Raw genomic sequence first — 55389 nt, 5'->3', positions numbered from 1 at the left:
GGCACGCCGTCGAGCAACAATCATGGGCGAGCTTCTTCGCCGGCTGGTCGGTGCCCTGATCCGAAACGCCGAAGGAAGAGCAGATGACAAAGCCCGGCCCGCCCTCGGCGACGGCCATCGCGGTTTGCGCATAGGCGCCGAAAAGGCCCTGCAGCAGGAGAAAATAGGCCAGCGCCGCGGCCATGAGGCCGGCCACGAACCTGTCAGCGATGATCCCCCTGATGCCGTGCATGAAAGCCTAATGCCACGCCATGCGGGGCTTGTCACTGCGACGAATGCGGAGCGCCGGCCCCTCCCCCGATGCGGTCCGTGGATTCTTCGGCATTCCACTCGTCGATCCTCCCCCCCAAAAGGAGTATAATGGCTCGGGCGACAATTCCGCGCTGCGGGTTTAACCTCGTCGCTGTCGGGGGCATAGCATCCAAGGAGGATGAGCATGGCAACCTGGCAACCCGATCCCTCGTTCTACCCCTCGCCGAGGATGGCGGCCAAGGCGCCCGCCGAAAACCTCGCCTATGTCGCTGCCTTCGACCCGGAGCGCAGGAAGCCCGACGCCATCGCGGTGGTCGACGTCGACCCGAAGTCCGCCACCTATTCGCGGATCGTCGGGCAGGTCGACATGCCGAATGTCGGCGACGAGCTGCATCATTTCGGCTGGAACGCCTGTTCGTCCTGCCTGTGCCCGAACGCGCCGCACCCGCATATGGAACGGCGCTACCTCGTCGTGCCGGGGCTCCGCTCGTCGCGGCTGCACATCATCGACACCAAGCCCGATCCCCGGAACCCGCAGATCGTCAGGGTGATCGAGCCGGAGGAGGTGGCGGAGAAGGCCGGCTACTCGCGGCTCCACACCATCCATTGCGGACCGGAGGGCATTTACGTCAACGCGCTCGGCAATCCCGAGGGCAAGCGGCCCGGCGGCATCTTCCTGCTCGACCCCGTGAGCTTCGACGTTCTCGGCAAATGGGAGATCGACCGGGGTTCCCAGGAGCTCGCCTATGATTTCTGGTGGCATCTCGGCCACGACACGATGGTGACGAGCGAGTGGGGAACGCCGGACACGTTCGAGGAAGGGCTCGTGCCCGAGATCCTTCTCGGCAGCAAATACGGGCGACGGCTGCATTTCTGGGACCTGCACACGCGCAAGCACCTGCAGGAGATCGATTTCGGCGAGGAATACCAGCTCGTCTTCGAGCTGCGGCCCGCGCACGACCCGACAAAGGCGTACGGCTTCGTCGGCTGCGTCATCAGCCTGAAGGACCTGTCCGCCTCCATCTGGACCTGGTATCGCGACGGCGACCGATGGGCGGTCCGGAAGATCATCGACATCCCGGCGGAACCGGCGGACGCCGACGATCTGCCGCCTATGCTGAAGGGCTTCGGGGCGGTTCCGCCGCTCGTCACCGACATCGACCTGTCGATGGACGACCGCTTCCTCTACGTGTCGTGCTGGGGCACCGGCGACATGCTGCAATACGATGTGTCGGACCCGATGAACCCAAGGCTCGTCGGCAAGGTTCGCATCGGCGGCATCGTGTCGAGGGCCACCCATCCGAAGGCCGTCAACGGCGCGCTCAACGGCGGCCCGCAAATGGTCGAGATCAGCCGCGACGGCAGGAGGGTCTATTTCACAAACTCGCTCTACGGCGCGATCGACCCGCAATTCTACCCCGACGGCATCGACGGCTGGATGGTGAAGCTGGACGTCGGCGAGAACGGCGGCATCGCCTTCGACGAGAATTTCTTCGTCGACTGGCCCAAGGGCCATCGGCCGCACCAGGTGCGCCTGGAGGGCGGCGATTGCTCTTCGGATTCCTATTGCTATCCGTGACCGGTGCGTTGCAGGCGGTCGCTGAGCGATGACGGAAATGACGCCCTGGCTCGTGCTCGCCGGCCTCGGCGCGTTCCATGGCGTCAATCCCGCCATGGGCTGGCTTTTCGCGGTCGCGCTGGGGCTCAACCGCAACAGCCGGCGAGTGGTGTGGCTGTCGCTCTTCCCGATCGCGGCCGGCCACGCCGTTTCCATCGCCGCCGTGCTTGCCGTGGTGGTGGCGCTCGGACTCGTCCTCGAGCCACATTCACTGAATCTGGCGGCGGGCACCGTGCTGCTCGGATGGGCCGCCTACTACGCCCTTTACGGACACCGCCATCGTGTGCGCGTCGGCATGCGCACGGGCATGGTCGGCCTCGGTGCGTGGTCGTTCCTAATGGCGACGGGCCATGGCGCCGGGCTGATGCTCGTCCCGGTCGTCATCCCGCTCTGCCTGACGGCGTCGCCGGCAAGCGAACTCTTCACGGCGAACGCCCTGCCGGTCTCCCTCGCCGCGGTCGCGGTGCACATGGGCACCATGCTCGCCGTGACGGCGGTGATCGCGATCGCGGTGTATGAATGGGTGGGCGTGGCGCTCCTGCGCCGCGGCTGGATCAATCTCGACCTGATCTGGATCGCGGCGCTGGCGGCGACCGGCCTCGTCCTCGTTTCATGAGATCGAGCCGGGCCGCTGCCGCGGATCGCGAGGCGGATGGCCGATGCCGTCACCGCGCCTGGAATGTCTCCACCGTGTCCGCCGCGACCTGTTGAAGGAAGGCGACGTCCTCGGCGTCGATGCGGCCGTAATAGTCGTAGCTCAGCCCCACGGGGCTTGCCTCGTAAAGGGTTGCATAGGTGGTCGCCGCGGCGAGATAGGTGCCCAGAAGACTGGGGTGGCTATGGTCGAATTCGACGTGAAGCTCGATATCCGGCCGTCGGCGCTTCGCTTCCTCGAACGCCAGCCCCACCGGGATGACGGCGGCGTCGATCTCCGCCCCGACCTTCGAATACAGGTCGGCGAGGCGGTTCGTGCCTTCCGCATCGTAGCTGTCGTGCCCTTCCGCATAGGCGTGGGTCATGTAGAGCGCCGTGCGGGCGCCATGCCGGCGGATCAAGCCGTCGGCCGCGATGACCGCATCGCGAAACGCCGCCCTGCGGCTGTCGGAATTCGCCGCGGCGCTATGGCCCTGCAGGATTACGACATCGAACGGAGTGTCGTAGCCTACGGCGTTTTCGGTCAGATAGTGCGCGATCGGATGATGGGAGAGCGAACCGCCCGAAATGGTGATGGAGCGATAACGCAGATCGCTGCCGGGCAGGCCCTGTGCCTCCTGCAGCAGCCGGCTCACATGGTTGTGCAGGCTGTCGTTGTAATAGAAATAGCTGTTGCCAACGAACAGAATCTGCCGGGGCTCATCAACCTCCTGCGAGAAGGCGGCGGTTGAAAGCGTGATGGTGAGCGCGGCGGCAATGCCCGCGAAAGACCTGAAAAGCATCGTCGTTTCTCCTCCCTGGCCAGGTGGATCGGGATGGCCAGCCGGAGGAAAATTGCAACCGCAAACGACACTGTCCATCTGCGCGGCTCAAATGTTTGCGACAAAGTGCCCGTTAGGCTGCTGCATGGGTGGAAACGGTTACAACGCGTCTCAACGCTGTTTCGGATCATACCCATCCGAAGGCTCGCCGCCGGCCGAAGGGAGGAAAGCGAGCCTTTCCAGATACGGGCCGGAAGGCACCCCATGGCGCCATTTCCGCAGCTTGAAGAGGTGGACCGAGACAAGGGCCGAAAGGCCGCTTGAAATCATGGTGCCCAGGAGAGGACTCGAACCTCCACGCCTCGCGGCACACGGACCTGAACCGTGCGCGTCTACCAATTCCGCCACCTGGGCTAGGTGCGCCGCTGATGTAAGCGGGCACGCTTGAAGTGTCAACGCGATTTCTTCGCTTCGTGACGATTAGTTGTGCGCTCTCAGTGGGAAAGCACTTCCTTGGAGGCGACGGTCGAATCGGCGTTGAGTTTGTAGATCACCGGGACGCCGGTTCCGAGCTCGAGCTTGATCACTTCCTCGCTGCTCAGCCCGTCCAGCGCCATGATCAGCGCGCGCAGCGAATTGCCGTGGGCGGCCACCAGCACGGTCTCGCCGCGCAGCACGTGCGGCTGGACGTCGTGCATGTAATAGGGCCACACGCGCGCGCCGGTGTCGCGCAGGCTCTCGCCGCCGGGCGGCGGCACGTCGTAGGAGCGGCGCCACACATGCACCTGCTCCTCGCCCCACTTGGCGCGCGCGTCGTCCTTGTTCAGGCCCGACAGCTCGCCATAGTCGCGCTCGTTGAGCGCGAGGTTGCGCACGGTATCGAGGTCGCCCTGGCCGACCGCGTCGAGAATGTGCTGGCAGGTCACCTGGGCGCGCGACAGCACCGAGGTGAAGGCGATGTCGAAGCGCATTCCACGCGCCTTGAGCTTGGCGCCCGCCGATTTCGCCTCCGCATGGCCCTGCTCGGTCAGGCCGGGATCGCGCCAGCCGGTGAAGAGGTTCTTCAAGTTCCATTCGCTTTGGCCGTGGCGGACGAGAACGAGCGTTCCTGACATCTGATGCTCCTGTTGGGTGAAGTTGCTTGTCGGCGAGACCGGAGGCCGGGTCGTGGATCTAGAGCCCCAGCACGTCGCGCATGGAATAGAGGCCGGGCTTCCTATCGCGCGCCCACAGCGCCGCCTTGATCGCGCCCTGGGCGAACAGCGAGCGGTCCTCGGCACGGTGCGAAAGCTCGATCCGCTCGCCGGCGCCGGCGAAGATCACCGAATGGTCGCCCACCACCGTGCCGCCGCGCAGCGTCGCGAAGCCGACCGTGCCTTCCTCGCGGGCACCGGTGTGGCCGTCGCGAACGCGGACGCTCTTTTCGGCAAGCGAGATTTCGCGCCCGCGCGCGGCCGCCTGGCCGAGCAGCAGGGCGGTGCCCGAAGGCGCGTCGACCTTGCGGCGATGATGCATTTCGAGAATCTCGATGTCGAAATCGGCCGCGGCCAGCGCATGCGCGGCCTGCTCCACCAGCGCGGCCAGCAGATTGACGCCAAGGCTCATATTGCCCGACTTCACGATCGTGGCGTGGCGGGCGGCGGCGGCGAATTTCTCCTCGTCCTCGCCCGAGCAACCGGTGGTGCCGATCACGTGCACGATGCGCGCCTGCGCGGCATAGCCGGCGAATTCGACGCTCGCCGCAGGCGCGGTGAAGTCGAGCACGCCATCGGCCTTGGCGAAGGCGGCCAGCGGGTTGTCGGTGATCGCCACGCCGCAGGCGCCGATGCCGGCAAGCTCGCCGACATCCCGCCCGACATCGGGCGAACCGTGTCGCTCGACCGCGCCGGCAAGATGGACTTCCGGCGTGTCGTGGATCGCGCGCACCAGCGTCTGGCCCATGCGGCCGGCTGCTCCCACGACGACAAGACCCATGGTCATTTCACGTTCTCCCTGTCAAAGGCGGCCTCGCCCGCCATGGCGGCATCGTCGACGAGGCCCAGTCCGCGCTCGCTTTGCAGCCGGTGGAAACGCGCGTAGAGCCCATCCTTGCGGCTGGCGAGGCTGCGGTGGGTGCCCTCCTCGGCGACGCGGCCTTCCTCCATCACCACGATGTGGTCGGCATCGACGACGGTCGACAACCGATGCGCGATCACGATCGTCGTCTTCGACTTCATGATCTCGTCCAGCGCCTCCTGCACGCGCGCCTCCGATTCATTGTCGAGCGCCGAGGTCGCCTCGTCCAGAAGCAGGATCGGCGCGTTGCGCACGATGGCGCGGGCGATCGACAGGCGCTGGCGCTGCCCGCCGGAAAGCGTCACGCCGTTCTCGCCGACCAGCGTGTCGTAGCCTTCCGGCATCTGGCGGATGAATTCGTCCGCATGCGCCAGCCGCGCCGCCTCCTCGATCTCGGCGTCCGTGGCGTCCGGCCGGCCGTAGCGGATGTTGTCGCGTACCGAGCCCTCGAAGAGATAGGGGTGCTGCGAGACATAGGCGATCTGCCGGCGCAGCGAATGCTTGGTCACCTCGGCGATGTTCTGCCCGTCGATGAGGATCGCGCCGCCTTCCACGTCGTAGAAGCGCTGCAGCAGCACGACCAGCGTCGATTTTCCGGCACCCGAACCACCGACGATCGCCGTCGTCTTGCCTGCCGCGGCGCGGAAACTCACCTCGTGCAGCACCGGCAGGCCGGGCGCGTAGCCGAAGGAGATGCGATCGAGCCGGATTTCGCCCTTGCCGACGTCCAGTTCCTTCGCGCCGGGCATGTCGCGCTGGTGGGGCTTGATGTCGAGCAGTTCGTAGATCATGCGGGCGTTGACCAGCGAGCGCTCCAGGCCGACCTGCACGCGCGCGAGCCGGCGCGCCGGATCGTAGGCGAGAAGCAGCGCGGTGATGAAGGCGAAGACCGAGCCCGGCGGCTCGCCGCCCACCGAGGCGCGGTAGGCCGCATAGCCGATCACGCCGGCGATCGCGAAGCCCGCGAGGATTTCCGAGATCGGCGTGACGCGCTCGGAAACGCGGGCGATCTTGTTCGCCTGGCTCTCGGCTTCCGCGATGAGTTGCGACAGCTTCGCGGAAAGCTGCTCCTCCATCGTGAACGCCTTGACGATGGCGATGCCTTGCGTCGCCTCCTGCATGGCGCCGACGAGACGTGCGTTCACCTCCACCGAGGCGCGGGCGACGCGGCGCAGCCGGCGCATGATCTTGTTGACGACGAAGATCAGCGGCGGGCCGATCAGCAGAGCGATCGCCGACAGGACGGGATCGAGCGCGATCATCGCACCCACCAGCGCGACGAGCAGCACGGCGTCGCCGGCGATCGACTTCAGCGTCATGCTGAGCATGTCGCGGACGCCGAGCACGTTCTCGTTGATCTGGGCGGCGAGCCGCCCCGAGCGCGTGTCGGTGTAGAAGTCGAGCCCGAGCCTCATCAGATGGTCGAAGATGCGCTGCTGGTAGCGCGCGACGAGATTGTTGCCGATCTTGGCGAGGATGACCGCCTGGCCGTAGGTGGCCAGTCCGCGCACCACGAAGACGCCGGCCACGGCTGCGCAGATCAGCGGGATGAGGCCGAAATCGCCCCTGTAGAACACGTCGTCGATGAGCGGCCTCATCACCCAGGGGATGAAGGCGGTGGCGCCGGCGATCGCGAGCAGGCACAGCACCGCGAGGCCGTAGAGCGGCAGATATTCCCGCGCATTCTCGGAAAGCACGCGCCTCAGAACGGCGACGATCTCGCCGGGCGCGGGTTTCTCTTTGGTATTGGCTGATGCCAAGGCGCCTTGTCTCTCGTTCGCATCCGCACGGCCGAAATCGGGACATTTCCGCCGTCAGCGCATGCCTATGCCCTCTGGCGGCGCATCATGCAATCGACAAATCGCCTCGGGCGACGCGTCTGCCCTGACGCCGAACGGCGCGCGAGCGTCGCGTCCCCGCCCCTGATGCCCGCGCGGTCGAAAGGGTTCAGCCTTTCCGCCAACGCCGTCCGTCGGTCTCCACGCCGAAGCGAGCCGGCGTGCGGGCATAGGCCGCAAGCCCGGTCAGCGCCGCGAGCGGATGCGTGATCACATAGACCGGCATCGTCTCCATGAGCTGACGGTGTGGCGCCTTGTCGTCGAAGGCGGCGCGGAAATCGCCATTCGTCAGCGCGGGAACTATTTTCTGGGCGATCCCGCCGGTCAGATAGACACCGCCGCGGCTCATGAAGACGAGCGCGAGGTCGCCGGCGGTGCGGCCGAGGCAGGTGACGAAAAGCTTCAGCGCTTCCACCGCCACCGGGTCGCTGCCGGCGAGCGCCGCGCTGGTCACCTCGGCGGGTGTCGAGAGGACCGCTTCCTCGCCGTCGGTCTTGGCCACGGCGCGGTAGACGTTCACCAGTCCGCGCCCGCACAGGATCTGCTCGCCCGAGATGCGGTCCTCGATCGGCTCGATGTTCGGCCAGACCTCGTGGTCGCGCGGGGTGCGCGGGCCGATGTCCATGTGGCCGCCTTCGCCGGGCACCGGTATCCACATGTGCCGGGCATGCACCAGCCCGGCGACGCCGAGGCCCGTGCCGGGACCGAGCACCACGCGCCCGGCCGCCTCGTCGCGTTCGCCGCCGCCGATCTTCTCCATGTGCTCGGGACCGAGCGCGACGACGGCGAGCGCCTGTGCCTCGAAGTCGTTGAGCACCACGATCTCCTCGAGCCCCAGGCTTTCGAACATCTGCTTCGGCCGCACCACCCAGTCGCAATTGGTCAGGTCGATCTCGTCGCCGTCGACCGGCCCGGCCACCGCCAGCAGGGCCGAACGCGGCAGGATCGAGGTGCGGTCGAGGATAGCCGTCTGGATCGCCTCGTCGATGGTGGCGAAATCCGCCGTGCGCACGTTCGGAAAAGCCTTCGGCTCCGCGTAGGAATCCACCAGGATCGCGAAGCGCGCATTGGTGCCGCCGATATCGCCGATGAGGACGGGAAATTTCAGCGTGGCCACTTCTTCGTTCTGATATGCCATTTGCGCTGCCGGTTCTGTCTCGCGTTGTGTCACTCGCCCTCGCGCAAGCCCGCCACGAAATGGCCGAGCACGATCTCCGCCGTGGCGAGATTGAGCGCGAGGGGAATATCATAGACGATCGCGAGGCGCATCAGCGCCTTCACGTCGACATCGTGCGGCAGCGGCGTCAGCGGGTCGACGAGGAAGATCACCGCGTCGATCCGCGCTTCCGCGATCAGGGCGCCGATCTGCTGGTCGCCGCCGAGCGGGCCGCTCTTCAGCCGCCTCACCGCAAGGCCGCTGGCGTCGGCGACCCTTTGCCCGGTCGTTCCCGTCGCCACGAGATCGCAGGCGGACAGGAAATCGGCATGCTTCACGGCGAAGGCGACGAGGTCGTCCTTCTTCTGGTCGTGCGCGATCAGCGCCAGGCGCGGTCCGTTCGCCAATCGATCCTCCGGCGGGTTGGGAAATTAAATCGGTTTAGTGTCGCAATGCCCGGATTGTCAAGGAAGGGCGCGCGAACACCGCGCCTTAACCATGCCGCGACAGTGGCGGCCGCCGTTAATCCCGCGCTCATCGCGTTGCCTCATCCTCGCCCGCGCAAACAGGTGCGCGATGCTGCAGAAACTCGTCATGGCCGGAACGGTTGCCGCAATGGCGGCTTTCGTGCCGATCCTTCATGAATCGAACCCGGCGCTGCTGGAGGGGCTGATGCGCCTCGCGCTGGGTGGCGAGCCCGCGCCCGCTCCGGTTTCCGCGGTCGTTAAGCACCGGGACGCCATCGATGGGGCGGCGCAAATCCTGCCGGGCAGGAAGGTGCGGCTCGCGTCCGACCGCTCGGGACATTTCACCTCCGGCTTCAAGCTGAACGGGCGGAATGTCGAGGCGATGATCGACACCGGCGCGACCTATGTCGCCATCAACCGCTCGACGGCGCGGCGCATCGGCCTCGATCTCGCATCCTCCGACTTCCGCCACGAGATCGACACCGCCAACGGCAGGACGCGCGCCGCCGGCGCCATGATCGACAGGATCCAGATCGGCAGGATAGATCTCGCCGACGTGCAGGCGGTCGTCCTCGAAGATTCGGCACTTTCCGGCACGCTGATAGGGATCAGCTTTCTCAGTCGGCTGAAATCCTACCGGGTCGAGCAGGGCGCGCTGGTCATGGAGCAATAGGACGGCGCACAGCCGGCATGACGCGCCCCTGAAGGGATCGCGCCTTTGCCGGCTTCCCACGCTGTTCCAGGCGCGTAACGCCTACTCGGCGGCCATTGTGTAAAGGCCCGCGATCAACGCCACGAGCACGGCCGCCCATACGACCTTCCATGAATTCGTTTCATTCATGGCTTCCTCCCTTGTCCTCCTCTCACGAGGATTCCTCGGCAAAGCCACCATAGCACGTCAAGCCGGCAGGGATAAGGAAGGACCGCCTTTCCGCTTCTCGCTCTCTCCCGAACCGCCACCCTCTCCCCACGGGGAGAGGGCGCGACGCCCGCCTCAGGCGGACGGCTGCTTGGTCTTGCGCAGATAGGGGAGGATCGTGTCGTAGGAGCCGAAGCGCTTGACCGCGTCCTCGTTGGAAACGGCGGCCGTGATGATCACGTCCTCGCCCTGCTTCCAGTTGGCCGGCGTCGCCACCTGGTGCTTGGCGGTCAGCTGGATGGAATCGATCGCGCGCAGGATCTCGTCGAAATTGCGCCCGGTCGTCATCGGATAGGTCAGCACCAGCTTGATCTTCTTGTCCGGACCGATCACGTAGACGGACCGCACCGTCGCGTTGTCCGCCGGGGTGCGGCCCTCCGACGAGTCGCCGGCATCGGCCGGCAGCATGTCGTAGAGCTTGGCGATCTTGAGGTCCTTGTCGCCGATCAAGGGATATTCGACCGAAAAGCCGGTCGCGGTCCTGATGTCTTCCTTCCACTTGCCGTGGCTTTCGACCGGGTCGACCGAGATGCCGATGATCTTGACGTTGCGCTTCCTGAACTGGTCCTCCAGCCCCGCCATCGTTCCAAGCTCGGTGGTGCAGACCGGCGTGAAATTCTTCGGATGGGAGAAGAGAACGGCCCAGCCGTCGCCGATCCATTCGTGGAAATTGATCTTGCCCTGCGTGGTCTCGGCAGTGAAATCCGGGGCGGTGTCGTTGATGCGAAGGCCCATGGTCGTCTCCCTTCCTGTTTTTGCCCGGCGCCCGTGGGCGGGCGCCTCGTCGGCGAATGCGTCATCGCTATCATAGCGCAATCCCGCGCCGAGGCGAGAACATCGAGGGCGAAAATCGCCCATTCACGAAAACATGCCCCTGAAATCTGCGGTTGCACGAAAAATTATTCTACAACGTCGCCGGCACATGCCGGTAGATCGCGGCCGGCACCGGCAGCGCCAGACGCTCCAGGAAACCGCACGCGTCCAGCAGGCCGGCATGAACGGCATTGCAGTAGATCAGGTAGACGGTCCGGTCCTCCTCGCCGAGCGAGGAGGCGAGACCGGCGATGACGCGCTCGAACACGTCCTTCCCGAACGGGTTGAAGAGAAAGAAGACGAGGTTGCCGCGCGGCGGCGGCCAGTCGGCCGCGTCGGCGCAGACCGACATGACGTCGGCGCACCGTACCCTCGGGCCGACGTAGCGGCGAAAATTCTCCCGCGCAATGTCGCAAAGCTCCGGCGAGAACTCGACGCCGAGAACCCGCCTGAACGGATATTCCGAGGCGACCAGCAATGTCCGGCCCTTGCCGGAGCCGAGATCGACGAAGGTGAAATCCTCGTGGCGGATCGGCAGGCTGTCGAGGGTCTTCCTCACCACCTCGGGATCGGAGGCTTCGTAGCGCACGCCCTGCGCGCGAAAGGGGCTGTCTATGTCGAGTCGCCACAACGGTACGATCTCCTGCGTGTCGGTGCCGAATTCAGCATCGAACCCGCCGCTCGTTCGGGGCTGCGGCGACCGGCCCGACAGCCGGGCGGCGGCGATCGCGGCCGAGCGCTTCAGCGTCGCGCCGACGCCGTCGCGAGCCGCCTTGTCGGCCACGGCGCGGAGAAGCGACCGGAGTTGCGCGCCGCGCATGGCGACATGTTCCAGCATCCGAAAAATCCCGGCAGGATCGGCTGCTCAACCCTATGCGCCGAGCGCGGGTCCCGCCATCCGCCGAAGGGTAAGCACTTTTGCCGTGCCTGCCCTTCATGCTTCGCCATAAGGTGGATGCTTCCGGCGTATTCGCTACAGTTCGAGGAACGGCGCGAAACCGCCAAAGATCATGCGCTTGCCGTCGAACACGTTCCTCCAGCGGTCGCCGGCGAGCCGCGGGTCCGACATCACCTTGGCGTTGATCTCGTCGCGTTTCTCGCGCGATTCATAGGTGATCCAGGAAAAGATGACGACCTCGTCCTCCTTCGCCTGCACGGCGCGGGGGAAGGACGTCAGCTCGCCATAGGGAACGTCGGCGGCGACGCATTCCACATAGGTGAGCGCGCCGAGGCTCATCCACACGTCGCCGGCCACGCGTGTCATCTCCTTGTATTCTTCCAGGTTCGCCTTCGGCACCGCAAGCAAAAATCCATCGACATAAGCCATTTCGGGTCTCCTCTTCATCGACCGAACATAGGACGTTCGGGACCTCGGGAAATCGACGGCGCATCGCGATTTTTTGCTGGGCGGATGGAAGGGCGGGGACCGCAAGCGCTTCGGCCGGCCATTGCACCCCGCCAACGATCGCTTCATAACACCATCGGGGCGAATCGGGGACGGTCATGGAAGCGTTCATCTACGGGCGGAGGTTCCGCCATGCCTTACTGCTGGCAATCGCGGCGGTTCTGATAATAGCGGCGATACTGGCCGCCACGATGGGCCTGTACGAGGTTTCGATCGAGGAAGGGCCGCTGGAGACCAGCCAGGAGGTCTTTCTCCTCATCGCCGCGATCGCATTCGGCGCCGCGGCCTTCCACGAGAGGCAGGCCGGGCGGATGGCGGCCTTCGGCGCCTGCGTCCTCAGTGTCGTCTTCTTCCTGCGGGAGCTCGAGCTTCCGGTCTCGGGACCGGTGACGGCCTATCTGAATTCCCACGCCTTCCGATGGCACGAGGGGATCGTCGTCGCGGCGATCGCCATTCCCTATCTGGCCGCGCGCTGGCGCTACATTCCGGCCTATGTCGACTATCTCCGCAAGCTGCACGCATGGCCCTATGTGCTGACCGCCGTGCTGCTGCTCGTCGGCGAATTTCTCGACGGGCGATACTCGCTCGCCGGCATCGAGCATCTTCCGATGTTCTTGGAGGAAACGGCGGAAACCGTCGCTTATCTCACCTTCGCATTCGCCGGCTGCGCGACCTTCCTGGCTGCGGCGAGGATCGGACGCCGGCGCGCGGCCGACAATACTTGAAAGGCGGCCTTGGCCCAAACGGGCCAGGCCGGTCCTGCGGATGCCACCCGGGGCTCGCAACGGAAGGTGCGCGCGACCAGGCGCAACTTCCATCCGAGCCCCGGATGGGACCTCATGGACGGCTAGAACCTCGCCGTGAAGCCGCCCATGATCGTACGGCCGGGGCCTTCCCTGGCCTCGTATTCCTTGGCGATGATGTAGCCTTCGTTGGTGATGTTCTCGATCGTGACATAGGCGTTGAAGTTCTCGGTGGCCTGGTAGCTCGCGAAGACGTCGTAGAGCTTGTATTCGGGAACCGGGGTGATGGCGCCCATCACGTTGAACCGCTCGGATTCCGAAACGAAGCGCACGCGGCCGCCCAGCGTCAGCTTCTCCTCGAAGAGACGGATGCCGGCGCTCGCCGTCCAGACCTTCTCGGGCGGTGTGAGCGTCATGCCGAAGGTCGGAGCCGGCGGCACGAGCCGGATGTCGGTGTCCTGATAGGCGAGGCCGGCGAAGGCGAAGCCGAGATCGTAATCGGCCGACAGTTCGAAGCCCTTGAGGCGGCTCGGCGTCGGCATGTTGACATAGGTGAAGTTGAGCCCGCCGACAGTCGACCACGCGCTGGTGATATAATTCTCGACCTCGTTGTCGTAGTAGCTGCCCTTCACCCGCAAGCTGTCGCCGTCGACGAAGACGCTATCGTAGCTGAGATTCGCGCCGATCTCCCAGCCGGTCGATGTCTCGGGCTTCAGGAACGGATTGGGTCTGAACTTCAGGAAGGCCATGCCGCCCGGGTGCGTGCTGGCCATGAGCGTTTCGGTGATCGCCGGCGGACGGAAACCCGACCCGTAGGAAGCGTAGAGCTGCAGCCCGTCGATCGGCGTGACCGCCAGCGTGCCCTTGCCGGTCAGCTTGCCCTCGGATTTGTCGACGTTGAACGGGCCGACCGGAATGAGACCATCCTCGAACGGATTGTTGCCGGAGCCGGTCAGCCTGTAGGCGTCGTAGCGGACGGCGCCGATCAGGTCGACCATGCCCCAGGTGAGCGCGCTCTTGGAAAAGACGCCGCCGATGCCGCGCTCGCCCGAGGGCGTAAGGCCTGAATAGGCAGGGTCCGGCACGCCTCCCGGCACCGTCGAACTCGCCTCCGCATCCACCTCGTCGAAGTAATACTCGCCGCCATATTCGACGGCCAGCGAGGCCGCGCCGAGGTCGAATCTCGACGTGTTGGAGATGCTTCCGCCCGCCCCCTTGTCCTTGTACTCGACATGGGTGTTACGCGAGATGTGGCTCTGCGGGAACCATTGGTGGAAACGGGTGTCGTTGAAATAGGCGTTGATCCTGAGGTCGATCAGATCGTTGTCGGCGGGCGCGTAGGAATAGGCGGTGGTGAAGGTCTTGACGTCCGTCTCCATCCGGGTGCCGGCCTGCGTCGGCGTGTTGCCCACCTCCCAGTCGTTGCCGTAGATCACGGCACCGAAATCCAGTTTCTGGTCGACGCCCGGCGCGAGATTGACCTTGAAGAGCCCGGACCTCGGCTTCTGCCCCGTCCATTGGACCGTCTGGTCCCAGCCGTCCGTGTAATCGGAGGCGTCGCGCCCGCTGATGGCGCCGACGACGCCGGCATTTTCACCGAAACGATAGCCGGCCGCGGTCATGCCGGAATAGCCGTAACCGTTGTCGCCGTACGAACCCTTGGTCAGGATACCCCACTGGCGGTCGGGCGCCACCACGTCGTCGAGCCCGATCGTGCGGAAGTTGACCGCGCCGCCGATGACGCCGGAGCCCTGCGCGGTCGAGACGATGCCGCGCTCGACGTCGACGCCGGCAAGCAGATTCGGATCGACGAAGACCCAGCCATTGGAGCCGTGGCCGCTGACCTGGAGGTTCTGGCGTGCGCCGTCGATGGTCACGGCGTTACGGCCGAAATCCTGCATGCCGCGAATGTTGATCGCAAGCGCCGGCGAGCGGGCGCTGGCCTCGGTAAAGACGCCCGGGATCGTGCGCAGCACGTCGCCGGCGCTCTTCTGGCCGAAGCGCTCGATGTCGACCGCGTCGACCGACGTGACGGCGGCCGGCGTCTTGAAGGCTTCGTCCTTGGTGCCGCCCTTCCTGGCCGTCACCAGAACCGGATCCAACAGGGTGCCGTCGGCGGTCTGGCCGGTTTCTTCCGTTTGGCCGCTGCCCGTCTCGCCCGTCCGCTGCTGCGCCAGCACCTGTGAATGTGGAAGCGCGAGATAAAAAGCCACGCCAAGCAGCAACGCCGGCCGCAGCCGCGCCAAAATTCCGGTCCGATTCATGAAAATGCCCCCGTATCCAGTAACCGAGCGAAAGGCTGGCTACTGTAGGCATGGCGAAGGCATGCGAACGAATGGCTGGCGTGTGGAGTTTCCGCGACCTCGGTCGCCACGGAAACGCCCTGTTATCGCCGCAATTTTCGGCCGTCAACAAGGCTCGGCTAGCACGGACGGGGAAAACCCGAGAAAAGCGAAAATCAGCGATCCCTGGGCGCTAGGGCGTTTCAGATGAAATGGAATCGTCGCTTGGAACGCCCCCTCCACCACGCTTCGCGTGGTCCTTCAGGGCGAGCCGCTTGTCGCGGCCGGTCGCACCGTGGATCCTCCCCATTTTCATGGCGGAGGGGACCACGAAGTGGTGGAGGGGGGTGTTTCGGTGAAAACCTGAACCGCCCTAGGCCTCTCCGCGCCGGGACTTGGATTTTCCGGCGCCGCCCGGCTTGCCGGCGTGCTTTCCGCCCTTCTTGCCCTTGGGCTTCCCGTCTTTCGCCCAGGGCTTGCGGTCCGGTTTGCCGGCAGTGCTTCGTTCGGGCGCGCGTTCCTTCGGATAGCCGGATTTCTCGGGCCTGCCCTGACCGAAGCTCTTTGATTTATACGGCTTCTTTCCCGCAGGCGGCCGTCCCGGCGCACCGCGGCTGAAATCGGGCGGCCCGTCCAGCCGGCTCACCATGATGCCGTTCTGCAGTTCGCGCTCCGGGCCGACCGCATCCAGGAAGCGTTCCGCCCAGTCGGCCGCGATCTGCACATAGGTCTCCTCCGGCTGCATCTTGATCGCGCCGATCTCGTGCTTGGTGATCCTGCCGACGCGACAGAGCATCGGAATGAGCCAGCGCGGCTCGGCATTCTGCCTGCGCCCTGCCGAGATCGTGAACCAGACGCTTTCCCCGAACGCCTCGCGCGGCGCCGCGGGCCCGTCCCGCTGCCCCTTGCGGTCGGCCGGGGCGGCAAAGGCCGACAGCTCGATCAGGTCCTCGGGCGCCGACTTGCCGGCGCGCGACATGCGCACGCAGGCGGCCGCGACGCGCTCCGCGCCATGACGTTCCAGAAGAGCCCGGACAAGATCGCCCTCGTCCTCGCCGGGCGGCTCGTCGAAGACGGGATCGGCAAGCAGGCGCTCGTCGTCCCGCTGCACGATCTCTTCCGCCGTGGGCGGGCGCGTCCAGTCGGCCACGATCGACGCGTTCTGAAGCAGGCGGTGCGCCCGATGGCGCGCGCTCGACGGCACGACGAGGACGCTGACGCCCTTGCGGCCGGCGCGCCCGGTTCGCCCGCTTCTATGCAGAAGCGTTTCCGGATTGGTCGGCAGGTCGGCATGAACCACCAGATCGAGGTTCGGCAGGTCGATGCCGCGCGCCGCGACATCGGTGGCGATGCAAACCTTCGCGCGTCCGTCGCGCATCGCCTGCAAGGCATGGGTGCGTTCGTTCTGGCTAAGCTCGCCGGACATGGCGACGACCGAAAACCCGCGATTGTTGAAGCGGGCGGTCAGATGATTGACCGCCGCGCGCGTGCTGCAGAAGACCAGCGCGTTCTTGGCGTCGTAATAGCGCAGCACGTTGATGATCGCGTTTTCCCGGTCGCTCGGCGCGACCGTCAGCGCGCGGTACTCGATGTCGACATGCTGCTTCTTCTCGGCCGCGGTCGTGATGCGGACCGCATCGCGCTGGTAGCTCTTCGCGAGCCTGGCGATCGCCGGCGGCACGGTGGCCGAGAACATCAGCGTCCGGCGCTCGGCGGGGGCCGATTCAAGGATGAATTCGAGGTCTTCGCGGAAGCCGAGATCGAGCATTTCATCGGCCTCGTCGAGCACCACCGCGTGCAGGCCCGACATGTCGAGCGCACCGCGGGTGATGTGGTCGCGCAGCCGGCCGGGCGTGCCGACCACGATATGCGCGCCGCGTTCGAGCGCTCGGCGCTCGGTGCGCATGTCCATGCCCCCGACGCAGGAGGCGATCGACGCTCCGGTGGACGCGTAGAGCCATTCGAGCTCGCGCTTGACCTGAAGAGCCAGTTCGCGGGTCGGGGCGATGGCCAGCGCCAGCGGCAGGCCGGCCTCGGCGAAGCGGCCGGCCCCCGCGAGCAATGTCGGCGCCATCGCCAGGCCGAAGGCGACCGTCTTGCCCGAGCCCGTCTGCGCGGAAACGAGCACGTCGGCACCGGTCAGGGCCGGATCGATCACCGCGCGCTGCACCGGCGTCAGCTCGTCGTAGCCGCGGTTCTCCAATGCGCTTGCGAGCGCAGGAACGATGCCTTCGAACTTGGTCATATCAACGTCTTTCGGAATTGTCGCAGCGCGATAGCCCGCGCAAAGCGCATCGTTGCCCAGCGAAAATGGCGGGGCGTGCGATGCTTCTAGATTTTGTGGCCGCGGATGTACAGGGCCGTAACGAAATTCGCCAGGCAGCGGCTCTAAGCCGCCTCGCGCACCTGATAGTCCTTGATCGCGGTGAAGCCTATCTGCTTCCAGCGGTCGGCTTCGTAGTTGAGCCCGAATTCGTGCGGTGCCAGAAACACCGGATCGCCGTCGAGGTCGCGCGCGATGTCGCCGCGATGCGCGTCGATGAAGCGCTGCAGCTCGCCCTTCTCCTCCGCGGAAATCCAGCGGCAGACGGAAAAGCGCGCCATCTCGAAATCGACCGGCAGACCGTATTCGACGCTGAGCCGTTCCTTCAGCACGTCGAGCTGGAGCGCGCCGACCACGCCGACGATCGCCGGCGAACCGTCCTCGGGCATGAAGAGCTGCACCACGCCTTCCTCGGCCATCTGCTCCAGCGCCTCCTTCAGCTTCTTCGCCTTCATCGGATCGCCGAGCCGCACGCGACGCAGGATTTCAGGCGCGAAGTTCGGCACGCCGCGGAACAGAAGCTCCTCGCCCTCGGTCAGCGTGTCGCCGATCCTGAGCGTGCCGTGGTTCGGGATGCCGACCACGTCGCCGGCGAAAGCCTCGTCGGCGGTGATCCGGCTCTTGGCGAAGAAGAATTGCGGCGCCGAAAGGCTCATCGGCTTGCCGGTGCGCACCAGCTTGGCCTTCATGCCGCGTTCGAGCCTGCCCGAGCACACCCGCACGAAGGCGATGCGGTCGCGGTGGTTCGGGTCCATGTTCGCCTGGATCTTGAAGACGAAGGAGGTCATCTTCTCCTCCGTCGCCTCGACCTTGCGGCTGTCGGCCTCCTGGGCGCGCGGCTGCGGCGCGAACGCACCCAGCGCCTCGATCAGGTCGCGGACACCATAGTTGCGCAGCGCGGAGCCGAAATAGACCGGCGTCAGGTGTCCCTCGCGGAAGGCCTTGAGGTCGAAGGGGCGGCATGCCTCGCGGGCAAGCTCCAGTTCCTCGATGAAGGCCGGGCGGTCGTTGTCGGGCAGCAGGCCGGCGACACGGTTCGAGTCCGGCCCGTTGACGGGCGTGCGCTCCTTCTCGTCGTCACCGTGGCGCACGGCGTTTTCGGAAAGATGATAGGTTCCGGCGAAAGTCTTGCCCCGCCCGATCGGCCAGGTGATCGGCGCGGTGTCCAGCGCCAGCTTCTCCTCGATCTCGTCGAGGATCTCGAACGGATCGCGGCTTTCCCGGTCCATCTTGTTGATGAAGGTGACGATCGGAATGTCGCGCAGGCGGCATACCTCGAACAGCTTCAGGGTGCGCGGCTCGATGCCCTTGGCCGCGTCGATCACCATGACCGCCGAATCCACCGCCGACAGCGTGCGGTAGGTATCGTCGGCGAAATCCTCGTGACCCGGCGTGTCGAGCAGGTTGAAGACGTTGTCGCCATATTCGAACGTCATCACCGAGGTGACGACCGAGATGCCGCGCTCGCGTTCGATCTTCATCCAGTCCGAGCGGGTCTGGATCTTGTCCTTCTTCGCCTTCACCTCGCCGGCGAGCTGGATCGCTCCGCCGAAAAGCAGCAGCTTTTCGGTCAGCGTGGTCTTGCCGGCATCCGGATGCGCGATGATCGCGAAGGTGCGGCGGCGCGCCACCGCGTCGGCGATTTTCTCGGCCATGATGAGAAGTTCCTTTTGGATCGGCGGGCTTTTATCAGCGCATGGCCGGGCTGTCGAATGGAAATGGCACCGCAGCCGGACGAGATTGACTCGGCGTGCGGCTCCACGCGATTGCTGGATTTCAGCGTCGTTCGGGAAAGGACGGGAAGATGCCCCATGAATTGCGGCCGGTGAGCTCGCCGGAAGACTGGAAGCGCCTGCATGCGATCCGGCGCGCCGTTCTCTTCGCACCCGACCGGCACGCCGTCGATTACGACGAGAACCATCCCGACGACCGCGCGGAAGGAAACATCCCCTTCCTGCTGCTTCTCGACGGCCGGGCGATCGGAGTCGTCCGGATCGATTTTCGTGGCGCGACGGCCGTCGTCCGGCTGGTCGCGATCGCGGAAGCGGAGCAGCGCAAGGGCCATGGACGGACGCTCGACGCCCTCGTCGCGGCCGAGGCGAGAAGGCGGGGCGTGAGCTCGCTCCGCGTCAACGCCGCGCCGGACGCGGTCGGGTACTACGAGAAAGCCGGTTGGCTGCCTGCGAGCTGGGACAGGAGCGAGCTTGTCGGGATCGCGAAGGACTGCGTGCAGATGACGAAGGCATTGTAGGCCGGGGCCGGCTCCTCCTCGCGGCCTGAAACTGCTACAGCGCTCGCGCCCAGTCGTGATCGGGATGCGCCACATCAAGAGAGGCCTTCAGCCAGGCGCGTTCCGGCCCCGCCAGCTTCGGCAAGGCGTTCCCGAAGTCGATCTCGTCCTTGGCGCGCCGGTGCTTCGCCTTGAACAGGAGCACGCCGGCGGGCTTCAGATAAGGCACGCCGTCAGGCGTCGTGTCGATCATTTCGGCGCGCGGCCGGACTATGGTAGGTTCTCTCTTGTAGGCCCATGTGCCCGGCGTTCCCGGCTCGATCATCATGTCGACCCGCCAGCGTCGTTTCTTGCCATCGAGGCACCAGATCTGAAAGATCCCGGCCGGCGGCACGGCGCTCGGCGGCAGATATTCGACAAGTCCGTCACCGGCCGTGTAGAAATCCATCTCCCCCAGCACCCGGCGGAAAATGTCGAGATCGCCGCGCAGGATCGTGAATTCGAGGTCGTCATGGTCCCGGGTCTGGCGTCCATGCCAGAGATCGAGAGCCCAGCCGCCGACGACGCACCAGGGCCGGGAGACCTTCCGCAGCCGGGTTGCCAGCTCCGACGGATGCCAGGCATCCCACGCGTCGTGATCGGGTTGCGCCCGCGTGCTCATTGGGTTTTCGGTCTCCGTCCGGCCTGTGCGGGACATATATCAGCGCGATCCCGCCGATGCTATTGCCGCCCGGCAAGGCCCTTGAACGCCTCGACCGTCTCGCGCAGGCCGCGGTGCAGCTTCTTGTCCTTGCGCACGATGATCGCCAGCGTGCGGTGCAGCCGAGGCTTCAGCGGGCGCACGGTCAGGGAAACGCCCTGCCTGGGCCCGCGGACGGCCATACCTGGAAGGATCGAGCATCCGAGCCCCGCGCCGACCAGTTCCTTGATGGCCTCGACGCTGCCGAGCGACATGATCGGCTTGGGCGCCGGCCCGCCCCTCGATAGCCATTCGTCGGCGATGCGTCTCGTGCTGCCGCCGGGCTCGAAGAGTATCAGCGGGTGCCTCGCCAGCGTCTCGCGGCCGACCGCCTCGGGCAGGTCGAGTTCGGCCGGCGCGACCGCGACGAACTCGTCGTCGAGTACGGGAATGACCTCGAGCGCACGACCCGCCGCCGGCAGCGTCACCAGGCCGACATCGATCGTGTTCGCCTCGACCGCCTTGACGAAATCGTTCGTGTTGCCCGTGCTGACGGTGATCTCGAGGCTCGGAAAGCGCTGCTTCAGTTGCCGCAGCAGCGCCGGCAGAAGATAGATGCAGGCGGTTGCACCCGTGCCGATCCGCACGCGTCCCATCGCGCCGGTCGCGTGCCTCGCCATTTCGTCGACGGCGGTCGCGGCCAGCTCGCGCAACTGCCGGGCGAATTCCAGGAAGCCGGCACCGGCCGCCGTCGGCTGCGCCCGTCGTCCCACGCGCTCGATCAGCACGACGCCGAGATGCCGTTCGAGCTGGCGGACCTGCAGGCTGACCGCCGGCTGGGTCAGGCCCGCACGATCGGCCGCCGCCGAGAAGCTGCCCAGTTCGACGACGTCGAGAAAAGCCTGTACCTGGTCGAGATTGAGCCCTCGCATGCCAAAGAATTTCTCATACCTCGCATAAGAAGGCAAAGCTTCCCTTATTTCTCAGCCGGCGTATCATCCCGCTGTGCCTGCTTGTGAAGTTGCCGAAGCCGATGACCTTGAAGCTGCCGCTCATCCTGATCCATGCCGCCGGAGAGTTGTGCCTCCATATCGCCGGATCGCCGCGATCGAGGATCAGGCAATTGTCGACGCTTCGGGAACTGGACGGCAGATTGCTGGACGACGTCGGAATCGAGCGCATGCAGATCGAAAGCTGCCGCTGGTGGAAGGGGCTGGGTATGGATTTTACGATTAAAGGGAATGGGAAGACGGCGTGCCCGCCTCCCCTGCTTCGCGTGCGACGGGCAACCGACGCCGACATGCCGGCGATCCAGGCGATCTACGCCCACCATGTCGCCCACGGGCTGGCGAGTTTCGAGACCACGCCTCCCGGCATCGAGGAAATGCGGGCGCGGCGGGCCGCGATCCTGGACCTCGCCCTTCCCTATCTGATCGCCGACACGGCGGAGGGCGTCGTCGGCTATTGCTATGCCGGACCCTACCGGCCGCGCCCGGCCTACCGCTACACGCTGGAGGATTCCGTCTACGTCGCGCCGGGCCACGAGGGCCGCGGCATCGGGGCGGCACTGCTCGGCGCGCTCATCAGCGAATGCGAGGCCGGCCCCTGGCGGCAGATGGTGGCCGTCATCGGCGACAGCGCCAATCTCGGCTCGATATCGCTCCATCGCAAGCTGGGTTTCGAGCCCGTCGGCACCATCCGCTCCGCCGGCTTCAAGTTCGGCCGGTGGGTGGACACGGTGCTCATGCAGCGGGCGCTCGGCGTAGGCGATCTGGTTCTTCCCGACGACGCGCCGCGACAGGCGGCGCGGTGATCCCGCGCCGCGCGATCGTCTGCCTCGGGCTGTCGCAGCTCATCTCCTGGGGAATCTCCTACTATCTCATCGGCGTCTTCGGCGAACGCATCGCGGCCGATCTCGGCTGGTCGCGCGAGACCGTCTATTCCGGCTTCTCGCTCGCCCTGCTGGCGATGGGCGTGAGCTCTCCCCTGGTCGGGCGGCTGGTCGACAGGCGCGGCGGCAAGCTGGCGATGATCGCCGGCGCGGTGTTCAACGCCTGCGGCTGCCTGATGCTCGCGGCCGCGCAAACCCATCTCGTTTATTTCTGCGCCTGGATCCTGCTCGGCCTGGGCATGCGACTGTCGCTCTACGATGCCGCCTTCGCCGCGCTCGCAAGGATCGGCGGTCCCGGCGCGCGCCGGCCGATGTCGCAGATAACACTGCTCGGCGGCCTCGCCTCGACCGTGTTCTGGCCGATCGGCAACCAGCTCGCCGACCTCTTCGGCTGGAGGGGCGCCCTGATGGGCTATGCCTTCATGGCGCTCGTCACCATCCCGCTGCACGCGACCCTTCCGAATGCGAGATACCGCGAGCCGGTCGCGGCGGCGTCGGCGCACCCGGTGGCCCCGCTTGCCGCGAGCGGGAGGCCGCGCCTCGTCGCGGCGCTGCTCTACGCGGCGATCGTCACGCTGACGAACTTTCTCAATTCCGGCATGTCGGCGCATATGATCGCCATATTGGCGGGGCTCGGGCTGGGCGCTTCGGCGGCCGTCAACGCCGCCACGCTGCGCGGCATCGGCCAGTCGCTGGCGCGGCTCTGCGAGGTGCTGTTCGGGCGCACGCTCCATCCATTCACCTTGAACCTCGCCGCGACGGCCATCCTTCCCCTGGCCTTCCTTGCCGGTCTTCTCGCCAGCGCGCACTGGACCGCCGCGGCCGCCTTCGCGTTCTTCTACGGCGCCGGCAACGGCCTGGTGACGATCACCCGCGGCACGCTGCCGCTGGTGCTGTTCGACCATCGCAGCTACGGCAGTTTCGTCGGCAGGTTGATCGCGCCGAGCTTCCTGCTCTCCGCCGCCGCTCCCGTGATCTACGCGAAGATCATCTCGTCCTCGGGCGAGCAGGCCGCGCTCATCCTGTCCGTCGCGGTCGCATTGCTGACGGTGCTCGCCGCGGCGGCGCTGAAGCTCTTGTTCGGAGAGGGAAAATAGCCCGAAGATGATGACGGGAACCGGCAACGCCCGGGATCGAGCGCTCCATCGGACGGCTTCGGTAACCCCTTGGCGGAGCGGCCGCGTGTCCCCATCCGGGCGCAACTGTTCGCGGTGCCGATGATGCGGTATCAATAAGCACGGCTCGGAGCGCCGCGCCGCCAAGGGGGCGACGGGAGAAGGCCCATGATACGCAAATGGCGTCGGCTGGACGAACCCGGCCTCGAAGTCTTTCGGATCGCGCCCCTGGCAGGCGGCTTCCGCGCCGTCTCGACGATCGTGCATGCGGGGGCCGAGCCGTTCGGCCTCGCCTATGCCTGGTTGCTCGACGAAAATTGGCGGACGCGGCGGCTCGATCTTCGCCTCTTCAATCCGACGCCGCGCGCATTGAAGATCGAACGCGCGCCGGACGGCTGGCTGGTCGACGGACGCGAGGAGCCCGGCCTCGCCGCATGCGAGGAGATCGACCTGTCGGCGACGCCGTTCTGCAACTCACTGGCGATCCGCCATCTCGACGGTCCGGGCGAGATGACCGCGCTGTATGTGAACGCTCCTTCGCTGCAACTCACGCCCTCCCGCCAGCGCTACGAAACGCAGGACGACGGCCGATGGCGGTATATCGATCTCGGCGTGGCGGAAGGCTTCGAGGCCGACCTCACCATCGACGGGGACGGCCTCGTCGCCGCGTACGAAGGCCTGTTCGAGACGTTCGAATAGCCCACGCAAGCCAGGCCGTTCCCGCCCTCAGGCCCTCAGGCGGCGTGAAAAGAACGAAAGGATCTCGTCGCGGGCCTCGAGCGTGGGCTGTCCCTGCTCGTCTATCAGGTGCGCCGTCACGACACTGTGCGGCGTCGTGACATGCTTCCGGAAGAACGGCGGGGGCTCGGCGTTTGCCGCGCTGTCGGGCAGGATACGACCGACGAAGCGATCGCCGAGCGCCTCGGCATACACCGCGAAGCGCTGCGCCTGACAGAAACGGTCGCCCTCGAAACGGTAGGCGAGAACGGTGAGGTCTTCCCGCTCCAGCCTCACCCGGACGGCCGTCAGTTCCTCCGGCGGGCTCTCGACCGCGTCGGCCTTGTCCAGAGGCAGCGACGGTTGCGACACGACCGGAGCGAGCACCGACGGTTCCATCATCATCGACAGCGCGAAATTTCCCGTGAAGCACATGCCGATGGCGCCGATCCCGGGTCCGCCGCATTCTTCGTGCGCAAGCCGGGCGAGCGCGCGGAGCCATTGGGTGACCGGACTTGCGCCGTTGCCGGCGAAGGCCCTGAATTCGGCGCTGACGCAGGCATGCCGGAAGACCGCCGCACCCTCCTCGGCTGACGCGACGGCGCCGTCGCGCCCGAACAGGGACGGCATGAAGACGGCAAACCCAGCGTCGCGAACCCATCGGGCAAACCGCGCGACATGCGGGCTGATCCCCGGCATCTCGGCCATCACGATGACGGCGGGACCCTGGCCGGCGACATACACGGTCTTCACCGCGTCCATCAGGGTGATGCGCCGCGCTTCGAAATCCTCCAGCGGATCATCCGAGTTCATGTCGCGCCGAGCCATCCGACCCTCTCCATCTGGTACCTGATTTTGAACTTAGGCATGCTTGGACTATCTGATACCGTATGTCAAACTCAGATTCCGAGAACTCGATCCGCCGCCGCGCCATGGTGCCGAAGGACGAGTGCCCGATGGCGCTTGCCGCCGAAATGGTGGGCGATCGCTGGACGCTGCTCATCCTGCGCGAGGCCTTCTACGGCGTGCAGCGGTATGACGACATGCGCGCCGATCTCGGCGCGCCCCGATCCATGCTGTCGGATCGGCTCGCCAGGCTCGTCGAACAGGGAATCATGACGCGGCGCGCCTACCGGGAACCCGGCGATCGCGAGCGCCATGCCTATGTCCTCACGGAATCAGGTCGCGCGCTGGCACTGACCCTGTCGGCTTTGACGCAATGGGGGGAAGCCTACATCCTCGGACGGCCGGCTCCCGTGGAGATCGTCGACGGATCGACGGGGGGAGCGCTTCGCGTCGCGCTCGTGGACGAGGCCGGCATTCCGGTGGAGCCCGCAAAAGCAAGGCTGTCCAGGCGCGGGAGCTAGGGTCGCGAGGGGCAATCGGAGCCTTCCGCGCCACCCGAAATACGAGCCGGATGACGCACTGCCCGCAGACCGGGATCGCTCTCGAACGGAGCGGTCCTCGCGCAGCGCAGGGAACCACGAAGGCGATTTCCAGCCGCCGAAGCTTCGTCTATGATCTGATTCTGGCGCGGCCCGCGCCTCCTCCCTCCGCTCGGGAAAGCATCGTTCATGCGGGGCAATTTGATCGTCGAACCGACTGTTCGAGCACCACGCATAAGGAGGGGTTGCGAAGATCGCTCGCGATAGGAGGTATTCGATGAAACTGTCCGCGCCCGTCCATCATTTGAAGCGCAAGGCAAGGCTCCTCTCCCGCAAGGAAGACATCCCGCTTCACGTGGCGCTCGACCGCGTTGCCGTCGCTGAAGATTTTGCCGGTTGGAGCCTGCTTGCGGCGAAAATATCCGCGACCGCGCCTGCCGGCGGATTGTTCACCCGCTTGACGCCCGGCGACATGGTCCTGGTCGGCGCGCGGCCCGGCCACGGCAAGACCCTGATGAGCCTCGAACTGGCGGTGGAAGCCATGAAGTCCGGCAATCGGGGCGTGTTCTTCACGCTGGAAGACACGGAAAAGGACGTTCTGGACCGCTTTCGCGCCATCGGGGCGGAGCCGGCACGTTTCGACGGACTGTTCGAATTCGACAACTCCGACGCCATCAGCGCCGATTACATCGTGAAGTCGCTGCAAACGGCGCCTCGCGGCACGCTCGTGGTCGTGGACTATCTGCAACTGCTCGATCAGAAGCGCGAAAAGCCGGAACTGATGACTCAGATCCGCCAGCTGAAGGCGTTTGCGGGGGACAGGGGGATCATCCTGGTCTTCATCTCCCAGATCGACAGATCATACGATCCGTCGAAGAAGCCGTGTCCAGATATCGACGATGTCCGGTTGCCGAACCCGCTGGATTTGTCGCTCTTCAACAAGACGTGCTTCCTGAACAATGGCGAGGTCCGCTTCCAGGCGGCTAACTGAGGAGTGGCCCCGCCGATCGGCATAGGCTTGCCCCCGTACTTTCGCGGCCGGGCTGCCGCCGATCGCCGGCCTGAGCTCGGCCGGCGATCGGCACCTTTCTGCGGGCCGCCGGCTTCGGAAGCTAACTGAAGATCAGCGAGCGGTGCGCGGCAGCGCCGGCCATGGCGCCGTCGCCGACGGCGAACGAAACCGAACCTGCCGCCCGCGCGGCGTCGCCGCAGGCGAAGACGCCGGGCACGGTGGTTTGCTTCATCGCGTCGGTGCGCAGATAGGAGCCGAGCGGACCTTCATCCAGCGCGCAGCCGAGATCTTGCGCCAATGCGCTGGAAGGCTGTGTTTGGCTGACGGTGAAAAGTCCGGCGAATCCGAGACGCCGTCCGTCGGCGAGCAGCACGTCGGCTTCGCCCGCGATGCCTGAAACCGGCGTCCGTTCCACGCTCACGCCGCGCGCGGCAAGCTGAGCCAGTTCCTCCGCGTCGGGCTCGAAGATGCCGCGGGTCAGCAGGGTCGTCGGCCCCCAATCGGCGAGCAGCAGCGCCTGATGCATCGACACCGGCCCCGTGGCCAGAATGCCGATCGGGCCGCCGCCCAGTTCGTAGCCGTGGCAATAGGGACAATGGAAGGCCGACTTTCCCCAGCGCTCCGCCAGGCCGTCGATCTCGGGCAGCGTGTCGGTGACGCCGAGCGCCAGCACAAGGCGGACGGTCTCGTGCGCATCGCCGTCCGAGGTCGTCACGCTGAAGCCGGCCTCGCTCTTCCGCGCGCCGCTTGCTTCCCCGTCGACCCAAACCAGGTTCGGATAGGCCTCGAGCTGCTTGCGGGCGGTCGCGGCGATCCGCGCCGGGTCGACCCCGTCCTGCGTCAGAAAGCCGTGGGAATGGGCGGCGAAGCGATTGCGGCGCAGGCCGGCGTCGATCACCATCACCTTCCGCCTGGCGCGGGCGACCTGCAGCGCTGCGGACATGCCCGCATAGCTGCCGCCCACGACGATCACGTCATACGGCATCATATCTTCCTTCTTAAAGTTGCTTTCTTCAGCTTCGTCGCCGCGAAAGCCGGCGCGTGAATTCCCCGGCCAGCGCCACGAGCGTCACCTCTCCGAAACGTTGCATCAGCAGCGCCTCGGCCGCCTCGAACGCGTCATCCAGAACGGCGTTCACGGATTGCTCGACCAGGCATTCGGGCGTCTCGTTCCGGTTGCCGATCGCGAAGATGGCGGGCTCGCCGAGCGCCTGGTGGATGTCGCGCAACGTCACCCGCTCCAGATCGCAGGCGATCGACCAGCCGCCGCTATGCCCCCGCTCCGCCTTCACGAAGCCCGCCTCGCGAAGCCCGGCCATGGTGCGGCGGACGACGACGGGATTGGTGCCCATGCACGATGCCAGCGCGTCCGAAGTGGTCGGACCCTCGTTGGCGGCCATGTGCAGAAGGCCGTGCAGGACGGAGGAAAGTCGGCTGTCGCGCTTCATGTAACTTCAGTTATTACATTTATGGCCGCATCGCAAGCCGTAGCTGAACGATCGTCAAATCGGGGCGCCGCCGGCACCTCTCGATGGAGTACGAAAGGGTGGAGGAAAACGATGAAGTCGGCTTCGAAATGTGTCGGAAGAGTGACGGAATCCGTCCCAAATGGAGGACGCAGCCACGGCACCAGACGCACACCGCCACGGTAAGTTTCTGGAAAGGTTAATTCCTTCTTCGCCGCGCCCTTCATGCACGCCTCACGCGAAAGTGGCTAAACTTGGACAACTTTGTGATTGCCTTCGCCACCTTAATATGCGTAATCTTACCTTGGGTAAGGGCAGGGGCATGCCGGCTTGAGCCGGACGGCTTTTTATGGAAGGAACGATGCGGCGGCGTATCATTCTGTTTTCCGGACCGTGTGCCACTGCTGCCCACTCTGGCGAATGCTGTCTGCAACATCGTTTTTCCCCGCAAGGCCGTGATTTCATCCCAGGACCGGGACACCCGGTTTTGGCATCTCGTGTGATCCGCTGACGATCATCTGATCGGCAACTGCAATGGAGAAGTATCGATGGAAGCCATTCTCGCTCAACTGATTGGTGGCGCCGTTGGCGGAGCAGCCGGCGGCAAGGTCGTCAAGAATTCCGACCTCGGAAATATCGGCAACATCCTTGCCGGCGCGGTCGGCGGCGTCGGCGGCGGCCAGTTGCTCGGAGCTCTGCTCGGCGGAGCGACCGGTGATGTCGCGGCCGGAGCCGCGGGCTTCGACATAGCGGCCCTCGCCGGCCAGGTCGTCGGCGGCGGCGTCGCCGGTGCCATCGTTCAGGTCGTCGTCGGCCTCATCAAGAACAAGCTGCTGGCCGCCCGAACCTGATCAGGCCCGACATCTCCCGAGAAATTTCGACCTCGAGAGATTTCGACATGGAGATCTTGAGCAGGATCGGCCGTCGCTTTGCGGCTGTTGCCCGATCCTGCCGGTCCCCGACCGAAATTCAAGGATAACCGATGAAATCTGGCGGCCCGCTCGCAAACGTATCCTCGTTGCTTTCAATGTCCGACCGGGAGATCGCGAAGGAACTGCAGCTCTCCATCGCGGCCCTGCGGTCGCTGGATGGTCCTGGCTGCCCGCGCTATCTCCGGCTGGCGCTCGCGGCACTGGTTGCCGGAATCGATGTGGATTCGATCCTGCGCGGGCCCGTTTCGTCCGTTTGTTCACCGGCCTCTCCAAGAGACCAACCACTTAATGCCTCTCCCAAGCACAGGGTGGTTCCTAGTCATGCGTCACTCATGGATCGTCCTTTCGACTATTAGCCTGACATTGCTGTTGGGCTCGGCTCCGGCACTGGCCGACAGCTGTTCCGCAATCCGAAGCCAGATGCGGGCAAGCGCCAGCGCCTCCAACTCGCAATCCGCTCAACTGCGCCGACAGGTCGCCGCCATCCGGGCGGTCGAGCGGCAGCGCGGATGCACCGCGGAGAAGGCCGCCTCCGGCGGCTTCTTCAACGCGTGCCGGGGCCTCGCCCAGCAGCGCGCGCAGGTGGAGCGGCAGGCGGCGCAGGCCGGCGGCGGACCCTCCACGGCGGCGCTGCAGGCGAGATATCGCTCGCTCGGATGCGATGCCCAGCAGCGGCGGCAGCCTTCGCGAACCCAGCAGGCTTCCCAGCAGGAAAGGCTGGTCAAGGCTCCGAAATCAAAGAGATCGGGGGCGAAATATGCCGGCGATACGCTCTACTACTGCGTGCGCCCGTCGGACGGCTATCTCTTCCCCGCGCCCCAATCGCAATTCGCCAAGGGCGACTACGCCAAGGACGCGCTGGATCAGTGCCGCTTCATCTGCGAGGACGAGACCATGGCGCTCTACCTGCTCGAGGACCCCGAACTCGAGACGGAGGAGATGATCTCGGTCGAGACGAAGAGACCTTACGGCCAATTGCCGACCGCCTTCCGCTATCAGAAGGACGAAGCTTTCGAGGCCTGCAACTGGCCCCGCTACTTCGCCCGCGTCAACGAGCTGAGGGCCCGAACGGTCACCCCGCGCAACATGGCGAACGCGGTCATTCCGCTTCCGACATCCCGGCCGCGACTTGAAGCGGTGTCGACAGCTCCGGCCGAGGTCGAGGACACGCCCGCGGCAAGCGGCGAACGCAGGGTCCGTGTCATCGGCCCGACCTATCTGCCGCCGGAAGAGACGGAGATCGAAGCGGGATACCAGGCCCACCGCGAACACGAGGAAGCGGCCAGGCAGGACGAGGGCCCACCGAGGAAGATCAGATAGGCTTCGCAAATCAGGCCGGGGCCGGGCACGGCGGGAATGCTTGTCGTGCGAGCCCGCACTTGGCTGTCAAGCGCGGCTTCGAAGTGTTAAATTGACGGAATGATCCGGCCTGAAGAGCATCGCATCATAGTGGAGACGGCGGGCGAAAGCTCCGGCCATTGCGACTGCTGCGGCATGGAGAGCCGTTGCGTCTGGGGCGCCGCCCACGAGGGCGATGCCACCCTGGCCGTATACTGGGTTCATTGGACACCGGGACATCTCGACGAATCGGGAGCCGATATCGACCTCGTCCTCGGCCGCTGGGGCGACGAGGCGACGGCCGATGAGCGCTTCGCCGTCGCGCTGCTCCATCGCCGGCAGCCGGATGGCAACTCGGCCCTGATGGTCGTCGACGCCGCGGGCAGGCCGCCGGTGGAAGGCGATATCGCCCGGACCGCGCTCGCCCGCGAGGACGTGATCGGAACGCCGCTCGCCGCCCTGATCTTCTCCATCACCGACGCGATCTACGAACAGGACGGCCGCCTCTTCTGAGCCGTATCGAGACGCCGCCGGAAAACACCGCCGATCGTCGCCTGCGGCGGCCCCGGGATTCATGCTCCCTTACCCGCTCTTAGCTATGATTGGTGATTGTTAGTTGCACGATTTTGATATTCTCTATCCTGGGCTTGGCCGCAACTATTGCTCGCGAGGGAGAAGAACCATGAGCGATGTCGTTGGGAAGACGCCGATGCAGTATCTCGACAAGGCGATGGGGTCGCTCCGTGATCTCGGCCTGGTGCCGAAGCGGACCGACGAGGCGCCGATCGTAGGCCTCCTTGAGAAGATCAGCGATCTCGAGCCCGACAAGATCGCGGTGATCACCCGGACCCTCGATCAGATGAGCTTCTTCAACGAGGTGGTGCGCGAGCAGGTCTCGCAAATGTCGGTGGGCGAGCGCTACGAGAAGATCACCAAGGGCTTCAACTCCATCCGCGACGACGCCAAGCGCATGGTCGACCAGATCTCCGACGGCAGGCTCGACATCTTCGAGCGCTCGACCAATGTCTGGATGAAGATTTCCCGCGGTGACGTCGCGGCGCGCTTCGACGAGATCAAGAAGACCTATCTCGAGGTCGCCAAGGACACCAAGGAGAACATCGAGCGCGAGCACATCATCCTCGAGGCCTATCGCGACTTCCGCGCCGCGCTGAAGCAGGCCGAGGTGTCGGCGCTCGAAGTGCTGAAGACGGCCGAAAGCAAACTCGATGCCGCCAAGGGCGATTTGACCAAGGCTTCCGACCAGGTGGCCGGTTTCACGGCCAACGACCCGGCCGGCCGGGCCAAGCTCGAGCTCGCCCGCGACGAGAAGCTGAGGCGGATGCAGAACGAGGAGAACCGCTACCAGATCGCCAAGGATCTGGCCGACAATCTGACCATCGGCTACAACACCTCGGAAGTGATCATGGCCCGTCTGATGCAGACGACCAACGCCAAGGAGCGCGTCTATCAGCAATCGGTCGCCTTCTTCTCGACCAACGAATCCGTGCTGACGGCGCTCAAGGCCTCCTTCACCGGCCTCTTCGGCCTGCATGAATCGACGCAGACCCTCAACGAGATGAAGGAAGGCGTCTCGAAGTCGATCGAGGTTCTCGCCGAGATCGGCGGCAAGGTCCAGGAAGAAGCCATCAAGGCGGGCTACGGCCCGACGATCCGCGCCGATGCGGTCAAGAAGCTCGTCGATTCCGTGGTCAGCTTCCAGGAGCACTCGACCGAGATCATCGCGGAGATGCGCAAGCTGGCCACCCAGAACTCGGAGGAGATCCGCGAAGCCGTCGAGGACGGCAAGCGGCGCATCGCCAGGCTCGCGGCACAGGGCAACGCGCTGCTGATCGATGGCTGACACCCAATCCGCCGCGCCGCCGCCGGACGTTGCCGGCGGCGAACAGCCGGCCCCGAAGCTCAATGACCTGATGCTGGCGATGGATGTCGTCGACACGCTCCGTCACCAGGAAGGGCTTGTCGCGAAGGAGCTCGCCCAGGAAGAGCGCGACGAGACGCTGAGGAAGCGGCTGCGCGGCATCTATGAAAGCCAGGGGATCGAGGTCACCGACCGCATCCTCGACGAGGGTATCCAGGCGCTCAAGGAAAGCCGCTTCGTCTACACGCCGCCGCGGGCGGGCTTCGGCCGCACGCTCGCCAATCTCTGGGTCAGGCGCGGCACGGTGGGCGTGGTGGCCGCGGTTCTGCTCCTGCTTGCCGCCGCCGGCATCGGCTGGCAGGCGTGGAACTGGCGCGCCGAGCGCCAGGCCGCCGAGGCCGCGCGCATCGAACTGACGGAGACCTTGCCGCGCTCGCTCGCCACATCGGCGGATGCCGCCACACGGGAGGCACGGGATCCCGAAGCCCAGCGCTTGATCGAGCAACTGTCGGGCGACGGGCAGGCGGCGATCGCGGCCGGCAACCCGACCGGCGCGCGCGAGGCGATCGCCGCACTCGGCCAGCTCCGCGAAAGGCTTCTCCAGGAATACACTTTGCGCGTGGTCTCGCGCCCGGGAGACGACACGGGCGTCTACCGCATTCCCGATGTCAACCAGTCTGGCCGCAACTACTACGTGATCGTCGAGGCCGTCGCCCCCGACGGCAAGGTGCTGAGCCTGCCGGTGCTCAACGAGGAGACCAGCCGCACCGAGACCGTGACGCAATGGGGCGTGCGGGTACCCGAGACGGTTTACGAGGCCGTGCGGCGGGACAAGCTGGACGACGGCATCGTCGAGAACAACAGATTCGGAGAGAAGCGACGCGGGATGCTCGATGCCGACTATCTGATGCCGGTGTCGGGCGGCGCGATCACCAAATGGTAGGACGATGATCTCGGCGCGTGAAACACTTTCTTCCATCGAGCGGGCCATCCTCGGCGTGCGTGCCGAGGAGGACCGGCTGATCGTCACGCTCCGCTCCGCCGAGGAGGAAGCCGCAAGGCTGCGGACCCACAAGGCGGACGGTTTCAAGGCGCTCGCCACGGTCCGGCTCGAAATGCTGATGCGCGACAAGATCGTGCGCGAGCTGGACGCGGCGGAGCGGCAGGCGCTGGAACTGATCGAGCGACGGCGCCGGAAACTGGACGACGTGGCGGACCGCCGCGCCAGGGCGACGGTGGCCGCCACCGTCGCGGAGGCCAATCGCGCCGAGAAGGCCAGGGCCGTGGAAAAGGCCGGAGAACGGATCGACGAGTTCACCGCCAGGATCGAGGCGAAGATCAGGAGCGAACCCGCCTGGACCGCCCAGGAACAGCGCGTCGCCGAAGCGGAAGCCAAGGCCGCGGCGGCCGCCGACAAGGCCACACAGGCCGAAACGGACCGGGAAAGCAAGGGTAAGCCCTACCGGGACGATCCGCTGTTCATGTATCTGTGGCGGGCGGGCTACGGCACCTCCGAGTATCGCGCCGGAGCGATTACCCGCTATTTCGACGGCAAGGTCGCGCTGCTGCTCGGCTATAATGGCGCCCGAACCAACTATCACATGCTCAACGAGATACCCTTGCGGCTGCGCGAGCATGCGGATCGCGTCGCCGCGATGGTCGATGACGAAATCGCCAAACGCTCGGCCATCGAACGCCAGGCCCTCGAAGCCGAAGGGATCGCAGCGCTGGAAAAGGAGCTCGAAGCCGCCGAGAAGGCGCTCGACACGGTGGAGTCGAACCTCGAAGAGGCGAGGAACGAGCTTGCCGCGCTGGACGAGGAACAGGGGCGCGAAGCCGACGCTGGCGATCCGGACTATCGTCGGGCGGTGCAGATCCTCGCCGAGCGTCTGAGCCGCGAGGATTTGCGCACGCTCTACGACGAAGCGGTGAGGACGCCCACGCCGAAGGACGAGCAGATCGTCGATCAGCTCGGCAAGCTCGACCAGTCGATCGCCCGCGCCGATGCCGAAATCCAGCAGGTTCGCTCAACCGCCGCGGAACTTGCCAGGAAGCGGCTCGAACTGGAGCAGTCGCGCGGCCATTTCCGCCAGCGCGGCTACGGCGATCCGCTCGGAGAATTCACCAACGGGGACGTTATCGGCACGGTCATCGGCGGCATCCTCAAGGGCGCGCTCTCTTCGCGCAATCTCGACGACGTGCTGAACGAGGGCTTTCGCCGCCGCATGCCGCGATCGCCCGGCGGCTTCGGCGGCGGCCTGAGATTGCCGCGAGGCGGCAGCTGGGGCGGCGGCATCAGCCTGCCGCAAGGCCGATCGTCGGGAGGCGGCGGGTTCCGGACCGGCGGCCGCTTCTGAGCATCGCGGCGCGAATCCGGTTGAAATCGGAGGCGGGGAATTGACGCGCGCGGGGCAAGCCGCAATAGAACGGCTCATGATCACATCAGCGCAAGATTCTCCCGTCGTCGGCATTGTCCGCCTGCCGCATGCCGAAGGCATCGCCCTGCCCGCCTACGAGACCGCGGGCGCCGCCGGCATGGACCTGCGCGCCGCCGTGCCCGAGGACCGGCCGCTGCTGATCCTGCCCGGCCGCCGCGCCCTGGTGCCGACCGGCCTGGTGATCGAGCTGCCCGTGGGCTTCGAAGGCCAGGTCCGCCCGCGTTCCGGACTGGCGCTCAAGCATGGCATCACCTGCCTCAACACGCCGGGCACGATCGACAGCGACTATCGCGGCGAGGTGAAGGTGCTGCTGATCAACCATTCCGACGAGGATTTTCCGGTGACGCGCGGCATGCGCATCGCGCAGCTCGTGGTCGCGCCGGTCAGCCGCGCCACGATCGAGGAACGCGGCAATGCGGGCGAGACCCAGCGCGGAGCCGGCGGCTTCGGCTCCACGGGCACGGCATGAGCGAAAGCCTGCCCGGTCTCGTCATCTTCGACTGCGACGGCGTGCTCGTCGATACCGAGAATCTCGCCAATCGCCGGCTTGCCGAATGGCTCAACGAGGCCGGGTTCGAGACCACCTTCGAATATTGCCGCAAGACCTTTTCCGGCCGCAGCATGAGTTCCGTGCAGACGGAGGTGGAGGCTGCGGGCGTGCTGCTTGGCGCCGATTTCGTCGAACGCTGGAACGACGGCCTGCCGACGCTGTTCGAGACCGGGCTCGAGCCGATCCCGCATGTGCTCGACGTCGTCGATGCATTGCGCGGCGCCGGCATCCCCTGGTGCGTCGCTTCCTCCGCGCGATTGACCAAGATGCATCTGACGCTCGGGCGCACCGGGCTGATGCCGCATTTCGAGCATGCGCTGTTCAGCGCCTCCATGGTCGGGCGCGCCAAGCCCTTTCCCGACCTCTTTCTCCACGCCGCGCGCGAGATGGCGTTCGAACCGGAGCGCTGCGTTGTCATCGAGGACAGCGTCGCCGGTACCACGGCGGGCGTCGCCGCCGGTATGCGCGTCTATTCCTACCATGGCGACCCGCACTCGGACCGCGACGGGCTCGAGGCCGCCGGCGGCATCCTTTTCGACGACATGCGCCGCCTGCCCGCCCTGCTCGGTATCGCCTGAACGGCCGTCCCTGCCTTCCGCCTGCAAGAATTTGTGATCGATCGTTTTCGCTTCCGTCGTGAACGAAACCCGGCCACCTGCGTTCCACCCGCAGACTTTCCTTCAAGGAAAGGAAGGATGAGCCCGCCATGCCCGCGATCGACCGATCCCGCATCATGATTCTCGCCACCAACGGCTTCGAGCAATCGGAACTCGAGGTTCCGCTGCAAAAGCTGAGGCAAGCCGGTGCGCAAGTTGAAATCGTCTCTCCGAAGGAAGGCGAGATCGTCGGCTGGGAGAAGAAGGATTGGGGTTCCGCCGTCAAGGTCGACCGGACCGTGGGCGATGCGGAGGTTTCCGACTACGACGCCCTGGTGCTCCCGGGTGGGCAGATCAACCCGGACCTGCTGCGCGTCGACAAGCCGGCCGTCGACTTCATCCGTTCCTTCCAGGCCACGGGCAAGCCGGTGGCGGCCATCTGCCACGCGCCCTGGCTCCTGATCGAGGCAGGCCTCGTCGAGGGGCGGCGCGCCACCTCATATCATTCGATCCGCACCGACATGGAGAACGCCGGCGCGAAATGGGAAGATTCGGAAACCGTGCGGGACGGCAACATCATCACCTCCCGCAAGCCCGCCGACCTCGAAGCCTTCGTGGCTGCGATCGTCGAGGCGGTGGAGGGCGACAGGGCACGGCGTTCGGCCGCTGAGTAGCGGATCAGTCTCGCGGCCGGGCAAGGCGGCGCTGGCGCCCGAGTGGCTGCCGCGCCGCTTTTGCTTTTCTTCCATGTCCGATTTCTGTCAGGAGGATGCCCTGGACCAATTTCCGCCATTTGCCGCCGCGCGGACGAGCGACTAGCATCCGGTCATCCCGCACGATGGAGGACGACATGGACAGGAATGCGGACAAGGGCGCTACTTTCCGGAAGCTTCACGAAAAGACATTCGTCATCCCCAATCCCTGGGACGTCGGCACGGCGAAGTTTTTGGCTTCGCTCGGCTTCGAGGCGCTGGCGACGACCAGCGCCGGCTACGCCTTCTCGCGCGGGCTGCCGGACGGCGGCGTCAGCTTCGACGAGATGATCTCGCATTGCCGCGAGCTCGTGACCTCGGTCGACCTGCCGGTTTCGGCCGATCTCGAGCACGGCAGGGGCGACAGCCCGGAGGATGCCGCCGCCACGATCGTCGCGGCGGAAGCCGCCGGCCTCGCCGGCTGTTCGATCGAGGATTCGACCGGCGATCCAGCCGACCCGATCTATGATTTCGGACTTGCGGTCGAGCGCGTCGCCGCGGCCGTCGAGGCAGCGCGGGGCCTGAAGCGGGACTTCGTCTTCACCGCGCGGGCGGAGAATTTTCTGTGGGGGCGGACCGACCTCGACGACACGATAAGACGCCTGCAGGCGTTCGAAAAAGCCGGCGCCGACGTACTCTACGCGCCCGCCCTCGGCGACGTCGAAACCGTCAGGACGGTGTGCGCGGCCGTCAATCGTCCAGTCAACGTGCTCGCCGCTTCCGGCATGAGCGTCGCGGAACTCGCGGAAGCCGGCGCAAAACGCATCTCGGTCGGCTCCAAGCTCACCACCGCGGCCTTCGGTGCGGTCGAGGCCGCGGCCCGCGAGATGCTCGACCAGGGCACTTTCGAATATGCCCGCAAGGGCGCGTCCTTCGCCGCGCTGCAAAAGCTTTACGGCGAGGCACGATGAGCGAGCCGCTCACCGTCGTCGACATGCACACGGGCGGCGAGCCGCTTCGGATCGTCACCGGCGGCTATCCGCCCCTGCCCTCGGGCACGATCCTCGAAAAGCGTGCCTATGTCCGCGACAATCTCGACCACCTGCGCCGGGTGCTGATGTTCGAACCGCGCGGCCATTTCGACATGTACGGCGCGCTGCTGGTCGAGCCGAACCTTGCGGGAGCCGACATCGCCGTCCTCTTCATGCACAATGAGGGCTATTCGACCATGTGCGGCCACGCCATCCTCGCGCTCGGCCGCTACGCGGTCGACGAGGGACTGGTCGAGGTCCGGGAGCCGGTCACCACCGTCAACATCGAATGCCCGTGCGGCATGGTCGTCGCCTCGGTCGAGGTGCGCGAAGGCAAGGCCGGCGCGGTCTCCTTCGAAAGCGTTCCCGCCTTCCTCTTCGCCCGCGACCAACGGGTGGTGCTCGAAGGCTACGGCCAGGTCGGCTTCGACATCGCCTATGGCGGCGCCTTCTACGCGCTTGCCGACTGCCGCCAGTTTGGCCTCGAATTCGGCCGCGATCCCGTGCGCGCATTCGCCGACGCGGCGACGCTTCTGACGGAGACGCTCAAGACCTCGTTCCGTCTGTCCCATCCGGACCATGACGACCTCGCCTTTCTCTACGGCACGATCCTCACCGACGGCCATGACGGCTCCGGCGGGCGCGCCAGCCGCAATGTCTGCGTCTTCGCCGACGCGCAGGTCGACCGCTCGCCGACCGGCTCCGGCGTCACCGCGCGCATCGCCGCCATGCATGCCAAGGGAGAGGTCATAATCGGCGAGACGAGGCTCTTCGAAAGCATCGTCGGTTCGCGTTTCGAAGGCAGCGTTGCCGACGAGACCAGGGCCGGCGACCATACCGCCGTCGTCGCGCGCGTTGCCGGTCGCGCCTGGTATTCCGGCCGGGCCGAGTTCATCGTCGAAGACGACGATCCGCTGCGGGAAGGTTTTGTCGTGCGGTAATTCTAAGCGGTTTTCCCCTTCAGCAGCCCGCGCTGCGGTCTCTCTCCCCGCTGCGAAGAAGGTGAACTAACACCGCTGACGGCTATATCCCCTCTCCCCAGCGGGGGAGAGGGCGGCCGCGAAGCCGTCGGGCGAGGTGCCGGTCGGGAGGTCCAAACAAACCTCGCCGGCCAGCTGCCGGGCCTCACGCCTCGGGCGCCGCCGGCTGCTCCATCGCCTCCTCGGGCATCCGCACGGGCCGGCGGCGGCGCTCGGCGCTGCGGCCCTGCACGATGCGCACGCGCTTGACGCGGCGCGGATCGGCGTCGAGGACGTGGAATTCGAAGCCCGGAATGGCCTGCACCACCTCGCCCCGCGCCGGCACGCGGCCGAGCGTGTTGAAGATCATGCCGCCGATCGTGTCGACATCCTCGGCGTGCTCCCCGGGCTTGAAGCTGTCGCCGATCATCTCGGCCACTTCCTCGATCTCCGCCTTGGCGTCGACCACGAAGACGCCGTCGCTGGTCTTGGTGATCATCGGCTCGTCGTCGTCGTGCTCGTCCTCGATGTCGCCGACGACCATTTCGACGATGTCCTCGAGCGAGACCAGCCCGTCGGTGCCGCCATATTCGTCGATGACCAGCGCCATCTGGATGCGCGCCGCCTGCATGCGCGCCATCAGGTCGGAGGCGAGCATGGAAGGCGGGACGAACAACAACGGCCGCACCAGGCCGAGCTCGCCGATCGTCTTGTCGAGCTCGACATTGGTGAGGTCGAGCGCAGCCGAAGCGCCGGCGGGCTTCTTGATGCGCCGGCCACGCTTCTGCTTCGCCGTGCGGGTGATGTGAGCGACGACGTCGCGGATGTGGACCATGCCGCGCGGATCGTCCATCGTCTCGGCGTAAACCGGCATGCGCGAGCGGCCGGAAGCCTCGAACAGCTCCAGAAGGTCGCCGAGCCTGGTGGAGATTTCCACGCCCTCGATGTCGGCGCGCGGCACCATCACGTCCTCCACGCGCAATTCGCGCATGCGCAGGATGTTGTTCAGCATGGCGCGCTCGCCCGGCGAGAACGCTTCCGCGTCTTCGGCATGCTCCGACAGCGCATCGGCGAGATCCTCGCGGATCGTCGTGCCGTTACGGTGCCTGAACAGCGAGGCCAGCCTGGTCAATATTGAGGGTTTGGCGCCGGATCGCCCGGCGGGCGTACTCTGGGGCTCTCCTGATTGCTCGGAGCCCGCATCGCCGGCCGGTTCTGCAATCACGGCCGTCTGTGTTTGTTCGTTCATCGTCTTTCGGTCTGTTGACCTTTCCAGTTACCCATAAGGATCGGGAATGGCAAGCCTTGCGAGCACCTGCCGTTCCAGCGCCTCCATTTCCTCGGCATCCTCCGAGGTTTCGTGATCGTATCCCAGCAAGTGCAGGAAACCATGGACCACAAGATGCGTCAAATGGTGATTGAAGGGTTTTTCTTCCAGTGCCGCCTCGGCGGAAATCGTTTCGAAGGCGAGCACGATGTCGCCCAGCATCGGCGGCAGGGCGTCTCCCGGCGCAACGTCGAAGGCCGGGAAGGAAAGGACGTTGGTCGGCTTGTCCTTGCCGCGCCAGTCGCGGTTGAGCACCTTGATATGCGTGTCGTCGGTAAAGAGCAGGCTCAGTTCGGTGGGCGTTCCCGCGCCAAGCCCGAGATGCGCGCAGGCGCCCGCAACCGCCTGCGAGGCGAGCGCCGACAGCGTCGCCTCGTCAGGCCAGCCGCCGGCTTCCACGGCAATGTCGATCTCCACCGGCAGGCTCACCTGGCTCAAACGTCCGGCTGGCCCGGCTGCGTGCGGATGCCGGCGCCGTCACGGTCATAGGCCTTGACGATCTCGGCCACCAGCGGATGGCGCACGACGTCGACATCGTTGAAGCGCACGGTCACGATGCCCGGCACCCCGTCGAGCACGCGCAATGCCTCGACCAGCCCCGATTTCGTGTTGGGCGGCAGGTCGATCTGGCTCGGATCGCCGGTGACGATCATGCGCCCGCCCTCACCCAGTCGGGTCAGGAACATCTTCATCTGCATCGGCGTGGTGTTCTGAGCCTCGTCGAGGATGATCGCCGCGTTGCGCAGCGTGCGGCCGCGCATGAAGGCGAGCGGCGCGATCTCGATCACCTCGGCGGCGATCGCGCGTTCGACCTTGTCGGCGGGGATCATGTCGTAGAGCGCGTCGTAGAGCGGACGCAGATAGGGGTCGACCTTCTCCTTCATGTCACCGGGCAGGAAGCCCAGCCGCTCGCCTGCCTCCACGGCGGGGCGGGAGAGCACGATGCGCTCCACCATGCCGCGCTCCAGCAGCATCGCGGCATGCGCGACGGCCAGATAGGTCTTGCCGGTGCCCGCCGGCCCGATGCCAAAGACCAGCTCGGACCTGTCCAGCGCGCGCATATAGGCGTCCTGGTTCAGCGAGCGGGCATAGATCGTGCGCTTGCGGGTCGAAATCTGCGCGGCTGCCATCTTGCCCTTGCGCTCCATGGTCGGCAGGGTGAGCTGGTCGTCCGCCGCCACCGCCATGCGCAGCGCGCCGTCGACTTCCGAGGGCGAGACCTCGTGGCCCTTCTGGAGAAGGTCGTAGAGGTAGTCGAGCGCGCGGCGCGCCTGCTCGGCCGTCGTGGCGTCGCCCTTGATCGACAGCTGGTTGCCTTTCGAGCGTATGTCGACGCCGAGCTTCTGCTCGATCCTTGCGAGATTCTCGTCGAACTGACCGTAAAGCGCGCTGGCGAGTTTGTTGTTGTCGAAGGTCAGAACGATATGCGCCATGTCCGATGCCCCCGAGGGCTGAGCTTTCAGTTCTGTCGCGGCGCTCAAACGTCTCTCCTGAAAAACGTTCCCTTCCGGTCAGACCGGCTCGGAGAACAGGCTGTGGGATCCGGCTTTCGTGATTCGCACCTTCACAATGTCACCGATTTCACCAGCCTTTTCATCAACAATTACCGGCTGCAGCCAGGGCGACCGTCCTACTTTCTGATGAGCCTCGCGGCCCGGCTTTTCCAAAAGCACGTCTATTTCACGGCCGGCCAGGCTTTCGGCGAATGCCTTCTGCTGCTCGTTGAGCAAGGCCTGCAGCCGCTGCAGCCGCTCGTCCTTGACATTTTCCTCGACCTGCAACGCGAGTTCGGCGCCGGGCGTTCCGGGGCGCGGCGAATATTTGAACGAGAAGGCCTGCGCATAGGTGACCTCGCGCACGAGCCGCAGCGTCGCCTCGAAATCCTCGTCACTCTCGCCGGGGAAGCCGACGATGAAGTCGCCAGACATGGCGATGTCGGGCCGCGCGTCGCGGATGCGCTCGATCAGTTTCAGATAGTCGACCGCCGTGTGCTTGCGGTTCATCGCCTTCAGGATGCGGTCCGAGCCGGACTGCACCGGCAGGTGCAGATAGGGCATCAGCGCCGGCAGATCGCGATGCGCCTCGATCAGGGCGTCGTCCATGTCGCGGGGATGGCTGGTGGTGTAGCGCAGCCGCGCGAGGCCGGGAATCTCCGCCAGCCGGAAAAGCAGCCTGCCGAGGCCCCATTCCCCGCCGTCCGGTCCCTCGCCGTGCCAGGCATTGACGTTCTGGCCGAGCAGGGTCACCTCGCGCACGCCGGCCTCGGCGAGCCGTTCGGCCTCGGCGACGATCTGCGACACCGGCCGGGAGACTTCCGATCCGCGCGTGTAGGGCACCACGCAGAAGGTGCAGAACTTGTCGCAGCCTTCCTGAACGGTCAGGAAGGCGGTCACTCCCCGGCTCCTCACCACCTTGCGCGCGGGCGCCGGCAGATGCTCGAACTTGTCCTCGATCGCGTATTCGGTCTCGACCACCTTCTCGCCCGTGCGCGCCTTGCGCACCACTTCGGGCAGGCGATGATAGGTCTGCGGGCCGATCACCAGATCGACCACCGGCGCGCGGCGGATGATCTCGTCGCCCTCCGCCTGCGCGACGCAGCCGGCGACCCCGATGACCGTCTCGCGGCCGTCCCTGGCGCGCTCGGCCTTGAGCTTGCGGATGCGGCCGAGCTCCGAATAAACCTTCTCCGCCGCCTTCTCGCGGATATGGCAGGTGTTGAGCAGAACCAGATCCGCGTCCTCGATCGCCTCGGTCGGCAGGTAGCCTTCGGCGGCCAGCGCGTCGGACATGCGCTGGGAATCGTAGACGTTCATCTGGCAGCCATAGGTCTTCACGAAGACCTTCTTCGTCGCGCCTGAAGCCTGCGGCTGATGTTCGAGCGTATCGTTCAGTTCCATAGGTTGCGTCTCTAGCCGCTTTTCACGTCAAAAAACAGACCCGCATCGATCCTCCGCGATCACTTTGAGCGCTTCGGATCGTGAAGGGCGGCCGCCATCATCTCGCGCACGCGCTCTTCCGCCCCGCGCGCGATCTCCTTGCGGCTCGCGCCGTCGCCGAAACGGAGCGGCTCACCGAAATGCACCTCGACGTCGACCGCGCCCTCGCGCAGCAGCCATGTGAGATGCGGCAGGAGTTCCTGGTCGCCGATCCAGGAAAGATGCCTGCGATGCCTGCGGCCCATCGGCATGCCGTGCAGGCGTGTATAGGCGATCGCGACGGGCTGAACCGCGATATCGGCGGCATCGGCCGTTTCCATCGCCCTCACCGCGGCGGCGAAGAGCGTCGACTTGAACGGCAGTATGGTGTTTCCGTCCGACGTCGTGCCTTCCGCGAAAAGGACCATCGGATCGCCGCTCGTCATGCGCTCGGCGATCTCGCCGACCTGCTCGCCGGACTTGCCGCGCGCCTGGCGCTCGACGAAGACGGTCCGCTGCAGCCGCGACAGGGTGCCGATCACCGGCCAGCCGGCCACTTCCGACTTGGCGATGAAATGGACGTCGGCCAGCGAGCTGAGAACCATGATGTCGGTCCAGGAAACATGGTTGCTGGCGAGCATCAGGGGCCGGTCCGGCGCGAGCGTGCCGAAGACCTGCACTCGAAGACCCAGCAGGCGAAGCACGAGCCCATGCCAGAGCCTCGGTACGGCATGCTCGTCGACAAGTCCGGTCCTGACCGCGAAAAACTGCCAGAGCATGAGCGGCGGCGTCGCCAGCGCGGCGACGAGGACGGCAGCGGAAAGCCGGAGCGTGCCGATCATCGCGGCCGGTCAGCGCAGGTCGCGGCGCATGACGAGGGCCGTCGACTTGCCGGCGCCCTCAGCCTCGTAATAGGCCGGACGCTTGCCGACCTCGCGAAAGCCGAGCCTGCGGTAGAGCGCGATCGCCGGCGCGTTGGTCTCGTCGACCTCGAGGAAAAGCGCTTCGGCCCGCTGGGCGTGCAATTCGCGCAGCACCGCCTCCATCAGGTCGCGGCCGAGGCCGAGCCGGCGATGCGAGCGCAAGACCGCGATGGTCAGGATTTCGGCTTCGCCGGCCGCGAGCCGCGCCAGCACGAAACCGGCAGCGCCCGCTTCCGGCCTTCCCACCTCGCGCGCGACGAAACCGAAGACCGGGTCCTGGCCGATCAGCGTCTCGAACTCGCCGCGCGTCCACGGCCGCAGGAAATCCTCCTTGTGGATTCTCGCGAGGTCCGGCGCGTCGGCCTCTTCGAGCATCTCGATGATGAATTCGCGCGCGCCCGAGAAAAACGGCAGCTTCATTTGCCATCCCTCCGCGACAGGGCGAAATCCGACTGCGGCTTGGCGTCCGCCTCGCGCAGATAGAGCGGCCGGGGTTTGGGCAGATCCTTGCCGGCGCCGTCCGCCAGCCTTGCCGCCGCGATGCGCGCGTAGGACCCGATATCCGCCGTCGGATCGAGCCCCGCTATTTCAGCCTCGACACCGGCCCGCCCGGCAAGAAGCGCGGCGGCCGAACCGACGAGCACCAGCCCGTCACGCCGAACCAGATCCTCCGCATCCGAGACCGACAGCACCTGCGCCCCGCGCTCGGGCGAGCCGTCGGCGGCGAAGAGCGCGACATAGGCCTGTCCGCGTCCGGCATCGATCGCCGCCAGCACCGGCTTTCCGGGCGTCGCCCGCCGCGCCTCCAGCGCCAGCGCTTCCAGCGTGGTGACGCCGACCGCCGGTATGTTCAGCGCGAGCGCGAGACCGCGTGCGGTCGCGACGCCGACGCGCACCCCGGTGAACGAGCCCGGCCCGACCGATACGGCGATGGCGTCAAGGCCCCCATAGGCAATCCTCGCGGCATCGAGCGCGCTGCCTATCACGCCCATCAAGCGCTCGGCATGCCCCTTGCCGAGGTCGAGAACCTCGCGGCCGAGCTCGCCGGCCTCGGTGTCGAGCACGCAGGCCGCGCAGAGTTTCGCCGCGGTATCGATCGCAAGTATCTTCATGAGTTCACCGCCGGACGAACCGCGCGGGCCGGTGAATATCGATCCTGAGCCGCGGGAGGAAGCGGCCGGCGATGGAGCCCGACGGAACCTGCCCGATCTCCACCGCGCCCATGCGCAGGTAGAAGTCGCGCGCGCCGGGATCGGAATCGATGAACATGGCGCGCGCCCCGGCGGCGGAAGCTTCCTCCTTGGCCCAGTCGAGCAGCGCCCGCCCGACGCCCTTGCCGAGACAGGCCGGCTCGACGAACAATTTGTCGAGCTCGCATGCGTCGCCGGAAACGGAAAGTTCGGCGAAGCCGACGGGCGTCCCGCCGTCCGCCGCGACCATGATGCGCCCGCCCGCCGACGGCTTCACCGTCAGCTCGGCGCGACAGGCCTCCATGAAGGCCGCGTCATAGCCATGCACGGCTTTCGAACGCAGGCAGAGCCCGGTCAGAAGCTCCGCCTCGTCTTCTCGCGGCGCCCTAAGCTCCAGCACCATGGCGATCCTTCGCCTTCAGCTCCAGGCGGCGGGCATGGAGCACCGGCTCGGTGTAGCCGTTGGGCTGCTCGCGACCCTTGAAGACAAGGTCGCAGGCGGCCTGGAAGGCGACCGAATCGTCGAAATCGGGCGCCATCGGGCGGTAGAGCGGGTCGCCGGCGTTCTGACGGTCGACGACCGCCGCCATGCGCTTCATCGTCTCCATCACCTGGTCCTTGCCGCACACATCATGATGCAACCAGTTGGCGATGTGCTGGGAGGAGATGCGCAGCGTCGCGCGGTCCTCCATCAGCCCGACATCGTTGATGTCCGGCACCTTGGAGCAGCCGACGCCCTGGTCGATCCAGCGCACCACGTAGCCGAGGATGCCCTGCGCGTTGTTGTCGAGCTCGTGCTGGATGTCCTCCCTGCTCCAGTTCGGACGGACCGCGACCGGCACGGAAAGTATGTCGGAGAGTTTGGCGCGCTCGCGGTTCCTCAGGCCGGCCTGCACCTCGGCGACATCGACCTTGTGGTAGTGCGTCGCGTGCAGCGTGGCGGCCGTGGGCGAAGGCACCCAGGCGGTGTTGGCGCCGGCCTTCGGATGCGCGATCTTCTGCTCCAGCATCGCCGCCATCAGGTCGGGCATCGCCCACATGCCCTTGCCGATCTGGGCGTGACCGGAAAGCCCGCAAGCGAGCCCGATGTCGACGTTCCATGCCTCGTAGGCGGAAATCCAGGCGGCCTGCTTCATGTCGCCCTTGCGGATCATCGGGCCGGCCTCCATCGAGGTGTGGATCTCGTCGCCGGTGCGGTCGAGGAAGCCGGTGTTGATGAAGACAACGCGCTCCCTGGCCGCGCGGATCGCCTCCTTGAGGTTCACCGTGGTGCGGCGCTCCTCGTCCATGATGCCCATCTTCATCGTGTTGGGCTTCATGCCGAGCGCGGCCTCGACCCGGCCGAAAAGCTCGACGGCGAAGGCGACCTCCTCCGGCCCGTGCATCTTCGGCTTGACGACATACATGGAGCCGGCGCGGGAATTGGCGCGGCGGCCGCCAGTCTCGCCCCCCCGGCCGATATCGTGCATCGCGATCAGCGCCGTGATCGCGGCATCCATGATGCCCTCGGGGATCTCGCTGCCGTCGCCAAGCAGGATCGCCGGATTGGTCATCAGGTGGCCGACATTGCGCACCAGCATCAGCGAGCGGCAGGGCGCGACGAAGGTCGAGCCGTCCGGCGCCTTGTAGTCGAGATCGGGGTTGAGCTTGCGCGTGAAGGTCTTGCCGCCCTTCACCACCTCCTCGGTCAGATCGCCCTTCATCAGGCCGAGCCAGTTGCGGTAGACGGCGACCTTGTCCCCGCCATCGACGGCGGCAACCGAATCCTCGCAGTCCTGGATCGTGGTGAGCGCCGATTCGAGCCATACGTCGGCGATGTGGGCGGGATCGTCCTTGCCGATCGGCGAGGCGGCGTCGATCAGCACCTCGATATGGATGCCATTGTTGCGGAGCAGGAACTGCGCCGGCGCGGCGGCGTCCTCCAGATAGCCGGCGAACTTCGACGGGTCGGCCAATCCGGTCTCGCGCCCGTCGAGCAGCGTGACGGCGAGCGCCCGTTCCTTCACCGCGAACGACTTGGCGTCGCGCCAGCTCGCGTCCTTCAACGGCACGGCCTGGTCGAGGAAGTCGCGCGCCCAGGCGATCACCTTCTCGCCGCGCTTGGGATTGTAGCCCTTGCCCTTCTCGGCACCGTCGGTCTCGGGGATCGCGTCGGTGCCGTAGAGCGCGTCGTAGAGCGAGCCCCAGCGCGCATTGGCGGCGTTGAGCGCGTAGCGCGCGTTCATCACCGGCACGACGAGCTGCGGGCCGGCCACCCTGGCGATCTCGGGATCGACATTCTCGGTCGTCACCTTGAAGTCGGGGCCCTCGGGCAGGAGATAGCCGATCTCGCGCAGGAAGGCCTCGTAGACCCGGAGGTCGGACGGCGCGCCGTTCTTGCGGTGCCACGCGTCGATCTTGTCCTGCAATTCGTCGCGCCTGGCGAGCAGGGCGCGGTTCTTCGGCGCCAGATCGTGGGCGATCGCCGCAAGCTCGCGGAAGAATGCGTCCGCCTCCACGCCGGTCCCCGGCAGGGCCTCCGTCACCACGAAATCATGCAGCTCGCGGGCGACCTTCAGGCCATGGGTCTCGACGTGGTTGGTCATGCGCGGATCCTCCGAAGGTCAACGGGAGCAACAAGCTCGGGAAAGATCGCTTTCACCATGGGAAGCATTGCGGGTCAATTCATCCTTTCATGAATGAGCTTTTCGCGAATCGACGGTAAGCCCGGCGGGGTCGGCGGCGATGCGCGGCCGGCCGGAGGCGGTGGCGACGAGCCGCGCCTCGATGAAGGTACGCCGGCCCTCGACGGCGGCGACGCGCACGTCGCGCTCGACCTCGATCCTCGCCGCATCCGCGCCGGCCTCGGCCGCCCGGACGGCGACCGCCTCGCGCACCAGCCTTTCGGCCTCGGCAAGCGCCGCCTCCTCGCTCGCGAAATCGGCGACGCCCTTGTCGGAACCGACCCGGAAGAGTCCTTCCTCGGGCTGGCTGACGCCGGCCTCCGCCGTGACGCGTACCTGGCCGACGACCGCGCCGAGCGCGTTGGCGACGTCGGTGTCGGCCGGAACCATGCACCGATTGCCGACGAGCCGGCCGAGCGCCGCGTAATGCAGCGGCGCCGACGCGCCGAGCCCGATCACCGGCCTGTCGAGCGACACGTTGAGCCGGGCGATGCCGGGCCTGCCGTCGACGGCGCGCTGCACCAGCGCATGGGCGACCGTCTCCGCCCCTTCCAGCCCGTCCTCGGCGAAGGCGGTTTCCAGGACCGCCTCGGCCGAACGGCGGGTGAGCGCCGCGAGCACGCGGGCGGAAATCTCCTCGGCCGAGGCCGCGACCGGCTGGCCGCGCGCATCGCGGCGCCGGGCGAAGAGCTCGGCGCCGAGGCGAGCGGCCTCGGCGTCCCAGTTCGCCTGCCCGCCGAGGACGTGGGCGGCGTCGGACGGCGTGAAGCCCGAGACATGCACCAGCCCGCGCGCCACGAGGCGGCCGAGCGTCGCGGCCTGCGCGTTGGAGGCGAGCAGCCGGTCGAGCGGCAGCGGCGCGGCGGAAACCTCGCCATAAAGTCTTTCCTCGCCGGCCGTGAGCCCGGCGGCGAGACGTTCCGGAACGCCGGTGCGAAAGGCGAAGCGGCCGTCGAGGCGACCGGGATTGGGCGCGCGGAGCTGGCGCTCGAGCTCGACCGTGACGGCCCCGCCATGAAGGCTCGCGGCGAGCGAGAGCGGCACCAGCCGGCGCGGCCCGAGCGCGAGGCGCGGCCTCAAGCCGCCATCCTCCAGCGCCACCTCGGAATCGCCGCCGAGGCCGAAGGTGCGCATGGCGACCGCTTCGACCATCGTGCGGAAACCGCCGACGGTGGCGCCCTCGGGATCGAGCCGGGGCCGGCCCTTGTCGAGCACGGCGACGTCGGTGGTGGTGCCGCCGATGTCGGAGACGACCGCATCGTCGAGCCCGGTCATGTGGCGGGCGCCGACGAGGCTTGCCGCGGGGCCGGACAGGATCGTCTCGATCGGGCGGCGGCGGGCGAAACCGGCCGAGACCAGCGCACCGTCGCCGCGCACCACCATCAGCGGCGCGGCAATGCCGCGCGCAACGAGGAAGCCCTCGGTCGCCGCCACCAGCCGGTCGATCATCGAGACCAACCGCGCGTTGAGCAGCGTCGTCAGCGCCCGGCGCGGCCCGCCGAGCTTCGCCGACAGTTCGTGGCTCGCGGTGACCGGAAGGCCGGCGCGGGCGCGCAGCAGATCGGCGACCGCGATCTCGTGGCCGGGATTGCGCACCGCGAAATAGGCGCAGACCGCGAAGGCGGAGACGGAGGCGGCGAGCACCGGCAGCGCCTCCTCCAGCCCGCCCAGCACGAGCGGGGCGGCGTTGCCGTGGACGTCGTGGCCGCCGGGCACGAACACGACCGGATCGGAGCCGAGCGCGGCCTTGAGCCCGTCGCGGGCAAGATCGGCCTCGGCGAAGCCGACCATCACCAGCCCGACGCGCCCGCCCTGCCCTTCGACCAGCGCGTTGGTGGCGAGCGTGGTCGACATGGAGACGAGCCCGACCGCGCCGGGCGCGACGCCGGCCTTCACCATCACCGCGTCGACCGCGCCGGCGATGCCGATGGCGAGGTCGTGGCGGGTGGTTAGCGCCTTGGCCTTGGCGACCACCTTTCCCCCCGGCGCCGGCGCGGGCGACCACAGCACCGCGTCGGTATAGGTGCCGCCGGTGTCGATGCCGAGATAGAGCGGGCCTGAGGCCATGGCGGGCGTTTGTCGGGCGGTCTCGGTCATGCGGGCGGCAACTCGTTGGGCGGGACGCCCAAGGCTTAGCCGATGCCGCGCGAAATCCCAATGTGCCGCGAGGGCGGGGATGTTTCGGCCAGGCCGGGCGCTCACGCATCGCCGTCGCCATTCACCAGCCCGGCCTTCGCGCGCATGTGGCCGCGAATGCGGTCGACCAGGCGATAGGTTCCGGCGCATGGCGGCATCCACGGGCCGGGAAACGACCAGTCGTTCTCGTCGCGGTCGCTGACGCAGGCATGCGCCCGCCGGCAGGCCGGCCGCGCGCAGCGCGCGGGAAAGCCGAGCTCGTTCGCCGCCCGGTGCGCGAGATGGCGCAGCGCCGACAGGTCGAGATAATATTGCTCCAGGTCGCGGCGCGAGACGAGGTCCTGCGCGTCGGTCTGCATGGGGTGGCGAGGCGCGTGGACGACGCGAAAGAGCGGGATGCCGGCGAACCCGGCGGTGTCCACCTGGTCGTAGCGGTCGGTGACCTCGTCCTCCGGCCCGGGCTCCATGATGAGACGCTCGACGGGCTCGTCGGGATGCGGCTCGGTATAGATGCGCTTTTCGTCCTTCATGGATGGCTCCCGGTTCTGATCTTTCGGATTCGCTGCCTGCGCTTTAAGTCCTTGTTTCGATGCATGCCGTTGTCGCAAAACCGCTGCGCACTTTTGCGCGACATGCGGTCTTTGTTTGATGCATGTCGTTATCGCAAAACCGCTGCGCACTTTTGCGCGACATGCGGTCTTTGCTTGATGCATGTCGTTACCGCAAAACCGCTGCGCACTTTTGCGCGACATGCATTGGACCCGGCGCATGGGCGCGCGAAGGCGCCGCCGCGCCCGTCGGGCCGGGTGACGATGGTTCGGGGAAGACGGGCGGCCGCAGGATCGCCTTTGTCTTCTTTTCTGTCGCGACCTCGCGGCCGCCCGTCCCGGCGATTTCCGTCCGCGCCCGTTCCGCTGCCCCGCGTCCCCTTGGAGGGTTTCGCGGGTTGTGTGCTCGCTCCAGCACGCCCGGCCCGTAGTGGCCAGGGAGGAACCTCCGGACGCGGCCTCCCCGGCCGCGGCTCACGAGACCGCGACGGAGGCGCCGGCCGCCTTCCGCGCGACGACGTCTCGAGACGCGTCCCCGGCGAAGGCGGCGCGGGGGATTATGGGGGAGACGGAAGGGGTGTGGATAAAATTGGGGGGAGATAGTTACAGGGGCTACTTTGCCAACGCCTGATAGACGGCGGCGGCCCAGCGCCTGGCGCTTTTGGCGTGGAGGCTGGCGACGGCCGGATTGACCTTACCGCGCGCGGCCTCGGCGATGCGGCGGAACTCCTCCGGCGACATGACGATGGCGACATCACGCCCCTGCCGCTGCACGCGCACGGGCTCGGCCTGAGCCATATCGATCAACTGGCCGAAACGGTTCTTGGCGTCGGATGCGGTGAAGGTTTTCATGTGGGGATATGAGCTGAAACGGCTAATTTGGGCAATTGTGCCCGGTTAATGAGCCGGCTAATGAGATGGAGAGCAGCGCCTTCCCTCTGTCCTGCCGGACATCTCCCCCTCAAGGGGGAGATCAGCAGCGGCGATGTCGTCCCGCTTTAAGGGAGAAGAACCGGCGCTCAGCCCACCTTCAGCGCCTCAATAAGCACCGCCGGCGGGAGTTCCTCCCTGCCGAGCTACCGCAGGTGCTCTCGCGAAGCCGAAGGGCGTGTTGAGCGAACTACTCCGCCGCATCAGGCACCGTGCCGGGCAGCCGCGCGTTTTGCCATGCGCCGGGCGCCAGCACCTTGCTCGCACCGAGAATTTCGATGCCGAGGACGCGGCCTTTGTCGTCCACATCGTACATGAATGGACCCGCTTCCTTCGTCTCGGCAACCTTCCCCTTGCCGAGATAGACATAGGCCGCGTCCGCCTCCGGATCGTAAGTCATATCGATCATTTCGGGTTCCTCGCGCCTCGGTCGAAGGTTGCGGTTATAACACGAATCGTGTCGTCAGTCTCGACGCAGACGACCCGCAGCATACGGCCGCCATGATCTCCGATACGGGCAAAACGGCGTTCGGCCGTCGTGTCGCGCGGCTCGGGCTCGGTCCATAAAGGATTTCGGATCGCGTCTTCCACCCAGGCGAAGCGTATTTTCCGCTCCTCCATCTTCACGATCGCATGCCGCGTCAGCACGATGGCTTTGATCAAGTCCCATCCCCCAAAGTCGCCAGGTGAGGGATATCATGAAACGACATGGCTTGGCTGTCCCGGATTGGGTCCAGAGGATGCGAGGCGGAGGAGTGATGTGCCAAGGCCCTCGTGGTTCGACAAGCTCACCGTGAGGGCATAAAGAAACACAGTTGCTCCACCATGCTTCGCATGGTCCCCCCTCCCCCGCTTCGCAGGGGAGGAACCGGCGGCTCAGTTGTCGCTCATCTTCAGCGCCTCGATGAACGCCGCCTGGGGGATCTCCACCTTGCCGAACTGGCGCATGCGCTTCTTGCCCTCCTTCTGCTTTTCCAGAAGCTTGCGCTTGCGGGTGACGTCGCCGCCGTAGCATTTGGCCGTCACGTCCTTGCGCAGCGCCGAGATGGTCTCGCGGGCGATGACCTTGCCGCCGATCGCCGCCTGGATCGGGATCTTGAACATGTGCTTGGGGATCAGGTCCTTGAGCTTCTCGCACATGGCGCGGCCGCGCTTTTCGGCGGCCGAGCGGTGGACGAGCATGGAGAGCGCGTCGACCGGCTCCTCGTTGACCAGGATCGACATCTTGACGAGGTCGCCCTCGCGATAGTCGCTGAGCTGGTAGTCGAAGGAGGCGTAGCCCTTGGAGATCGACTTCAGCCGGTCGTAGAAGTCGAACACGACCTCGTTGAGCGGCAGATCGTAGGTGGCCATGGCGCGCTTGCCGACATAGGAGAGGTCGACCTGCACGCCGCGCCGCTCCTGGCAGAGCTTGAGGATCGCGCCGAGATAGTCGTCGGGCGTCATGATGGTGGCGCGGATCCACGGCTCCTCGATATGGTCGATGCGCACCACGTCGGGCATGTCGGCCGGGTTGTGCAGCTCCATCAAGGAGCCGTCGGTCATGTGCAGATGGTAGACGACCGAGGGCGCGGTGGCGATCAGGTCGAGGTCGAACTCGCGCTCCAGCCGCTCCTGGATGATTTCGAGGTGCAGGAGGCCGAGGAAGCCGCAGCGGAAGCCGAAGCCGAGCGCGGCGGAGGTTTCCATTTCAAAGGAGAACGAGGCGTCGTTCAGACGCAGCTTGCCCATCGCGGCGCGCAAATCCTCGAAATCGGCGGCGTCGACGGGGAAAAGCCCGCAGAAGACCACCGGCTGCGCCGGCTTGAAGCCCGGCAGGGCGGCCGCCGTCGGGCGCTTTTCCTCGGTGATCGTGTCGCCGACGCGGGTGTCGGCCACCTCCTTGATCGAGGCGGTGATGAAGCCGATCTCGCCGGGGCCGAGCTCGTCCACCATAACCATCTTGGGCGTGATGACGCCGACGCGGTCGACCGGATAGCGCGCGCCCGTGCCCATCAGGCGGATCTGCTGGCCCTTCCTCAGGACGCCGTCGATGACGCGCACGAGCACGATGACGCCGAGATAGGCGTCGTACCAGCTGTCGACCAGCATCGCCTTGAGCGGGGCCGAGCGGTCGCCTTCCTTCGGCGCGGGCAGGCGGGTGACGATCGCCTCCAGCACATCCCCGATGCCGATGCCGGTCTTGGCCGAGATCATCACCGCGTCGGAGGCGTCGAGGCCGATCACCTCCTCGACCTGTTCCTTGACGCGGTCGGGCTCGGCGGCCGGCAGGTCGATCTTGTTGAGGACGACGACGATCTCGTGATTGGCGTCGATCGCCTGGTAGACGTTGGCGAGTGTCTGCGCCTCGACGCCCTGCGAGGCGTCGACGACCAGCAGCGAGCCCTCGCAGGCGCGGAGCGAGCGTGAAACTTCGTAGGCGAAGTCGACGTGGCCGGGCGTGTCGATCAGGTTGAGCACGTAGTCCTCGCCGTCCCGCGCCCTGTATTCGAGGCGGACGGTGTTGGCCTTGATGGTGATGCCGCGCTCGCGCTCGATGTCCATGGCGTCGAGCACCTGCTCCTTCATCTCGCGCTCCTCCAGCGAGCCGGTCGCCTGGATGAGCCGGTCGGCGAGCGTCGACTTGCCGTGGTCGATATGGGCCACGATGGAGAAGTTGCGGATGTTTTTCAGCGGCGTCATTGTCATGCCGCGCCTTTAGCAGGCGCCGGGTGGGTTAACAAGCGCGCGCCGCGCCGTCCGGCGGCAAAAGGATCGCCCGCCGCCCGGGGTGCGAGGGGGGTGCGATAGGGGTGCGACAAGGGTGCGACACCGGAAAGATTCGCGGCGTCCTTGTTTTATAAGCATGCTCATAATAAGTGACCGTTATGAACACTGAACGCGTAGAAGGGCTGGGCCTGCTCGTCCACGACGCCGCGCGCCTGATGCGGCGACGCTTCGAGGAGAGCGCCAGCGGCCACGGCCTGTCGGCCGCCCAATGGCGCCTGCTCGTGCGGCTGGTGAAGGCGGAGGGCGTGGCGCAGGCGCGGCTGGCGGCCCTTCTCGAGATCGAGCCGATCAGCGTTTCGCGGCTGCTCGACCGGATGGAGGAAGGCGGCTGGATCGAGCGTCGTCCCGACCCGTCCGACCGGCGCGTGCGCACGGTCTTCGCCACCGACAAGAGCCGCGAGGCCTTCGCCGAGGTGAAGGGCATGGCGAGCGACATCTATGACGAGGCGCTGGCGGGGCTCTCGGCCGAGGAGCGCCGGACCCTGATCAACGGTCTCAGAACCCTTATCTCCAACCTCTCCGACGGCGAGGGCGCCGGCGAGAGCTGCAAGACTGCCGCGAAGGAAGACGTATCATGAACGCGATGAACAAGATCGACGAGGAACAATCGGAGGGCGAGCCGTCCCAGGCCCTGCCGGCGGCGCAGCCGGCGGCCAGGAAGCGCCGTGGCGGACGCTACGCGCTGATGCTTGCCGTGCCGCTGCTGCTGGCCGCCGGCGGCGCCTATGTCTGGGTGACGGGCGGCCGCATCCAGGAGACCGACAACGCCAACCTGCGCCAGGCACGGGTCACCGTCGCGGCGGACACGCCCGGGCGCGTCATCCAGGTGGCGGCGCGCGACAACGCGCAGGTGAAGGCGGGCGACGTGCTGTTCGTGGTCGATCCCGAGCCCTACCGGATCGCGCTGGCCCAGGACGAGGCCACGCTCGAGGGCGCGCGGCTGAATGTCGGGCAATTGCGCGCCGCCTACAGCCAGGCGCTCGCCCAGCAGCACAATGCCGAGGGCGACGTCGCCTATCTGCAATCGGAATTCGACCGCCAGCGGGCCCTGCAGGGCAAGGGCGTCAGCACCAAATCGTCGCTGGACCAGGCGAAGCGCGCGCTCGACCAGGCGCAGGACCAGCTCCAGGCGGCCCGCGAGGCGGTGACCGGCGCGCTTGCCGCGCTGGGCGGCAACGCGGACATCGAGACGGACAGGCATCCGACCGTCCTCGCCGCGCTCGCCGCGCGCGACAAGGCGGCCTACGAGCTGACGCAGACCACCGTGCGCGCGCCGGCCGACGGCGTCATATCGCAGGCGTCCTCCTTCAAGGTCGGGCAATATGTGGCGGCCGGCTCGCCGCTCTTCTCGCTGGTCGAGACGGGGGATAGCTGGGTCGAGGCGAACTTCAAGGAAACGCAGCTCACCAACATGCGCGTCGGCCAGAAGGCCGAGGTGACGCTGGACACCTTCCCCGGCCGTCCGCTGACGGCGACGGTGGAGGCGATCGGCGCCGGCACCGGCGCGGAATTCTCCGTGCTGCCGGCACAGAACGCCACCGGCAACTGGGTGAAGGTGACGCAGCGCATCCCCGTCCGCCTGAAGGTGGAAGACGCCAGCGAGCCGCTGCTGCGCACCGGCATGAGCGCCGTCGTCTCGGTCGATACGGGCCATGCGCGCGGCCTGCCGAGCTTCGCCGGATGGTTCGGCCAGACCGCGCATGCGGCGGAGTAGATGCGGTAGGCAACAGCGATGAACGCCCCCTCGTCCGTGCCTCGCATGGTGCCGCTGCCTCGTGAGCGGGCAGGGCAA

General features: G+C 66.5%; 56 protein-coding genes and 1 tRNA gene (1 of these 57 only partly in view). 23 read left to right on the top strand and 34 right to left on the bottom strand.

The annotated features are described in order from the left end of the window. Positions 1-232 carry the 5' portion of a hypothetical protein gene (locus XW59_RS20740; RefSeq protein ID WP_052958349.1) on the bottom strand. 167 nt of this gene lie to the left of the window's left edge, so 232 of the gene's 399 nt are visible here — the first part of the coding sequence; it begins with the start codon at positions 230-232; the stop codon falls past the left edge of the window. Between the two features lie 204 nt (positions 233-436). Here XW59_RS20740 and XW59_RS20735 point away from each other — a divergent pair, with 204 nt between their 5' ends. Then, complete coding sequence (locus XW59_RS20735; protein ID WP_047147724.1) at positions 437-1831, top strand: selenium-binding family protein; 1395 nt, start codon at positions 437-439, stop codon at positions 1829-1831. Positions 1832-1859: 28 nt separating this feature from the next. Beyond that, positions 1860-2486 (top strand): hypothetical protein, encoded by a 627-nt coding sequence (locus tag XW59_RS20730; RefSeq protein WP_047147725.1) that lies wholly within the window; start codon positions 1860-1862, stop codon positions 2484-2486. A gap of 49 nt (positions 2487-2535) precedes the next feature. Here the strand turns inward: XW59_RS20730 and XW59_RS20725 are convergent, their stop codons facing one another. The 7 genes from XW59_RS20725 to XW59_RS20695 form a co-directional block, all read right to left on the bottom strand. Then, positions 2536-3306 (bottom strand): hypothetical protein, encoded by a 771-nt coding sequence (locus XW59_RS20725; protein WP_052958351.1) that lies wholly within the window; start codon positions 3304-3306, stop codon positions 2536-2538. A 308-nt stretch (positions 3307-3614) separates the two neighbouring features. Further along, positions 3615-3699: transfer RNA gene (locus tag XW59_RS20720), tRNA-Leu, on the bottom strand. An 80-nt stretch (positions 3700-3779) separates the two neighbouring features. Further along, positions 3780-4400, bottom strand: coding sequence for a 2,3-bisphosphoglycerate-dependent phosphoglycerate mutase (locus XW59_RS20715; RefSeq protein WP_047147726.1), 621 nt, complete (start codon positions 4398-4400; stop codon positions 3780-3782). A gap of 58 nt (positions 4401-4458) precedes the next feature. After that, positions 4459-5259 carry a 4-hydroxy-tetrahydrodipicolinate reductase gene (gene dapB, locus XW59_RS20710; RefSeq protein WP_047147727.1) on the bottom strand — a complete coding sequence of 267 codons (801 nt, stop codon included), beginning with the start codon at positions 5257-5259 and terminating at the stop codon, positions 4459-4461. Positions 5260-5261: 2 nt separating this feature from the next. Next, positions 5262-7100, bottom strand: a complete 1839-nt coding sequence (locus XW59_RS20705) for an ABC transporter ATP-binding protein (protein WP_047147728.1) — start codon at positions 7098-7100, stop codon at positions 5262-5264. Between the two features lie 187 nt (positions 7101-7287). Then, positions 7288-8316, bottom strand: coding sequence for a glucokinase (locus tag XW59_RS20700; protein ID WP_047147806.1), 1029 nt, complete (start codon positions 8314-8316; stop codon positions 7288-7290). Positions 8317-8345: 29 nt separating this feature from the next. Next, a complete protein-coding gene (locus XW59_RS20695) occupies positions 8346-8741 on the bottom strand; it encodes a methylglyoxal synthase (protein ID WP_047147729.1) in 396 nt (131 codons plus the stop codon). Between the two features lie 169 nt (positions 8742-8910). On the opposite strand from XW59_RS20695, the gene XW59_RS20690 reads away from it, so the two are divergent. Further along, positions 8911-9474 carry a TIGR02281 family clan AA aspartic protease gene (locus XW59_RS20690; protein ID WP_047147730.1) on the top strand — a complete coding sequence of 188 codons (564 nt, stop codon included), beginning with the start codon at positions 8911-8913 and terminating at the stop codon, positions 9472-9474. A gap of 321 nt (positions 9475-9795) precedes the next feature. On the opposite strand, the gene XW59_RS20685 is transcribed toward XW59_RS20690, so the two are convergent. The 3 genes from XW59_RS20685 to XW59_RS20675 form a co-directional block, all read right to left on the bottom strand. Next, positions 9796-10455, bottom strand: coding sequence for a peroxiredoxin (locus XW59_RS20685; protein ID WP_047147807.1), 660 nt, complete (start codon positions 10453-10455; stop codon positions 9796-9798). Positions 10456-10624: 169 nt separating this feature from the next. Then, on the bottom strand, positions 10625-11371 hold the full coding sequence (locus tag XW59_RS20680) for a class I SAM-dependent methyltransferase (protein ID WP_137327065.1): 747 nt from the start codon (positions 11369-11371) through the stop codon (positions 10625-10627). Positions 11372-11506: 135 nt separating this feature from the next. Next, positions 11507-11860, bottom strand: coding sequence for a DUF1428 family protein (locus XW59_RS20675; protein WP_047147809.1), 354 nt, complete (start codon positions 11858-11860; stop codon positions 11507-11509). 176 nt (positions 11861-12036) lie between these two features. Here XW59_RS20675 and XW59_RS20670 point away from each other — a divergent pair, with 176 nt between their 5' ends. Then, positions 12037-12663 carry a hypothetical protein gene (locus tag XW59_RS20670; RefSeq protein WP_047147731.1) on the top strand — a complete coding sequence of 209 codons (627 nt, stop codon included), beginning with the start codon at positions 12037-12039 and terminating at the stop codon, positions 12661-12663. A gap of 122 nt (positions 12664-12785) precedes the next feature. Here XW59_RS20670 and XW59_RS20665 read toward each other — a convergent pair whose 3' ends face one another. The 3 genes from XW59_RS20665 to XW59_RS20655 all read right to left on the bottom strand — a co-directional run bounded on the left by XW59_RS20665 (position 12786) and on the right by XW59_RS20655 (position 18941). After that, complete coding sequence (locus XW59_RS20665) at positions 12786-14945, bottom strand: TonB-dependent receptor (protein WP_052958356.1); 2160 nt, start codon at positions 14943-14945, stop codon at positions 12786-12788. Positions 14946-15336: 391 nt separating this feature from the next. Further along, complete coding sequence (locus tag XW59_RS20660) at positions 15337-17208, bottom strand: DEAD/DEAH box helicase (protein WP_047147732.1); 1872 nt, start codon at positions 17206-17208, stop codon at positions 15337-15339. 143 nt (positions 17209-17351) lie between these two features. Further along, positions 17352-18941 (bottom strand): peptide chain release factor 3, encoded by a 1590-nt coding sequence (locus XW59_RS20655; RefSeq protein ID WP_047147733.1) that lies wholly within the window; start codon positions 18939-18941, stop codon positions 17352-17354. A gap of 149 nt (positions 18942-19090) precedes the next feature. Here XW59_RS20655 and XW59_RS20650 point away from each other — a divergent pair, with 149 nt between their 5' ends. Then, a complete protein-coding gene (locus XW59_RS20650) occupies positions 19091-19537 on the top strand; it encodes a GNAT family N-acetyltransferase (RefSeq protein WP_047147734.1) in 447 nt (148 codons plus the stop codon). Between the two features lie 34 nt (positions 19538-19571). On the opposite strand, the gene XW59_RS20645 is transcribed toward XW59_RS20650, so the two are convergent. Continuing rightward, complete coding sequence (locus XW59_RS20645) at positions 19572-20177, bottom strand: hypothetical protein (protein WP_047147735.1); 606 nt, start codon at positions 20175-20177, stop codon at positions 19572-19574. A gap of 59 nt (positions 20178-20236) precedes the next feature. Then, on the bottom strand, positions 20237-21127 hold the full coding sequence (locus XW59_RS20640) for a LysR family transcriptional regulator (RefSeq protein WP_047147736.1): 891 nt from the start codon (positions 21125-21127) through the stop codon (positions 20237-20239). Positions 21128-21228: 101 nt separating this feature from the next. Between XW59_RS20640 and XW59_RS20635 the strand changes: the two genes are divergently transcribed. The 3 genes from XW59_RS20635 (at position 21229) to XW59_RS20625 (ending at position 23900) form a co-directional block, all read left to right on the top strand. Next, positions 21229-22008: a GNAT family N-acetyltransferase gene (locus XW59_RS20635; RefSeq protein ID WP_082137746.1), complete on the top strand. Its 780-nt coding sequence runs from the start codon at positions 21229-21231 to the stop codon at positions 22006-22008. Further along, entirely contained in the window at positions 22005-23183 is a 1179-nt protein-coding gene (locus XW59_RS20630) for an MFS transporter (RefSeq protein WP_047147737.1), read from the top strand. Before XW59_RS20635 ends, XW59_RS20630 begins: the two co-directional genes overlap by 4 nt. 186 nt (positions 23184-23369) lie before the next feature. Further along, the gene (locus XW59_RS20625; protein ID WP_052958358.1) at positions 23370-23900 is read left to right on the top strand and encodes a putative glycolipid-binding domain-containing protein; all 531 of its coding nucleotides are present in this window, start codon (positions 23370-23372) and stop codon (positions 23898-23900) included. A 27-nt stretch (positions 23901-23927) separates the two neighbouring features. Here XW59_RS20625 and XW59_RS20620 read toward each other — a convergent pair whose 3' ends face one another. Continuing rightward, entirely contained in the window at positions 23928-24746 is an 819-nt protein-coding gene (locus tag XW59_RS20620; RefSeq protein WP_047147738.1) for a dienelactone hydrolase family protein, read from the bottom strand. A 62-nt stretch (positions 24747-24808) separates the two neighbouring features. Here XW59_RS20620 and XW59_RS20615 point away from each other — a divergent pair, with 62 nt between their 5' ends. After that, complete coding sequence (locus tag XW59_RS20615) at positions 24809-25285, top strand: helix-turn-helix domain-containing protein (protein ID WP_047147739.1); 477 nt, start codon at positions 24809-24811, stop codon at positions 25283-25285. A 295-nt stretch (positions 25286-25580) separates the two neighbouring features. Next, entirely contained in the window at positions 25581-26294 is a 714-nt protein-coding gene (locus tag XW59_RS20610; RefSeq protein WP_047147740.1) for a DNA helicase, read from the top strand. Positions 26295-26415: 121 nt separating this feature from the next. Here the strand turns inward: XW59_RS20610 and XW59_RS20605 are convergent, their stop codons facing one another. Next, positions 26416-27300, bottom strand: a complete 885-nt coding sequence (locus tag XW59_RS20605; protein WP_047147813.1) for an NAD(P)/FAD-dependent oxidoreductase — start codon at positions 27298-27300, stop codon at positions 26416-26418. Between the two features lie 28 nt (positions 27301-27328). After that, positions 27329-27763 carry an Rrf2 family transcriptional regulator gene (locus XW59_RS20600; protein ID WP_047147741.1) on the bottom strand — a complete coding sequence of 145 codons (435 nt, stop codon included), beginning with the start codon at positions 27761-27763 and terminating at the stop codon, positions 27329-27331. A 566-nt stretch (positions 27764-28329) separates the two neighbouring features. On the opposite strand from XW59_RS20600, the gene XW59_RS20595 reads away from it, so the two are divergent. From XW59_RS20595 to XW59_RS20545, 11 genes are all read left to right on the top strand, one after another. Beyond that, positions 28330-28632 (top strand): hypothetical protein, encoded by a 303-nt coding sequence (locus tag XW59_RS20595; protein ID WP_047147742.1) that lies wholly within the window; start codon positions 28330-28332, stop codon positions 28630-28632. Positions 28633-29133: 501 nt separating this feature from the next. Then, positions 29134-30033 (top strand): DUF2865 domain-containing protein, encoded by a 900-nt coding sequence (locus XW59_RS20590; RefSeq protein WP_052958360.1) that lies wholly within the window; start codon positions 29134-29136, stop codon positions 30031-30033. A gap of 99 nt (positions 30034-30132) precedes the next feature. Then, entirely contained in the window at positions 30133-30564 is a 432-nt protein-coding gene (locus XW59_RS20585) for a hypothetical protein (RefSeq protein WP_047147743.1), read from the top strand. A 169-nt stretch (positions 30565-30733) separates the two neighbouring features. Then, positions 30734-31912, top strand: a complete 1179-nt coding sequence (locus tag XW59_RS20580) for a hypothetical protein (protein ID WP_047147744.1) — start codon at positions 30734-30736, stop codon at positions 31910-31912. Next, entirely contained in the window at positions 31905-32873 is a 969-nt protein-coding gene (locus XW59_RS20575; protein ID WP_047147745.1) for a DUF6384 family protein, read from the top strand. Before XW59_RS20580 ends, XW59_RS20575 begins: the two co-directional genes overlap by 8 nt. A 4-nt stretch (positions 32874-32877) precedes the next feature. After that, positions 32878-34287 (top strand): hypothetical protein, encoded by a 1410-nt coding sequence (locus XW59_RS20570; protein ID WP_047147746.1) that lies wholly within the window; start codon positions 32878-32880, stop codon positions 34285-34287. 76 nt (positions 34288-34363) lie between these two features. Beyond that, positions 34364-34837 carry a dUTP diphosphatase gene (gene dut, locus XW59_RS20565; RefSeq protein WP_047147747.1) on the top strand — a complete coding sequence of 158 codons (474 nt, stop codon included), beginning with the start codon at positions 34364-34366 and terminating at the stop codon, positions 34835-34837. Next, on the top strand, positions 34834-35496 hold the full coding sequence (locus XW59_RS20560; protein ID WP_047147748.1) for an HAD family hydrolase: 663 nt from the start codon (positions 34834-34836) through the stop codon (positions 35494-35496). Before dut ends, XW59_RS20560 begins: the two co-directional genes overlap by 4 nt. A 128-nt stretch (positions 35497-35624) precedes the next feature. Further along, positions 35625-36188, top strand: coding sequence for a type 1 glutamine amidotransferase domain-containing protein (locus XW59_RS20555; protein ID WP_047147749.1), 564 nt, complete (start codon positions 35625-35627; stop codon positions 36186-36188). Positions 36189-36364: 176 nt separating this feature from the next. Continuing rightward, positions 36365-37177 carry an isocitrate lyase/phosphoenolpyruvate mutase family protein gene (locus XW59_RS20550; protein WP_047147815.1) on the top strand — a complete coding sequence of 271 codons (813 nt, stop codon included), beginning with the start codon at positions 36365-36367 and terminating at the stop codon, positions 37175-37177. Next, positions 37174-38178, top strand: coding sequence for a proline racemase family protein (locus XW59_RS20545; RefSeq protein WP_047147750.1), 1005 nt, complete (start codon positions 37174-37176; stop codon positions 38176-38178). Before XW59_RS20550 ends, XW59_RS20545 begins: the two co-directional genes overlap by 4 nt. Positions 38179-38362: 184 nt before the next feature. Here XW59_RS20545 and XW59_RS20540 read toward each other — a convergent pair whose 3' ends face one another. From XW59_RS20540 to lepA, 15 genes are all read right to left on the bottom strand, one after another. Continuing rightward, entirely contained in the window at positions 38363-39445 is a 1083-nt protein-coding gene (locus XW59_RS20540; RefSeq protein ID WP_047147751.1) for a hemolysin family protein, read from the bottom strand. 27 nt (positions 39446-39472) lie between these two features. Next, positions 39473-39952, bottom strand: coding sequence for an rRNA maturation RNase YbeY (ybeY, locus tag XW59_RS20535; RefSeq protein WP_246666157.1), 480 nt, complete (start codon positions 39950-39952; stop codon positions 39473-39475). Positions 39953-39957: 5 nt separating this feature from the next. Beyond that, positions 39958-40956, bottom strand: coding sequence for a PhoH family protein (locus XW59_RS20530; protein WP_047147753.1), 999 nt, complete (start codon positions 40954-40956; stop codon positions 39958-39960). A gap of 78 nt (positions 40957-41034) precedes the next feature. After that, positions 41035-42420: a tRNA (N6-isopentenyl adenosine(37)-C2)-methylthiotransferase MiaB gene (gene miaB, locus XW59_RS20525; RefSeq protein ID WP_047147754.1), complete on the bottom strand. Its 1386-nt coding sequence runs from the start codon at positions 42418-42420 to the stop codon at positions 41035-41037. 59 nt (positions 42421-42479) lie between these two features. After that, complete coding sequence (locus tag XW59_RS20520) at positions 42480-43280, bottom strand: lysophospholipid acyltransferase family protein (RefSeq protein ID WP_047147755.1); 801 nt, start codon at positions 43278-43280, stop codon at positions 42480-42482. Positions 43281-43289: 9 nt separating this feature from the next. Continuing rightward, complete coding sequence (locus XW59_RS20515; RefSeq protein ID WP_047147756.1) at positions 43290-43781, bottom strand: GNAT family N-acetyltransferase; 492 nt, start codon at positions 43779-43781, stop codon at positions 43290-43292. Further along, on the bottom strand, positions 43778-44473 hold the full coding sequence (gene tsaB, locus XW59_RS20510; RefSeq protein WP_047147757.1) for a tRNA (adenosine(37)-N6)-threonylcarbamoyltransferase complex dimerization subunit type 1 TsaB: 696 nt from the start codon (positions 44471-44473) through the stop codon (positions 43778-43780). The genes XW59_RS20515 and tsaB overlap by 4 nt, the downstream gene beginning before the upstream one ends. Positions 44474-44477: 4 nt before the next feature. Further along, a complete protein-coding gene (locus tag XW59_RS20505; protein ID WP_047147758.1) occupies positions 44478-44954 on the bottom strand; it encodes a GNAT family N-acetyltransferase in 477 nt (158 codons plus the stop codon). After that, the gene (locus XW59_RS20500; RefSeq protein WP_047147759.1) at positions 44938-47136 is read right to left on the bottom strand and encodes a malate synthase G; all 2199 of its coding nucleotides are present in this window, start codon (positions 47134-47136) and stop codon (positions 44938-44940) included. Before XW59_RS20500 ends, XW59_RS20505 begins: the two co-directional genes overlap by 17 nt. An 87-nt stretch (positions 47137-47223) precedes the next feature. Then, the gene (locus XW59_RS20495; protein WP_082137739.1) at positions 47224-49311 is read right to left on the bottom strand and encodes a hydantoinase/oxoprolinase family protein; all 2088 of its coding nucleotides are present in this window, start codon (positions 49309-49311) and stop codon (positions 47224-47226) included. Positions 49312-49412: 101 nt separating this feature from the next. Beyond that, on the bottom strand, positions 49413-49880 hold the full coding sequence (locus tag XW59_RS20490) for a hypothetical protein (RefSeq protein WP_047147760.1): 468 nt from the start codon (positions 49878-49880) through the stop codon (positions 49413-49415). A 630-nt stretch (positions 49881-50510) separates the two neighbouring features. Next, positions 50511-50750 carry a type II toxin-antitoxin system Phd/YefM family antitoxin gene (locus XW59_RS20485; RefSeq protein ID WP_047147762.1) on the bottom strand — a complete coding sequence of 80 codons (240 nt, stop codon included), beginning with the start codon at positions 50748-50750 and terminating at the stop codon, positions 50511-50513. A gap of 268 nt (positions 50751-51018) precedes the next feature. Continuing rightward, positions 51019-51237: a DUF2283 domain-containing protein gene (locus XW59_RS20480; protein WP_047147763.1), complete on the bottom strand. Its 219-nt coding sequence runs from the start codon at positions 51235-51237 to the stop codon at positions 51019-51021. Next, entirely contained in the window at positions 51234-51491 is a 258-nt protein-coding gene (locus XW59_RS20475; protein ID WP_052958362.1) for a DUF4258 domain-containing protein, read from the bottom strand. The genes XW59_RS20480 and XW59_RS20475 overlap by 4 nt, the downstream gene beginning before the upstream one ends. A gap of 213 nt (positions 51492-51704) precedes the next feature. Then, positions 51705-53516, bottom strand: a complete 1812-nt coding sequence (lepA, locus tag XW59_RS20470; RefSeq protein ID WP_047147764.1) for a translation elongation factor 4 — start codon at positions 53514-53516, stop codon at positions 51705-51707. Positions 53517-53695: 179 nt separating this feature from the next. On the opposite strand from lepA, the gene XW59_RS20465 reads away from it, so the two are divergent. Both XW59_RS20465 and XW59_RS20460 read left to right on the top strand, forming a co-directional pair. Then, positions 53696-54175 (top strand): MarR family transcriptional regulator, encoded by a 480-nt coding sequence (locus XW59_RS20465; protein ID WP_047147765.1) that lies wholly within the window; start codon positions 53696-53698, stop codon positions 54173-54175. Further along, the gene (locus XW59_RS20460) at positions 54172-55311 is read left to right on the top strand and encodes an HlyD family secretion protein (protein ID WP_047147766.1); all 1140 of its coding nucleotides are present in this window, start codon (positions 54172-54174) and stop codon (positions 55309-55311) included. Before XW59_RS20465 ends, XW59_RS20460 begins: the two co-directional genes overlap by 4 nt. The last annotated feature ends 78 nt before the right edge of the window (positions 55312-55389 follow it).

Origin of the sequence: Aquamicrobium sp. LC103 (assembly GCF_001014615.2) — a bacterium.
GTDB lineage: Bacteria > Pseudomonadota > Alphaproteobacteria > Rhizobiales > Rhizobiaceae > LBCQ02.
Note: the sequence above shows the minus strand (reverse complement) of the source record. Positions and strands in the feature narration are given on the sequence as shown.

Bases quoted from the DNA above. Each gene is read 5' to 3' on its own strand.
- XW59_RS20735 (WP_047147724.1), top strand. From the start codon at position 437: ATGGCAACCTGGCAACCCGATCCCTCGTTCTACCCCTCGCCGAGGATG.
- XW59_RS20730 (WP_047147725.1), top strand. From the start codon at position 1,860: ATGACGGAAATGACGCCCTGGCTCGTGCTCGCCGGCCTCGGCGCGTTC.
- XW59_RS20725 (WP_052958351.1), bottom strand. From the start codon at position 3,306: ATGCTTTTCAGGTCTTTCGCGGGCATTGCCGCCGCGCTCACCATCACG.
- XW59_RS20715 (WP_047147726.1), bottom strand. From the start codon at position 4,400: ATGTCAGGAACGCTCGTTCTCGTCCGCCACGGCCAAAGCGAATGGAAC.
- dapB (WP_047147727.1), bottom strand. From the start codon at position 5,259: ATGGGTCTTGTCGTCGTGGGAGCAGCCGGCCGCATGGGCCAGACGCTG.
- XW59_RS20700 (WP_047147806.1), bottom strand. From the start codon at position 8,316: ATGGCATATCAGAACGAAGAAGTGGCCACGCTGAAATTTCCCGTCCTC.
- XW59_RS20690 (WP_047147730.1), top strand. From the start codon at position 8,911: ATGCTGCAGAAACTCGTCATGGCCGGAACGGTTGCCGCAATGGCGGCT.
- XW59_RS20685 (WP_047147807.1), bottom strand. From the start codon at position 10,455: ATGGGCCTTCGCATCAACGACACCGCCCCGGATTTCACTGCCGAGACC.
- XW59_RS20680 (WP_137327065.1), bottom strand. From the start codon at position 11,371: ATGCTGGAACATGTCGCCATGCGCGGCGCGCAACTCCGGTCGCTTCTC.
- XW59_RS20675 (WP_047147809.1), bottom strand. From the start codon at position 11,860: ATGGCTTATGTCGATGGATTTTTGCTTGCGGTGCCGAAGGCGAACCTG.
- XW59_RS20670 (WP_047147731.1), top strand. From the start codon at position 12,037: ATGGAAGCGTTCATCTACGGGCGGAGGTTCCGCCATGCCTTACTGCTG.
- XW59_RS20665 (WP_052958356.1), bottom strand. From the start codon at position 14,945: ATGAATCGGACCGGAATTTTGGCGCGGCTGCGGCCGGCGTTGCTGCTT.
- XW59_RS20660 (WP_047147732.1), bottom strand. From the start codon at position 17,208: ATGACCAAGTTCGAAGGCATCGTTCCTGCGCTCGCAAGCGCATTGGAG.
- XW59_RS20655 (WP_047147733.1), bottom strand. From the start codon at position 18,941: ATGGCCGAGAAAATCGCCGACGCGGTGGCGCGCCGCCGCACCTTCGCG.
- XW59_RS20650 (WP_047147734.1), top strand. From the start codon at position 19,091: ATGCCCCATGAATTGCGGCCGGTGAGCTCGCCGGAAGACTGGAAGCGC.
- XW59_RS20645 (WP_047147735.1), bottom strand. From the start codon at position 20,177: ATGAGCACGCGGGCGCAACCCGATCACGACGCGTGGGATGCCTGGCAT.
- XW59_RS20640 (WP_047147736.1), bottom strand. From the start codon at position 21,127: ATGCGAGGGCTCAATCTCGACCAGGTACAGGCTTTTCTCGACGTCGTC.
- XW59_RS20635 (WP_082137746.1), top strand. From the start codon at position 21,229: ATGACCTTGAAGCTGCCGCTCATCCTGATCCATGCCGCCGGAGAGTTG.
- XW59_RS20625 (WP_052958358.1), top strand. From the start codon at position 23,370: ATGATACGCAAATGGCGTCGGCTGGACGAACCCGGCCTCGAAGTCTTT.
- XW59_RS20620 (WP_047147738.1), bottom strand. From the start codon at position 24,746: ATGGCTCGGCGCGACATGAACTCGGATGATCCGCTGGAGGATTTCGAA.
- XW59_RS20615 (WP_047147739.1), top strand. From the start codon at position 24,809: ATGTCAAACTCAGATTCCGAGAACTCGATCCGCCGCCGCGCCATGGTG.
- XW59_RS20610 (WP_047147740.1), top strand. From the start codon at position 25,581: ATGAAACTGTCCGCGCCCGTCCATCATTTGAAGCGCAAGGCAAGGCTC.
- XW59_RS20605 (WP_047147813.1), bottom strand. From the start codon at position 27,300: ATGCCGTATGACGTGATCGTCGTGGGCGGCAGCTATGCGGGCATGTCC.
- XW59_RS20600 (WP_047147741.1), bottom strand. From the start codon at position 27,763: ATGAAGCGCGACAGCCGACTTTCCTCCGTCCTGCACGGCCTTCTGCAC.
- XW59_RS20595 (WP_047147742.1), top strand. From the start codon at position 28,330: ATGGAAGCCATTCTCGCTCAACTGATTGGTGGCGCCGTTGGCGGAGCA.
- XW59_RS20590 (WP_052958360.1), top strand. From the start codon at position 29,134: ATGCGGGCAAGCGCCAGCGCCTCCAACTCGCAATCCGCTCAACTGCGC.
- XW59_RS20585 (WP_047147743.1), top strand. From the start codon at position 30,133: ATGATCCGGCCTGAAGAGCATCGCATCATAGTGGAGACGGCGGGCGAA.
- XW59_RS20580 (WP_047147744.1), top strand. From the start codon at position 30,734: ATGAGCGATGTCGTTGGGAAGACGCCGATGCAGTATCTCGACAAGGCG.
- XW59_RS20575 (WP_047147745.1), top strand. From the start codon at position 31,905: ATGGCTGACACCCAATCCGCCGCGCCGCCGCCGGACGTTGCCGGCGGC.
- XW59_RS20570 (WP_047147746.1), top strand. From the start codon at position 32,878: ATGATCTCGGCGCGTGAAACACTTTCTTCCATCGAGCGGGCCATCCTC.
- dut (WP_047147747.1), top strand. From the start codon at position 34,364: ATGATCACATCAGCGCAAGATTCTCCCGTCGTCGGCATTGTCCGCCTG.
- XW59_RS20560 (WP_047147748.1), top strand. From the start codon at position 34,834: ATGAGCGAAAGCCTGCCCGGTCTCGTCATCTTCGACTGCGACGGCGTG.
- XW59_RS20555 (WP_047147749.1), top strand. From the start codon at position 35,625: ATGCCCGCGATCGACCGATCCCGCATCATGATTCTCGCCACCAACGGC.
- XW59_RS20550 (WP_047147815.1), top strand. From the start codon at position 36,365: ATGGACAGGAATGCGGACAAGGGCGCTACTTTCCGGAAGCTTCACGAA.
- XW59_RS20545 (WP_047147750.1), top strand. From the start codon at position 37,174: ATGAGCGAGCCGCTCACCGTCGTCGACATGCACACGGGCGGCGAGCCG.
- XW59_RS20540 (WP_047147751.1), bottom strand. From the start codon at position 39,445: ATGAACGAACAAACACAGACGGCCGTGATTGCAGAACCGGCCGGCGAT.
- XW59_RS20530 (WP_047147753.1), bottom strand. From the start codon at position 40,956: ATGGCGCATATCGTTCTGACCTTCGACAACAACAAACTCGCCAGCGCG.
- miaB (WP_047147754.1), bottom strand. From the start codon at position 42,420: ATGGAACTGAACGATACGCTCGAACATCAGCCGCAGGCTTCAGGCGCG.
- XW59_RS20520 (WP_047147755.1), bottom strand. From the start codon at position 43,280: ATGATCGGCACGCTCCGGCTTTCCGCTGCCGTCCTCGTCGCCGCGCTG.
- XW59_RS20515 (WP_047147756.1), bottom strand. From the start codon at position 43,781: ATGAAGCTGCCGTTTTTCTCGGGCGCGCGCGAATTCATCATCGAGATG.
- tsaB (WP_047147757.1), bottom strand. From the start codon at position 44,473: ATGAAGATACTTGCGATCGATACCGCGGCGAAACTCTGCGCGGCCTGC.
- XW59_RS20505 (WP_047147758.1), bottom strand. From the start codon at position 44,954: ATGGTGCTGGAGCTTAGGGCGCCGCGAGAAGACGAGGCGGAGCTTCTG.
- XW59_RS20500 (WP_047147759.1), bottom strand. From the start codon at position 47,136: ATGACCAACCACGTCGAGACCCATGGCCTGAAGGTCGCCCGCGAGCTG.
- XW59_RS20495 (WP_082137739.1), bottom strand. From the start codon at position 49,311: ATGACCGAGACCGCCCGACAAACGCCCGCCATGGCCTCAGGCCCGCTC.
- XW59_RS20490 (WP_047147760.1), bottom strand. From the start codon at position 49,880: ATGAAGGACGAAAAGCGCATCTATACCGAGCCGCATCCCGACGAGCCC.
- XW59_RS20485 (WP_047147762.1), bottom strand. From the start codon at position 50,750: ATGAAAACCTTCACCGCATCCGACGCCAAGAACCGTTTCGGCCAGTTG.
- XW59_RS20480 (WP_047147763.1), bottom strand. From the start codon at position 51,237: ATGATCGATATGACTTACGATCCGGAGGCGGACGCGGCCTATGTCTAT.
- lepA (WP_047147764.1), bottom strand. From the start codon at position 53,516: ATGACAATGACGCCGCTGAAAAACATCCGCAACTTCTCCATCGTGGCC.
- XW59_RS20465 (WP_047147765.1), top strand. From the start codon at position 53,696: ATGAACACTGAACGCGTAGAAGGGCTGGGCCTGCTCGTCCACGACGCC.
- XW59_RS20460 (WP_047147766.1), top strand. From the start codon at position 54,172: ATGAACGCGATGAACAAGATCGACGAGGAACAATCGGAGGGCGAGCCG.